Annotated in this window: 48 protein-coding genes and 1 pseudogene; 16 read left to right on the plus strand and 33 right to left on the minus strand. The window is 67.9% G+C overall.

Features of this window, described 5'->3' with window-relative positions; all coding sequences use genetic code 11:
- From A5775_RS13890 to A5775_RS13915, 6 genes are all read right to left on the minus strand, one after another.
- Positions 1-956, minus strand: a 956-nt coding sequence (locus A5775_RS13890; RefSeq protein WP_067253069.1) for a 13E12 repeat family protein, incomplete at its 3' end; no start/stop codon positions are given.
- 110 nt (positions 957-1,066) lie between these two features.
- Positions 1,067-2,008, minus strand: coding sequence for an enoyl-CoA hydratase/isomerase family protein (locus A5775_RS13895; RefSeq protein WP_067253071.1), 942 nt, complete (start codon positions 2,006-2,008; stop codon positions 1,067-1,069).
- A gap of 3 nt (positions 2,009-2,011) precedes the next feature.
- Positions 2,012-3,541 (minus strand): fatty-acid--CoA ligase FadD4, encoded by a 1,530-nt coding sequence (gene fadD4, locus A5775_RS13900; RefSeq protein ID WP_067253073.1) that lies wholly within the window; start codon positions 3,539-3,541, stop codon positions 2,012-2,014.
- A 135-nt stretch (positions 3,542-3,676) separates the two neighbouring features.
- The gene (locus A5775_RS13905; protein WP_067253075.1) at positions 3,677-5,503 is read right to left on the minus strand and encodes a phosphoenolpyruvate carboxykinase (GTP); all 1,827 of its coding nucleotides are present in this window, start codon (positions 5,501-5,503) and stop codon (positions 3,677-3,679) included.
- 139 nt (positions 5,504-5,642) lie between these two features.
- The gene (locus A5775_RS13910) at positions 5,643-7,220 is read right to left on the minus strand and encodes a hypothetical protein (protein ID WP_197512565.1); all 1,578 of its coding nucleotides are present in this window, start codon (positions 7,218-7,220) and stop codon (positions 5,643-5,645) included.
- The gene (locus tag A5775_RS13915) at positions 7,217-8,320 is read right to left on the minus strand and encodes a hypothetical protein (RefSeq protein ID WP_067253079.1); all 1,104 of its coding nucleotides are present in this window, start codon (positions 8,318-8,320) and stop codon (positions 7,217-7,219) included. Before A5775_RS13915 ends, A5775_RS13910 begins: the two co-directional genes overlap by 4 nt.
- Before the next feature lie 235 nt (positions 8,321-8,555).
- Between A5775_RS13915 and trmB the strand changes: the two genes are divergently transcribed.
- Genes trmB through A5775_RS13930 form a run of 3 tightly spaced genes read left to right on the plus strand, consistent with a single transcriptional unit; the run spans position 8,556 to position 12,947 of the window.
- Positions 8,556-9,296 (plus strand): tRNA (guanosine(46)-N7)-methyltransferase TrmB, encoded by a 741-nt coding sequence (trmB, locus tag A5775_RS13920; RefSeq protein WP_231995182.1) that lies wholly within the window; start codon positions 8,556-8,558, stop codon positions 9,294-9,296.
- A gap of 14 nt (positions 9,297-9,310) precedes the next feature.
- Positions 9,311-10,033: an NYN domain-containing protein gene (locus A5775_RS13925; RefSeq protein ID WP_067253082.1), complete on the plus strand. Its 723-nt coding sequence runs from the start codon at positions 9,311-9,313 to the stop codon at positions 10,031-10,033.
- A 49-nt stretch (positions 10,034-10,082) separates the two neighbouring features.
- Complete coding sequence (locus tag A5775_RS13930; RefSeq protein ID WP_067253083.1) at positions 10,083-12,947, plus strand: MMPL family transporter; 2,865 nt, start codon at positions 10,083-10,085, stop codon at positions 12,945-12,947.
- 36 nt (positions 12,948-12,983) lie between these two features.
- Here A5775_RS13930 and A5775_RS13935 read toward each other — a convergent pair whose 3' ends face one another.
- Positions 12,984-14,126 (minus strand): AI-2E family transporter, encoded by a 1,143-nt coding sequence (locus tag A5775_RS13935; RefSeq protein WP_067253085.1) that lies wholly within the window; start codon positions 14,124-14,126, stop codon positions 12,984-12,986.
- 157 nt (positions 14,127-14,283) lie between these two features.
- Here A5775_RS13935 and A5775_RS13940 point away from each other — a divergent pair, with 157 nt between their 5' ends.
- On the plus strand, positions 14,284-15,453 hold the full coding sequence (locus A5775_RS13940) for a TIGR00374 family protein (RefSeq protein WP_067253087.1): 1,170 nt from the start codon (positions 14,284-14,286) through the stop codon (positions 15,451-15,453).
- 108 nt (positions 15,454-15,561) lie between these two features.
- Here the strand turns inward: A5775_RS13940 and A5775_RS13945 are convergent, their stop codons facing one another.
- Positions 15,562-16,077, minus strand: coding sequence for a hemophore (locus tag A5775_RS13945; protein WP_067253089.1), 516 nt, complete (start codon positions 16,075-16,077; stop codon positions 15,562-15,564).
- Positions 16,078-16,417: 340 nt separating this feature from the next.
- On the opposite strand from A5775_RS13945, the gene A5775_RS13950 reads away from it, so the two are divergent.
- Both A5775_RS13950 and A5775_RS13955 read left to right on the plus strand, forming a co-directional pair.
- The gene (locus tag A5775_RS13950) at positions 16,418-19,474 is read left to right on the plus strand and encodes an efflux RND transporter permease subunit (protein ID WP_067253091.1); all 3,057 of its coding nucleotides are present in this window, start codon (positions 16,418-16,420) and stop codon (positions 19,472-19,474) included.
- Positions 19,471-20,028 (plus strand): helix-turn-helix transcriptional regulator, encoded by a 558-nt coding sequence (locus A5775_RS13955; RefSeq protein ID WP_067253093.1) that lies wholly within the window; start codon positions 19,471-19,473, stop codon positions 20,026-20,028. The genes A5775_RS13950 and A5775_RS13955 overlap by 4 nt, the downstream gene beginning before the upstream one ends.
- Before the next feature lie 3 nt (positions 20,029-20,031).
- On the opposite strand, the gene A5775_RS13960 is transcribed toward A5775_RS13955, so the two are convergent.
- Together A5775_RS13960 and A5775_RS13965 are read right to left on the minus strand one after the other, a co-directional pair.
- Complete coding sequence (locus A5775_RS13960) at positions 20,032-20,715, minus strand: hypothetical protein (RefSeq protein ID WP_067253154.1); 684 nt, start codon at positions 20,713-20,715, stop codon at positions 20,032-20,034.
- Between the two features lie 8 nt (positions 20,716-20,723).
- Positions 20,724-21,389: a hypothetical protein gene (locus A5775_RS13965; RefSeq protein ID WP_067253095.1), complete on the minus strand. Its 666-nt coding sequence runs from the start codon at positions 21,387-21,389 to the stop codon at positions 20,724-20,726.
- A 41-nt stretch (positions 21,390-21,430) separates the two neighbouring features.
- Here A5775_RS13965 and A5775_RS13970 point away from each other — a divergent pair, with 41 nt between their 5' ends.
- On the plus strand, positions 21,431-23,419 hold the full coding sequence (locus A5775_RS13970; protein WP_067253098.1) for a M13 family metallopeptidase: 1,989 nt from the start codon (positions 21,431-21,433) through the stop codon (positions 23,417-23,419).
- On the opposite strand, the gene A5775_RS13975 is transcribed toward A5775_RS13970, so the two are convergent.
- From A5775_RS13975 to A5775_RS13995, 5 genes and pseudogenes are all read right to left on the minus strand, one after another.
- Positions 23,403-25,655 (minus strand): molybdopterin oxidoreductase family protein, encoded by a 2,253-nt coding sequence (locus A5775_RS13975; protein ID WP_067253099.1) that lies wholly within the window; start codon positions 25,653-25,655, stop codon positions 23,403-23,405. The genes A5775_RS13970 and A5775_RS13975 overlap by 17 nt on opposite strands.
- 19 nt (positions 25,656-25,674) lie before the next feature.
- Entirely contained in the window at positions 25,675-26,265 is a 591-nt protein-coding gene (locus tag A5775_RS13980) for a TetR/AcrR family transcriptional regulator (RefSeq protein ID WP_156660695.1), read from the minus strand.
- Between the two features lie 148 nt (positions 26,266-26,413).
- Positions 26,414-27,407, minus strand: a pseudogene (locus A5775_RS13985) (Ig-like domain-containing protein).
- Between the two features lie 117 nt (positions 27,408-27,524).
- On the minus strand, positions 27,525-28,775 hold the full coding sequence (locus tag A5775_RS13990; protein ID WP_067253103.1) for an MFS transporter: 1,251 nt from the start codon (positions 28,773-28,775) through the stop codon (positions 27,525-27,527).
- A 118-nt stretch (positions 28,776-28,893) separates the two neighbouring features.
- On the minus strand, positions 28,894-29,184 hold the full coding sequence (locus A5775_RS13995; RefSeq protein WP_067253105.1) for a metal-sensitive transcriptional regulator: 291 nt from the start codon (positions 29,182-29,184) through the stop codon (positions 28,894-28,896).
- Between the two features lie 120 nt (positions 29,185-29,304).
- Between A5775_RS13995 and ilvD the strand changes: the two genes are divergently transcribed.
- Positions 29,305-31,017, plus strand: coding sequence for a dihydroxy-acid dehydratase (gene ilvD, locus A5775_RS14000; RefSeq protein ID WP_067253107.1), 1,713 nt, complete (start codon positions 29,305-29,307; stop codon positions 31,015-31,017).
- An 82-nt stretch (positions 31,018-31,099) separates the two neighbouring features.
- Here ilvD and A5775_RS14005 read toward each other — a convergent pair whose 3' ends face one another.
- Positions 31,100-31,534: an SPW repeat protein gene (locus A5775_RS14005; RefSeq protein ID WP_067253109.1), complete on the minus strand. Its 435-nt coding sequence runs from the start codon at positions 31,532-31,534 to the stop codon at positions 31,100-31,102.
- Positions 31,535-31,649: 115 nt separating this feature from the next.
- Between A5775_RS14005 and A5775_RS14010 the strand changes: the two genes are divergently transcribed.
- Positions 31,650-32,633 (plus strand): nitronate monooxygenase, encoded by a 984-nt coding sequence (locus A5775_RS14010; RefSeq protein ID WP_067253111.1) that lies wholly within the window; start codon positions 31,650-31,652, stop codon positions 32,631-32,633.
- A 2-nt stretch (positions 32,634-32,635) separates the two neighbouring features.
- Here the strand turns inward: A5775_RS14010 and A5775_RS14015 are convergent, their stop codons facing one another.
- Positions 32,636-33,292, minus strand: coding sequence for an O-methyltransferase (locus A5775_RS14015; protein WP_067253113.1), 657 nt, complete (start codon positions 33,290-33,292; stop codon positions 32,636-32,638).
- A gap of 152 nt (positions 33,293-33,444) precedes the next feature.
- On the opposite strand from A5775_RS14015, the gene A5775_RS24920 reads away from it, so the two are divergent.
- Complete coding sequence (locus A5775_RS24920; RefSeq protein WP_082953016.1) at positions 33,445-33,591, plus strand: metallothionein; 147 nt, start codon at positions 33,445-33,447, stop codon at positions 33,589-33,591.
- Between the two features lie 42 nt (positions 33,592-33,633).
- Here the strand turns inward: A5775_RS24920 and A5775_RS14020 are convergent, their stop codons facing one another.
- The 4 genes from A5775_RS14020 to A5775_RS14035 are packed head-to-tail and all read right to left on the minus strand — an operon-like array spanning position 33,634 to position 37,875.
- Positions 33,634-35,751, minus strand: coding sequence for a beta-glucosidase (locus tag A5775_RS14020; RefSeq protein ID WP_197512567.1), 2,118 nt, complete (start codon positions 35,749-35,751; stop codon positions 33,634-33,636).
- Positions 35,748-36,260 (minus strand): TIGR04338 family metallohydrolase, encoded by a 513-nt coding sequence (locus A5775_RS14025; RefSeq protein ID WP_067253115.1) that lies wholly within the window; start codon positions 36,258-36,260, stop codon positions 35,748-35,750. Before A5775_RS14025 ends, A5775_RS14020 begins: the two co-directional genes overlap by 4 nt.
- The gene (locus A5775_RS14030; protein ID WP_067253116.1) at positions 36,257-37,006 is read right to left on the minus strand and encodes a DUF2786 domain-containing protein; all 750 of its coding nucleotides are present in this window, start codon (positions 37,004-37,006) and stop codon (positions 36,257-36,259) included. Before A5775_RS14030 ends, A5775_RS14025 begins: the two co-directional genes overlap by 4 nt.
- 35 nt (positions 37,007-37,041) lie before the next feature.
- The gene (locus A5775_RS14035) at positions 37,042-37,875 is read right to left on the minus strand and encodes an alpha/beta hydrolase (RefSeq protein ID WP_067253117.1); all 834 of its coding nucleotides are present in this window, start codon (positions 37,873-37,875) and stop codon (positions 37,042-37,044) included.
- Positions 37,876-37,949: 74 nt separating this feature from the next.
- Here A5775_RS14035 and A5775_RS14040 point away from each other — a divergent pair, with 74 nt between their 5' ends.
- On the plus strand, positions 37,950-38,975 hold the full coding sequence (locus tag A5775_RS14040; RefSeq protein ID WP_067253119.1) for a sigma-70 family RNA polymerase sigma factor: 1,026 nt from the start codon (positions 37,950-37,952) through the stop codon (positions 38,973-38,975).
- Between the two features lie 11 nt (positions 38,976-38,986).
- Positions 38,987-40,399 (plus strand): alpha/beta hydrolase domain-containing protein, encoded by a 1,413-nt coding sequence (locus tag A5775_RS14045; RefSeq protein WP_067253121.1) that lies wholly within the window; start codon positions 38,987-38,989, stop codon positions 40,397-40,399.
- Between the two features lie 53 nt (positions 40,400-40,452).
- Here A5775_RS14045 and A5775_RS14050 read toward each other — a convergent pair whose 3' ends face one another.
- The gene (locus A5775_RS14050) at positions 40,453-41,586 is read right to left on the minus strand and encodes a dihydrodipicolinate reductase (protein WP_082953017.1); all 1,134 of its coding nucleotides are present in this window, start codon (positions 41,584-41,586) and stop codon (positions 40,453-40,455) included.
- Between the two features lie 74 nt (positions 41,587-41,660).
- On the opposite strand from A5775_RS14050, the gene A5775_RS14055 reads away from it, so the two are divergent.
- From A5775_RS14055 to A5775_RS14070, 4 genes are all read left to right on the plus strand, one after another.
- Positions 41,661-42,539, plus strand: a complete 879-nt coding sequence (locus A5775_RS14055) for a MarR family transcriptional regulator (protein WP_067253126.1) — start codon at positions 41,661-41,663, stop codon at positions 42,537-42,539.
- A gap of 25 nt (positions 42,540-42,564) precedes the next feature.
- Complete coding sequence (locus A5775_RS14060; RefSeq protein WP_067253128.1) at positions 42,565-43,290, plus strand: pirin-like bicupin family protein; 726 nt, start codon at positions 42,565-42,567, stop codon at positions 43,288-43,290.
- 57 nt (positions 43,291-43,347) lie between these two features.
- On the plus strand, positions 43,348-44,751 hold the full coding sequence (locus A5775_RS14065) for a YhgE/Pip domain-containing protein (RefSeq protein WP_067253130.1): 1,404 nt from the start codon (positions 43,348-43,350) through the stop codon (positions 44,749-44,751).
- Positions 44,752-44,830: 79 nt separating this feature from the next.
- Positions 44,831-45,940 (plus strand): phosphodiester glycosidase family protein, encoded by a 1,110-nt coding sequence (locus A5775_RS14070; protein WP_156660696.1) that lies wholly within the window; start codon positions 44,831-44,833, stop codon positions 45,938-45,940.
- On the opposite strand, the gene A5775_RS14075 is transcribed toward A5775_RS14070, so the two are convergent.
- The 11 genes from A5775_RS14075 to A5775_RS14125 all read right to left on the minus strand — a co-directional run.
- The gene (locus A5775_RS14075; protein WP_082953018.1) at positions 45,933-46,598 is read right to left on the minus strand and encodes a YoaK family protein; all 666 of its coding nucleotides are present in this window, start codon (positions 46,596-46,598) and stop codon (positions 45,933-45,935) included. The two genes, A5775_RS14070 and A5775_RS14075, sit on opposite strands and share 8 nt — an antisense overlap.
- Before the next feature lie 72 nt (positions 46,599-46,670).
- Positions 46,671-47,405 (minus strand): mammalian cell entry protein, encoded by a 735-nt coding sequence (locus A5775_RS14080; RefSeq protein ID WP_067253134.1) that lies wholly within the window; start codon positions 47,403-47,405, stop codon positions 46,671-46,673.
- Positions 47,372-47,926, minus strand: a complete 555-nt coding sequence (locus A5775_RS14085; protein WP_067253135.1) for a mammalian cell entry protein — start codon at positions 47,924-47,926, stop codon at positions 47,372-47,374. Before A5775_RS14085 ends, A5775_RS14080 begins: the two co-directional genes overlap by 34 nt.
- The gene (locus A5775_RS14090) at positions 47,923-48,894 is read right to left on the minus strand and encodes an RDD family protein (protein ID WP_067253137.1); all 972 of its coding nucleotides are present in this window, start codon (positions 48,892-48,894) and stop codon (positions 47,923-47,925) included. Before A5775_RS14090 ends, A5775_RS14085 begins: the two co-directional genes overlap by 4 nt.
- A complete protein-coding gene (locus A5775_RS14095; protein ID WP_067253139.1) occupies positions 48,891-49,571 on the minus strand; it encodes an Mce protein in 681 nt (226 codons plus the stop codon). The genes A5775_RS14090 and A5775_RS14095 overlap by 4 nt, the downstream gene beginning before the upstream one ends.
- Positions 49,541-51,091 carry a virulence factor Mce family protein gene (locus tag A5775_RS14100; RefSeq protein ID WP_067253142.1) on the minus strand — a complete coding sequence of 517 codons (1,551 nt, stop codon included), beginning with the start codon at positions 51,089-51,091 and terminating at the stop codon, positions 49,541-49,543. The genes A5775_RS14095 and A5775_RS14100 overlap by 31 nt, the downstream gene beginning before the upstream one ends.
- The gene (locus A5775_RS14105; protein ID WP_067253144.1) at positions 51,085-52,248 is read right to left on the minus strand and encodes a virulence factor Mce family protein; all 1,164 of its coding nucleotides are present in this window, start codon (positions 52,246-52,248) and stop codon (positions 51,085-51,087) included. Before A5775_RS14105 ends, A5775_RS14100 begins: the two co-directional genes overlap by 7 nt.
- Positions 52,249-52,280: 32 nt before the next feature.
- Positions 52,281-53,894, minus strand: a complete 1,614-nt coding sequence (locus A5775_RS14110) for a virulence factor Mce family protein (protein WP_067253146.1) — start codon at positions 53,892-53,894, stop codon at positions 52,281-52,283.
- Positions 53,891-55,480 carry a virulence factor Mce family protein gene (locus A5775_RS14115; RefSeq protein WP_067253149.1) on the minus strand — a complete coding sequence of 530 codons (1,590 nt, stop codon included), beginning with the start codon at positions 55,478-55,480 and terminating at the stop codon, positions 53,891-53,893. Before A5775_RS14115 ends, A5775_RS14110 begins: the two co-directional genes overlap by 4 nt.
- Positions 55,477-56,517, minus strand: a complete 1,041-nt coding sequence (locus A5775_RS14120) for a virulence factor Mce family protein (protein ID WP_067253152.1) — start codon at positions 56,515-56,517, stop codon at positions 55,477-55,479. The genes A5775_RS14115 and A5775_RS14120 overlap by 4 nt, the downstream gene beginning before the upstream one ends.
- The coding region (locus A5775_RS14125; protein ID WP_197512573.1) for an MCE family protein at positions 56,514-57,291 on the minus strand (778 nt) is incomplete at its 5' end. The genes A5775_RS14125 and A5775_RS14120, both read right to left, overlap by 4 nt.

Below are 57,291 nucleotides of genomic sequence, written 5' to 3' on the forward strand. Positions count from 1 at the left end.
GGCACGATGGTGCCCCCACCGGTCAGGCCGCGTCCGGCGGCGGCCTCCAGTTCGGCCAGGGTGGTGGTCACGATGATGCAGGCCGGCAGCCCGTTGTGCTGACCCAACTCTCCGGAGGCCAGCAGGCCGCGCAGCCCGGCCAGCAGGGCGTCGTGGCCGCGCTGGGCCGCTGAGCGGGTGTCGCGATCGATGGCGTCTTGGCTGGGGGTGCCGTCGATGCACGGCACGTCGTCGTGGGGGTTGCACATGCCCGGCGCACCCAGTTTGGCCTCCACGGCTTCCAGGGTGGCGCGCAGCTCGGGGGTGATCAGCCCACGCAGCGCCGACATGCCGTCGGGTTGTTGGCGGCCTAGGGTCAGGGCGCGTTGGCGGGCGCGGTCCTCGTCGGTGAAGGTGCCATCGGGGTTGAGGCAGTCTTGCAGGGTGTGGGCCAGGCCGTCGAGTTCTTCGGGCCGGTAGTGGGTGGCGTGGCCGGCCAGGTCGGCTTCGACGCGTTCGCGGGTGGCCCCATCGATCCAGCCGGGAAGGCGGTGGTAGAACGTGCGGATCACCACGACGTGGCCGGCGCCGAGTTCACCGCGGCGTTGGGCGGCGGCGGTGGCGGCCAGGACCGGGGGCAGCGGTTCACCGGTGAGGCCGTGGCGTGGGCCCAAAGCGGCGGCGTCGTTGACGCGCCGGGAGGCCTCGGCATGGCTGATCCGCGTCCGGTTGGCGATCGCGTGAGCCAGTTTTCCGCCGAGCTCTTGGGGGCTGGCTTGGCGGGCAAGGTGATTGATCAACTGATGCTCAGGCACCGGCAGCCGCCGGCGCATCTTTTCGCAGCGCTCTAAGAGCGCCAGGCACTCTCGGGGCGTCAACGCGTCGAAACACCACGCCCCGACACCATCGACCGCGGCATCGAGGGCATCGAAGGCCGCGCTGATCGCGTCCCGATCGATGATGCCGCCCGAACTCATACCGCGAAACTATCGACACCCACCGACAAAAAACCCCGTATTGTGACCGCTGAAACCACAGTGACACAAGGGATTTCGCTATACGTTTTCGATATCCGTAACCTTGCCCGCTAGACCTCGTCCACCAGCTCCCACGCCAGCGCGGTTGCGGTGCCGATGGTATGGCCGGAGAGTACGAGATATGCCGTGCGCCAACGCCCTATCCGGCGCGTGACGCTGACGGTGCCGCCGGCGCCGGGAATCAGCCCCAGCGCCAATTCGGGTAGACCGAATACCGCGTCGTCGCGCGCGGTGACCCACCCGCAAAACGCGGCCATCTCCAGTCCGCTGCCCAGCACCCGGCCGTGCACCTCGGCCCGGCACGCCCGGCCCAGCCGCGCGGTCAGCGCATCCAGCGCGAGGGCGGGGCTGTGGCGGGTGCGGGCCAGGTGGGCGGCCGCCGGGTCGGCGAAGGTGCCGAATTCGGCGAGATCGCCGCCGCTGCAGAACGATGGACCGTTGCCGCTCAACACGATGCCGGTCACCGAGGGGTCCAGTTGCGCGACGGCCAGCGCATCCAACAGGGCGGCGCGCGCGTCCGTGGAGAACGCATTGTGGCGTTGCGGCCGGTTGAACGCGATGCGCACGATGTCGCCGTCGCGGTGCGACTGCACCGGGTCGGCGATGTCGGGCATGCGGACCGGGCCGCGCTCCCGCAGCCACCGCGCGAACTCCGGGCCGGCCTGCAGGGTCGAATACCCCAACGACTCGGTCACCACCCCGGACAGCGTCGGCCCGCCGGGGTCCACCGCGCGCAGCACGTCGTCGCAGATCCCGCTGGCGTGCGGCCACCGTCGACAGCGTTCGGTCAGCTCACCGAGCGCATCGGACACGGAATCGACGGTGATGACGCGCCGGTCGGCGCAGGTATCCTCGGTCAGGGTGAAAGTTGCTGCGTCAAGCCAGGATCCGGCCCGAGCGATGTCGGCGGCCGAGCCGGCGGCGACGATCACGCCGGGTGGCGACGCCGGGCCGTCCTCCGGCGCGCTCGACAGGTCGACCACCCGGAGCATCGGTCACACCGAGTACTTCTCGATCAGCCCATTCTTATAGAGCTTGCCGGTGTCGGTGCGCGGCAGCTGCGCTTCGAAGGCGATCGATCGCGGACATTTGTAGTGCGCCAATCGATCCCGCAGCCAGCTCAGGAGTTCCTCGCCGAACGCGTCGGTGGCATCCGCGGGGTCGACGGTCTGCACAACCGCCGTGACGCGCTGACCCATCTCGTCGTCGGGAACACCGAACACCGCCGCATCCATCACCTTGGGGTGGGTGACCAGAAGGTTCTCGGCTTCCTGCGGATAGATGTTCACCCCGCCGGAGATGATCATGTGGTGGCGCCGGTCGGTCAGGTACAGGTAGCCCTCGTCGTCAAGGTAGCCGATGTCACCGACGGTGGCCCAGCCGTGCTTGGAGCGGGACGACGCGGTTTTCGTCGGGTCGTTGAGGTATTCGAACGAATACCCGCCCTCGAAGTAGATCTCGCCGGCCTGGCCCGGCGGCAGCTCGTTGCCGTTCTCGTCGAGGATGTGCACCGCGCCACCCATGGGCTTGCCGACCGAACCCGGATGCGCCAGCCAATCCTCGGCGGTGATCAGCGTCGACCCGTGCGCCTCCGAGGAGGCGTAATACTCGTCGATGATCGGCCCCCACCAGTCGATCATCTGCTTCTTGATCTCCACCGGGCACGGCGCCGCCGCGTGCATCACCCGCTGCAGGCTGCGCAGGTCATACGAATGACGCACCTGCTCAGGCAGTTTCAGCATTCGGGTGAACATCGCCGGCACGAACTGCCCGTGCGTGACCCGGTGGCGCGCGATGGCATCAAGGCAGCCTTGGGCGTCGAACTTCTCCATGACCACGGTGGTGATGCCGCCGGCCTGCGCGCTCATCGACCACACCGACGGCGCGGTGTGGTACAGCGGCGCCGGGCTGAGATAGACCGAATCGGGTGTCATCCAGAAACCGACCAGCGCCGACATCATGCCCGGCGCCTCGGCCGGGGGAACGTGCGGCAATTCGCGCTTGATGCCCTTGGGCCGGCCGGTGGTTCCCGACGAGTACTGCAGCAGGTCGCCCTCGATTTCGTCATCGATCGGGGTGTCCGGTTGGCCGGCAACGCATTCCGGGTAACGCTCCCAGCCCGGCAGGTCGGCGTCCCCGTTCTCGGCGGCGATCAGGAGCAGCTCCGGTAACCCGCGCGGCAGATGCTCGGCCAGGCCGGCGCAGGTTTCGCGCAGCGCGGCAGAGCCGATGATCGCCTTGGCGGCGCTGTTGTCGACGATGTAGGCGGCCTCTGCCGCCGTCAGGTGGGTGTTGATCGGCACGTAGTACAAACCGCTGCGACGAGCCGCCCACATCACCGCGTGGATGTGCTCGTTGTTCTCCATCAGGATGGCGACCGTGTCACCCTCGCGCAGACCCGCCTGGCGGAACCGGTGCGCCAATCGGTTGGCGCGGGCCTCGAGGTCATCGAAAGTGACCACGGTCCCGGACGGGTACAGGATGACAGCAGGTTTGTCGGCGCCGATATAGGGGCGGATCTGCATGCGCAGACTGTACCGCCGCCAAACTTGACGGGTGTTAAGTGGTGGGCGGGCACGGCGAGTTTCTGCGTCGATCCCGGCGCGCGATGCCCGTCGCCAGCCATAATGCAGCTAAGTAGAGCGCCGTGGGCCGGCTGATCAGCCCGCTTCGGACAGCCGCTGCTTGAGCGCCTCGAACTCGTCGCGGACGCCGGTCGGCAGCTTCTCGCCGACGAACTCGAACCACTCCTCGATCAGCGGCAGTTCCTCGCGCCACTCGGCGGCGTTGACCGCGAGCGCCTGGGCCACCTCGTCGCTGCTGACGTCGAGCCCGTCCAGGTCGAGGTCCTCGGCCTTCGGCACGATGCCGATCGGGGTGTCCTGGCCGCCGGCCTTGTGCTCGATGCGGTCGACGATCCACTTGAGCACGCGGCTGTTCTCGCCGAAGCCCGGCCACAGGAAGCCGCCGTCGTCGCCGCGACGGAACCAGTTGACGAAGAACACCTTCGGCATCTTGGACTCGTCGGAGTTCTTGCCCAGGTCGATCCAGTGCTGGAAGTAGTCACCGACGTGGTAGCCCAGGAACGGCAGCATGGCCATCGGGTCGCGGCGGACAGTACCGACCTTGCCCTCGGCCGCGGCGGTCTGCTCGCTGCCCATGGTGGCACCCATGAACACGCCGTGCTGCCAGTCGCGAGCCTGCGTCACCAGCGGAACCGTGGTCTTGCGGCGGGCGCCGAACAGGATGCCCGAGATCGGCACGCCCTGCGGGTCGTCCCACTCCGGCGCCAGGATCGGGCACTGCGACATCGGCGTGCAATAGCGCGAGTTGGGGTGGGCGGCCTTCTCGTCGGATTCGGGCGTCCAGTCGCGGCCCTTCCAGTCGATCAGGTGCTGCGGGTCGCCCTCGAGGCCCTCCCACCACACGTCGTTGTCGTCGGTGAGGGCCACGTTCGTGAAGACGGTGTTGCCGGCCTCGATGGTGCGCATGGCGTTGGGGTTGGACTTCCAGTTGGTGCCGGGTGCGACTCCGAAGAAGCCGAACTCGGGGTTGACCGCGTAGAGCCGGCCGTCCTTGCCGAATCGCATCCAGGCGATGTCGTCGCCGAGCGTCTCGGCGCGCCAGCCCGGGATGGTCGGCTGCAGCATCGCGAGGTTGGTCTTGCCGCACGCCGACGGGAACGCCGCCGCGAAGTAGTACGCCTTGTTCTCCGGGGAGATGAGCTTGAGGATCAGCATGTGCTCGGCCAGCCAGCCCTCGTCGTGGGCCATCGCCGACGCGATCCGTAGCGAGTAGCACTTCTTACCCAGCAGCGCGTTACCGCCGTAGCCCGAGCCGTAGCTCATGATCTCGCGGGTCTCCGGGAAGTGGGTGATGTATTTGGTGTCATTGCACGGCCACGGCACGTCCTGTTGGCCCTCATCCAGCGGCGCCCCGACCGAGTGCAGCGCCTTGACGAAGAACCCGTCGTCGCCCATCTTTTCCAGCGCGGCCTTGCCCATCCGGGTCATCACCTTCATCGAGATGACGACGTACTCGGAGTCGGTGATCTCCACACCCAGCTTCGGGTCGTCGGCGCCTAGCGGACCCATGCAGAACGGCACCACGTACATCGTGCGGCCCCGCATGCAGCCGCGGTACAGGTCGGTCATGATGGACCGCATCTCGGACGGGTCCATCCAGTTGTTCGTCGGCCCGGCGCCGCTCTCCCGCTCGGTGCAGATGAAGGTCCGTGACTCCACCCGGGCCACGTCGGACGGGTCGGACAGCGCCAGGTAGGAGTTGGGGTGCTTCTTCTCGTTCAGCTTCTTCAGGGTGCCGGCCTCGACCAGCTTGGTGGCCAGTAGGTTGAACTCCTCGTCGGAGCCGTCAGCGAATACCACCCGGTCGGGCTGGGTGAGCTCGGCAACCTCCTGCACCCATGACAGCAGGCCCTGGTGCTTCGTGGGTGCTGTGTCCAAACCGGGAATGGTCGCTGAGGTCATCGAACTCTCCTGGATTCGTTGCGTATCGGGCTTGTGTTGCTCGGTATGCCGTCGCCCACATAATTAAGGACTTGGTGGCGTTAACTACAGGTTATCGTGAGGAACTTGTCGGGGAAGTCTCGGGCAGGTATAAGCCTTCTCACAACAACGATTCAGAAGCTCCCGACGGGTCGGCATCTTCGCTCCTCGAAGCGGGTTTTTCGGTTTCGTCACCACCGACATCTTCGGCGGGACTTTCAGCCGGTTGTATACCCGGTTCTCCGAGTTCTGCACGCACCGCCTGCAGCGCGGCGGTGACCGCGGGCATCTCGCGATCTCGCGCTGCCGCGGCCCGCGCGGCGGCTTGGGTGTGCTCGCGCAGTTCGGTGTCGATGACGCCGACGGCGGCGGACGCCTGCGCGTTCTCGGCCTCGTCGTGGGCCAGCAACGCTTTGCTCAGCACCGACTCCGCGACCAGCACCCGGGTGGCGACCAGTTCCTCGACCACCGACCGCAGCGAGGACGTCGCCTCGCCCGCCCAGCGGTCCAGCAACGCCCGGTCATGCAGCAGCGCGCGGATGTTGATCACCAGAAAGGTGACGGCCACCGAGATCGCCACGCACACCACGGCCGCGACTATTTCTAGTGCGGGGCCCAGCGCGGGGTTGAGCCGCGAGACCACTCCGCTCATCAGGCGGCTCAGCGTGAGCGCCACCCCGAGCCCGAACCCGACGCCCAGCAGGATCATCAGCCAGGTTTCCTGCCGGCGCGACTTCAGCGGCGGCGCCGAGACGTCCACCTCGGGCAGCTTCTCGAGCGCCGGCAGGTCCATCGGCACACCCACCGCCTGCGCGACGTCAGCCAACTGCGTGTCGGTGCCGTCGCTGACCTCGGCCACCACCTCGTCGAGGCGGGCACGCGTGTGCGCTTCGAAGCCGGACATGTTTCCCCGCGACAATCCCGCCGCGTGTTCCTGCAGTTCGGTGCGCGCCGTCGCGCAGCGGTTACGCGCGGTGTGGGACAACTGCACCCTGGCCTGCTGGATCTGGCCGCGCAGCGTGATGGTGCGTTCGCTCTTCGCCTGACGCCGCTGCTGCAACGCGGTGCTGCGCTCTTCGCGCAGCGCCTCGACCCGTGCCCGGCGGCCGGATCCCTCGACGTCGCGGTCAAACCGCCGCTTGACCGTTTGTAGGCGAGATTCCCACGCCCGCAACCTGTTTCGCCGGTCGAGGTCGGGGTCGTCGAGTTGCGCCGCGACGGCGCCGACCAGGTCGTCGACGTCCGGTTCACCCAGATCGGGCAGCGCCGCCGCGCCCACCCAGGGCACCCGGCCGTAGCGGGGCGCGTGCGCGGCCAACGCGTCGCGGTTGGCGGCGACGACGTCACGCCAGGCGCGATGCACGTCGATCTTGGACACCACCCCCACCACCGCGTCGGTGTGCTCGGTCGCGGCGTCCAGCAAGGCGCAGTCGGAGGCTGTCAGGTGGGCCGCCGCGGACACGACGAATACGACCGCCATCGGCACCTCGCCGGGTCCCAGGTCGGTCGATTCCACGAACTTGTGCTGCGGCACCCGTTCTTGCAGCGCCGCGGCCACCGCGCTGACCCCGGCCATCCACGGCCCGGTCACCAGCACGACGTCGCAGCGGTGAATAGCCGGCGGATCCAGATCCGGCGCGACGGCCGCCACCAGCGCGTCCACCTGTGCCACCGGGTCGTCGCTTCCCTTGCCGCTCACCAGGATTCCCCCGGCAGTGACGCACAGGCCTGCGACCACAGCCGCAGCGATCCGCGGGCGATGTCCGCGCCGCAGGCGCGGTGCAGTTCGCTCGCCGAGGCACGGCTGTAGCGCTGCCACCGCACGGCGCGCGGCAGGTGCGCGGACGGGTCGCGATCGACGGCCGGCCCGGCTTCGCCCGGGTCCAGCCCGGCCGCCTCGGCCAGATCCACGGCGGCCGCCATCCGGGCGACCACTGTGTCGTCGCGGGACAAAAAGCCGCTGATCTGCTCGCCGAGCGCGTCCCCGGCGACGGCCAGCGCCTCCAATTCCGCGACGGCCCCGAGCACCCGCTGGTAGCGCACCTCGGCGCCGAGCGCGCCGATCTTGGCCACGACGGCGTCGACGCCGCTCATCCTGCGCAGCAGGGTGCGGACCTGCGCCCGACTCCTGCCCTGGCGGATCGCGGCAACCGCCAGCGCGGTGCCGAACAGGTCCAGGGTGTCCAGCAGGCGCCGGCGCACGCCGGTGGGCACCGGCCCGTCCGCCGCCAGGAACCCGGCAACCGAGCCGTCGAGGCAGGCGCCGCCGGGGTGGGTGGCGAGGGCGTGTAGCGCCCCCCACAGCGGGTGGTCTTCAGCGTCGTCCAGCTCGTCGAGCGCGACCGCGAGCAGCCCGATCATCGGTGCCATAGGTGTACCGATCAGCGCAGCCAGATCGGTACACCGCGCCCGCGCGGCCGCGACCGGCCCGTCGCCGCGGCCCGACAGCGAGCCCGCCAGATCGGCCTTGTTCAGCACCGCCACCACGGGGTGCTCGGCGGCCGCGATGGCATGGGCGTCCTCGGGCTTGACCACCTCGGCGACCACGTAGACCACCGCGTCGACGCCGCGGGCGGGCACCGCCGCGCTCACCTGGATGTCCGCCGCGATTCCCGATGGGCTGCCCGCCCGGTCCAGGGCGCGTGCCACCGTGCGGCGGCCGACCCCCCGGCGGCCGCGAACCACCACGCGCAGGGGTGCGGCGGTTCGCCGGGCGATCGCCGTCACGCACGGGTCGGCGAGGCCGTCGGCAAACCGGGCCAGCTCGTCGACGAAAATCTGGTGTCCTTGTCCCCTCATATCCCGCCTGTTCGGTCCGAATGACCCGATCGTCCGATCGGCTTTGCCGCTACTGGGTGCAGCGCCGGCGCCGGACGGTCCCACCGAATGGTGGCATCCACGTCACCAAGATGCGAGCCACCGTTTATCAGTTACCAGGTGAAGGCAACTGTTGGGTATCAATCCGGACCAGGGGCGGCTACATCCCGGGTTTATAGGCCACCATGGACAAATGCATGCGCAGCACGGGGTGGCAATGGCTGCCGACTCGCCGATCGAAGAATCGGGCCGCCCCGACCAGCGCTACCTCCCGGCCACGGCGTTCCGGTCACGACGATCCGCCCTGTCCGATGCCCAGCGCCAGACGTGGGAGCGGCGCTGGCCCGAGCTCGGCCTGTCGGTGGGCGTCCCCGCCGAGGAGCCCGACGGCGCCGAACCGCCGCTGGACACCCGCTCATGGTTCGGGCGCCGCGCACCACTGGTGCTCGAAATCGGTTGCGGCAGCGGCATATCGACACTGGCGATGGCCAAGGACGAACCCGACGTCGATGTGATCGCGGTGGAGATCTACCGGCGGGGGCTGGCGCAGTTGCTGTGCGCGATCGACCGCGACAACGTGAGCAACATCCGGTTGATCCGCGGCAACGCGCTCGAGGTGCTGCAGCGGCTCATCGCGCCCGCGTCGCTGACCGGGGTCCGCGTCTTCTTCCCCGATCCGTGGCCCAAGGCGCGCCACCACAAGCGCCGGTTCCTGCAGCCGGGCACGATTGGCTTGATAGCCGACCGGCTACTCCCTGGTGGTGTCCTGCACGTTGCGACGGACCACGCCGGCTACGCCGAGCACATCGCTGCCGTCGGCGCGGGCGAGTCCCGGTTGCACCGGGCCGATCCCGGCAGCCCGTTGCCCATCTCGACCGTTCGACCGACCACCAAGTACGAGACCAAAGCCCAAGAAGCGGGCAGCGCCGTCACCGAGTTCGTATGGCTTAGACGATGAATAGGCGATGAGTTATGAGCCTGACTGAAGCGACCACCGCCGGGGCGGAACCCGTCGCGCCGCCGGCGGTGCTGTCCGGTGATGACGTGGGGACCCTCGGCGACTTTTCGCCCCCGGCCGGACGCGTGTTGCTGGTCTGGGACGCCCCCAACCTCGACATGGGCCTGGGCTCGATCCTGGGCCGCCGCCCGACAGCGTTGGAACGCCCGCGGTTCGACGCCCTGGGGCGCTGGCTGCTGTCGCGCACGGCCGAGGTCAGCGCCGACCGCCCCGGCGTCGTGGTCGAACCCGAGGCCACCGTGTTCACCAACATCGCGCCGGGCAGCGCCGAGGTCGTCCGGCCCTGGGTGGACGCCCTCCGGAACGTGGGGTTCGCGGTATTCGCCAAGCCGAAGATCGACGAAGACAGCGACGTCGACCGCGACATGCTGGCCCATATCGAACTGCGCCGCACCGAAGGGCTGGCGGCTGTGGTGGTGGCTTCGGCCGACGGTCAAGCATTTCGCCAACCACTGGAGGAGATCGCCCGAACCGGAATCAGCGTCCAGGTGATCGGATTTCGCGAACATGCGAGTTGGGCGCTAGCGTCGGATACCTTGGACTTCGTCGATCTGGAGGACATCGCCGGCGTCTTCCGGGAACCGTTGCCGCGGATCGGCCTAGATTCGCTGCCTGATCAGGGTGCGTGGCTCCAGCCGTTCCGGCCGCTGTCCGCGCTGTTGACCGCGCGTGTGTGACACTGGAAAACCAGTGCGCGGGTCGTTGACGATCCAGTAAGGAGCTTGCGTGTTCGCCTGGTGGGGTCGAACTGTGTACCGGTATCGGTACATCGTGATCGGGGTCACGGTAGCTCTGTGTCTGCTCGGCGGCGTGTTCGGAATCAGCCTGGGCAAGCATGTTACACAGAGCGGTTTCTACGACGACGGCAGTCAATCCGTCAAGGCCTCGGTGCTGGGGGATGAGACCTACGGGCGCGACCGCACCAGCCACGTGGTGGCCACCTTTACCGTTCCCAACGGGAAAACGGTCGATGACCCTGCGTGGCGCGGCAAAATCGTCGCCGACCTCAACAAGTTCAAGGCCGATCATCCCGACCAGGTCGTCGGCTGGGCCGGCTGGCTGGCCGCGCCCGAGAGCGACAACCCGGTGATCAAGGGGATGGTCAGCGAGGACAAGAAGCACACGTTCGTGTCCATCCCGCTCAAGGGCGACGACGACGACAGCATCCTCAACAACTACAAAGCCATCGCGCCGGACCTGCAGAAGCTCGGCGGCGGCAACGTGGAGCTGGCCGGCCTCGAGCCGATCGCCAACGCCCTGACGGGCACCATCGCCACCGACCAGCGCCGCATGGAGGTCCTCGCGGTGCCGCTGGTGGCGGTCGTGTTGTTCCTGGTGTTCGGTGGCGCGGTTGCCGCAGGCCTGCCGGCCATCGTGGGCGGGCTGAGCATCGCGGGCTCGCTGGGCATCCTGCGGCTGGTCTCCCTGTTCGGGCCGGTGCACTTCTTCGCCCAGCCGGTGGTCTCGTTGATCGGCCTGGGTATCGCCATCGACTACGGGTTATTCGTGGTGAGCCGGTTCCGGGAGGAGATCGCCGAGGGCTACGACACCGAGGCCGCGGTGCGAAGAACCGTCATGACGGCCGGTCGGACCGTGACGTTCTCGGCGGTGCTGATCATCGCGTCGAGCGCCAGCCTGCTGGTGTTACCGCAGGGCTTCGTGCATTCGCTGACCTACGCGATCTTCGCGGCGGTGGGGCTTGCCGCGCTGCTGTCGATCACGTTCCTGCCCGCGTGCCTGGGTATCCTCGGCCGCCATGTCGACGCGCTGGGGGTGCGGACCGCATTCCGGGTGCCGTTCCTGCGCAACTGGAAGTATTCGCGTGCCTACCTGAACTGGCTCGCCGACCGGCTACAGAAGACGAAGACCCGCGAAGAGGTCGAGGCCGGCTTCTGGGGCAAGCTGGTCAACTGGGTGATGAAGCGGCCATTGGCGTTCGCCATCCCGATCGCCGTCGGCATGATTTTGCTGGTCATCCCGCTGAGCAATCTGTCGTTCGGGGGCATGAGCGAGAAGTACCTGCCGCCCGACAATGCCGTGCGCCTGGCGCAGGAACACTTCGACAAGCGATTCTCCGGCTACCGCACCGAGCAGCTGACGGTGGTGATCCAGAGCGACAACCACAGCAAGGTCACCGATCAGCAAGTGGCCGACATCCGCAACAGGATTTCGTCGATCGGCGGGTTCACCGACAAGACGTGGGAGGAGCGGGCCTGCCCGACCATCGCCGGCAACCCGTGCGTCGCGGGCCCGAACGGGACGACGGTGCCCAAGGACGGCTCGGTGCGGGTGATCCAGAACGGCCTCGTCCACAAGAATGACGCTGCCAAGAAGATCACCGAACTACGGGCGATAAACCCCCCGAAGGGGCTGAACATCTATGTCGGCGGCACGCCGGCCCTAGAACAGGACAGCATCCACAGCCTGTTCGACAAGGCTCCGCTGATGCTGGTGCTGTTGCTCGGCGCCACCATGCTGTTGATGTTCCTGGCGTTCGGCTCGGTGGTGTTGCCTGTCAAGGCCGCGGTGATGAGCGCACTGACGCTGGGCTCGACGATGGGCATCCTGACCTGGATCTTCGTCGACGGTCACTTGTCGGGGGTGCTGAATTTCACGCCAACCCCGCTGATGGTGGTGGTGATCGCGCTGGTTGTCGCCGTCGGTTTCGGTCTGGCCACCGACTACGAGGTGTTCCTGGTCTCGCGCATGGTCGAGGCCCGCGAACGCGGCATGTCGACCGCCGAGGCCATCCGGATCGGCACCGCGACCACCGGGCGCCTGATCACGGCCGCCGCGCTGGTCCTGGCCGTGGTCGCCGGGTCGTTCGTGTTCTCCGATTTGGTGTTGATGAAGTATCTGGCGTTCGGTCTGATGGCCGCGCTGCTGCTGGACGCGACGGTCGTCCGGATGTTCCTGGTGCCGTCGGTGATGAAGTTGCTCGGCGACGACTGCTGGTGGGCTCCGCGCTGGGCCCGGCGCCTGCAGAACAAGATCGGGTTGGGCGAGATCGACCTGCCCGACGAGCGCAAGCGGCCGACGCTCAACGGGCGGCCCGCGCGGCCGCCGGTGGCGGCCAGCCTGGTCGCCGCGGCACCCCGTCCAGCGCACGACCCCACCCATCCCGCGCCACTGGAGCCGTCCCGACCGGCGCGCCCCGGACCGGCCCCCGCCCCGCCGGAGCCCAGGCCCGCCAAGGAACCGTCCTCGAGCACAGCGACAGCGCCCGCAGGGGCCGACGACAGCGTGGACACCACCCGCATCCCAGCCCGCCCCGGCCAGCCGACCGAGGCCAAGACCACACGTTTCACCGCGCAGGGCGGCCCGGGCGCCCCCGGCCGGGCGGCCGACCCGCGCCCCGCACCGCAGCCCCCGCATGCACCGCAGCGGCCCCAGGCGGCGCCGCCGTCCGACGATCAGACGCGGGCCATCCCCGTCCCCGGCAGCCATTCCGAGGACACCAAAGGCGACACCGCCGAAGAGCAGGTGAACTCCCGCGGCCAGGGCGAGAACGGCGACCCGGCGCGGCAGCGGCGCCGCGCCGGCGAGGGGCTGTCCGCCGCCGATCTGCTGCGCCGCGAGGGACGGTTATAAGGAAGCGCCTCGGCGCCCTCTGAAAGGCGTAGCGCCTCACCCGTCCGCGGGTTTGTCCGGTTCGGCCTGCAGGATGGCGTTCTTCTCGTCCGCCTCCTCGGTCTGTTTTTCGGCCTCCGCCTCGGGGTTCGGCGCCAGCAGCACCTGGAACGCATTGTTGAGGAATGCGACCGTCGGGACCGCCAGCAGCGCGCCGACGATCCCGGCGAGCACGCCGCCGGTGGAAATGGCCAACACCACGGCGAGCGGATGAATCGAGACCGCGCGACCCATCACCAGCGGCTGCAGCAGGTGGGCCTCGACCTGGTTGACCGCGATCAACACACCCAGCGTCATGAGCGCGTACACGATGCCCTTGGCCAGCAGCGCGACCACCACGGCGAGCAGACCCGAAACCAGCGCACCGATCAGCGGGATGAAGGCGCCCAGGAACACCAGGGAAGCCAGCGGCAGCGCCAACGGGATACTCATGATCGCCAAGCCCGCGCCGACCCCGGCCGCGTCGGTCAGGGCCACCAGGAAGGTGGCGCGCACGTACCCGATCAGCGACCCGTATCCGGCGTTGCCCGCTTCATGCACCCGGTCGCGGACGTCGGCCGGGATGACCTGCACCACGTACTGCCAGATGTTGCGTCCACCGTAGAGAAAGAAGATCAGCGTGAACAGCACTAGCACCGCCGCGGTGACGAGCTCTGTGACGGTGGCCGCGGTGGACAGCGCGCCGCTGGTCAGCTTGGCCTGATTGTTGTGCAGCGCCTCGATCGCGGCATCGCCCGCGCTGTCGATCTGTTCGCTGCGCAAATGCGCCGGCCCGTTGATCAGCCACCGGCGGGTCGACTCGATGCTCTGCGTCACCTGTTCGGTCAGGCCGGGCAGACCGTCGATGAACTGCAGGATGACGAAAGCCAGGATGCCGCCCAGGATCGCAAAGCCGGCCAGCAGCACCAGCGCCACCGCGCCGCCGCGGGGTAAGCCCCGCCGGTCCAGCCAGTCGACCACCGGCACCAGCAGCGCGCTCAACAACAGCGCCACCAGCACCGGAACGACGATGATTTCGAGTTTCTTGACCACCCACAACAGGGCGACCGCGGCGGCCAGGATGACGAGCAACCGCCACGCCCACGCGGCGGTCTTGCGTACTACGGGTTCGACCGACGCATCGTCGACGTTTGCTGACATCTGGCCAGCGTATCCGCCGCGGCGCTGCGAGAAACCTGTTCCGGGGTGCCCGCGCGTCGCGCGCAACCGTCGGAGCCGGCACGATCCGGTTACGACGGCGACACAGTCGGCGGCGCGCGGCGATCGCCGCGCCACCTGCACCGTTACCCTAAATCACGTGTCGCACGACGCAGCCGCCCGCCATCTCGACTTCCCGCGCGAACAGACCCCGCGCGGGAAGTACTGGTGGGTGCGGTGGGTGATCCTCGGCATGGTTGCCGTCGTGCTTGCCGTCGAGGTTTCCCTGGGCTGGGATCAGCTGGCCAAAGCCTGGAAGAGCCTGTACGAGGCGAACTGGTGGTGGTTGCTCGCATCGGTGGTGGCGGCGGCCGCGTCGATGCACAGCTTTGCTCAGATTCAACGCACCTTGCTCAAGTCGGCCGGGGTGCACGTCAAGCAGTTGCGCTCGGAGGCCGCGTTCTATGCCGCCAACTCGCTGAGCACCACGCTGCCCGGTGGGCCCGTCCTGTCGGCGACTTTCCTGTTCCGCCAGCAGCGGCTGTGGGGCGCCTCGACGGTGGTGGCGTCGTGGCAGCTGGTGATGTCGGGTGTGCTGCAGGCGGTGGGATTGGCTTTGCTCGGGTTGGGCGGCGCCTTCCTGCTGGGCGCGAAGAACAACCCGTTCTCGCTGCTGTTCACGCTCGGCGGTTTTGTTGCACTGCTGCTCCTGGCGCAGGCCGTCGCCTCGCGCCCGGAGCTGATCGAAGGCATCGGCAGCCGGGTTCTGGCGTGGGTCAACTCGGTGCGCGGCCGGCCCGCGGACACCGGCCTGGACAAGTGGCGCGAGACGCTGATGCAGCTCGAGTCGGTGAGCCTGGGCCGGCGCGACCTGGGGGTGGCGTTCGGGTGGTCGATGTTCAACTGGGTCGCCGACGTCGCCTGCCTCGGGTTCGCCGCCTACGCTGCCGGAGACCACGCGTCGGTGGCCGGGTTGACCGTCGCCTACGCCGCGGCCCGCGCGGTCGGCACCATCCCGCTGATGCCGGGCGGATTGCTGGTCGTCGAGGCGGTGCTGGTGCCGGGGCTGGTCTCGAGCGGAATGTCGCTGTCGAGCGCGATCTCGGCCATGCTGCTCTACCGGCTGATCAGCTGGCTACTCATCGCGGCGGTCGGCTGGGTGGTGTTCTTCTTCGTGTTCCGCACCGAGAACGTCGCCGATTCCGACGACGACCCGATCACGGGTCCGCTGCCCATCGTGCCGCAGCCGAGTGAGACCTCCGCAGACCCGACGGAGGCCGCCCTGCAGGGGCCGTTACCGCCCGACCGGAATCCGGAAACCGAGAGTTAGTGGCGATCGCGAGGGCGGCGTAGCCGGACGAGGCGGGTCGCCACCATCGGGCTCAGTGGCGATCGCGAGGGCGGCGTAGCCGGACGAAGCGGGTCGCCACCATCGGGCTTAGCCGACGGTGTTTCCGCGCGGCGGGCCCGAGAGCGGGCTGGCCGCGGCGGGAGGTGCCGGCTGCGGCGCGGCGGGCGGGACGCCCGCGGGGTTACCGGGCAGCGCACCGGCCGCGCCTTGGGCCTGCTGCATCATGCCCATCACCTGGGGGATCGAGATCGGCAGCTTGCACTGCAGCGACAGGTTGGTCAGCGGCTGCGCAATCGACGTCATGTCACCGGCGACCTTCGGGTTGGCGTCGAAGTAGGACTTCAGCCCGTTCAGTGACTGCGGTCCCGCCTGCTGCTGCAGCATCGAGGTCATCGTCTGGTTGGTCTCCGGGTGCGAATCCAGGTAGTCACCCATCGATTTGGACACCGAGCCGATCGTCCGAGCGACCTCGCTGGCCGCGCACGGGTCGCCCGCGCCGGTCGCCGGCGGCCCGGCGAGCACCGCGAGGGCGGCACCGGGCACGGTGGCGGCGATCAGCCCGGTGAAGATTCTGCGACGCCGTCCAGCGCTGCCTGTCGTCATGGATAACCCCTTACAGTTTGCGGCGGCCCGCCCAAATCGGCGCCTCGCAAACGGCTGCAATGGTGGGCCCGACCGATCGCTGGGTCCCCCTGCATCCCCCGGGGCCCCGCAGGCCAACCGACATCCTGCCATCGCCGATATCCCCCTGCCAGCTCCGAACTGCGTATGTGACCGAGATCCCGCTTGATCACCGGTGCACAACGACTTCGCAGCTTCTTGGCAACGACGGTGTCGCCGCAGCTCAGGAACTACATAACCCCACATAAAGCACAGCGTGCTCCGGTATCGTCGCCTGCACGCGTCACGCGAGAACCGGGGAGCGAGAAAAATCCAGCAGTTAATGATGCGCCTTAGCCGCAGCCTGCGTAGGTACCGCTGGTTGGTCTTCACAGGCTGGTTGCTGGCATTGGTTCCGGCGGTTTACCTGGCGCTGACGCAGTCCGGCAACCTCACCGGCGGTGGGTTCGACGTGGCCGGTTCCCAGTCGCTGGCCGTCCACGACGAACTCGAGGAGCTCTACCACGACCAGGGCGGATCGTCGCTGGCACTGGTGGCCGCGCCCCGTGCCGACGCCAGCTACCAGGACATGAACGACGCGGTCGCACAGTTGAGGCGTCTCGCCGCCGACCTCCCGGGCACCTCGGAGATCCCCAACCCCACCCAGCGGCCGCCGCAACCCGACCGCCCGTACGTACTGTCGGTGCGGCTGGATTCCCGCAACACCAGCGATGTCGCCAAGAAGCTCCGCACGAGGGTCGGCATCAAGGGCGATCAACCCGGCCAGACCGCCAACGGGCGGGTTCGGCTCTACGTCATCGGGCAGGGCGCACTGAGCGCCGCCGCAGCCGCCAACACCAAGCACGACATCGCCGCCGCGGAACGCTGGAACCTCCCGGTCATTTTGATCGTCCTGCTCGCCGTGTTCGGTTCGCTGGCCGCCGCGGCGATCCCGCTTGCGCTGGGTGTGTGCACGGTCGTGGTGACCATGGGCCTGGTCTACCTGTTGTCCGCGTACACCACCATGTCGGTCTTCGTGACCTCGACGGTGTCGATGTTCGGAATCGCGCTGGCCGTGGACTATTCGCTGTTCATCTTGATGCGCTTCCGGGAGGAACTGCGCACGGGGCGCCAGCCGCGCGAGGCCGTCGACGCCGCGATGGCCACCTCCGGGCTGGCCGTGGTGTTGTCCGGGGCTACGGTCGTCGCCTCCCTCACCGGGATCTACGTGATCAACACCCCGGCGCTGAAATCGATGGCGACCGGCGCGATCCTGGCCGTCGCCGTCGCGATGTTGACGTCGACGACCCTGACGCCGGCGGCGCTGGCGACGTTCGGCCGGGCGGCCGCCAAGCGGTCGGGCTTCCTGCACTGGTCGCGGCGGCCCGAAAGCAGCCAGTCGCGGTTCTGGAACCGGTGGATCGGATGGGTGATGCGCCGGCCGTGGATGTCCGCGCTGGCGGCGTCGCTGGTGCTGCTCGTGATGGCGGCACCCGCGGCGTCAATGGTGTTGGGCAACAGCCTGTTACGCCAGTTCGACTCGTCCCACGAGATCCGCGCCGGCGTCGCCGCGGCGGCCCAGGCGCTGGGTCCGGGCGCGCTGGGCCCGATCCGGGTGCTGGTCAGCTTCCCCGACGGCGGGGCGGCCTCGCCCGAGCACAGCCGCACCGTCGGCGCCGTCCGCCAGCGGATGACGCAGGCACCCAACATCGTCTCGGTGTCACCGCCCCAATACGCCGAGGACAATGGCAGCGCGCTGCTGTCGGCGGTGTTGACGGTCGATCCCGAGGACATGCGGGCCCGCGAGACCGTCGGCTGGATGCGCGCGCAGCTACCGAAGGTCCCCGAGCTGGGGACGGCACGCGTGGAGGTCGGCGGTCCGACCGCGCTGATCAAAGACTTCGACGACCAGGTGTCCAAGACCGAGCCGTTGGTGCTGGGCTTCGTCGCGCTGATCGCGTTCGTGATGCTGTTGGTGTCCATCCACTCGGTGTTCCTGGCGCTCAAGGGCGTGCTGATGACGTTGCTGTCGGTCGCGGCCGCGTACGGCAGTTTGGTGATGGTGTTCCAGTGGGGGTGGCTGAAGGATCTCGGCTTCGCCCAGATCAGCTCGATCGACAGCACCGTGCCCCCGCTGGTGCTGGCGATGACCTTCGGGTTGTCGATGGACTACGAGATCTTCCTGCTCACCCGCATCCGGGAACGGTTCCTGCATTCCGGTAACACCCGTGACGCGGTGGCCTACGGCGTCAGCACCAGCGCCCGCACCATCACCAGCGCGGCGCTGATCATGATCGCGGTGTTCGTCGGCTTCGCGTTCGCCGGCATGCCGCTGGTGGCCGAGATCGGGGTGGCCTGCGCGGTCGCGATCGCCGTGGACGCCACCGTGGTGCGGCTGGTGATGGTTCCGGCGTTGATGGCGATGTTCGCCCAGTGGAACTGGTGGCTGCCGGCGTGGCTGTCCCGCGTGCTGCCGTCGGTCGACTTCGACAGGCCGCTCCCGGAGGTCGACCTCGGCGACGTGGTGGTCATCCCGGACGACATCTCGGCGCTGGTGGTGCCTAACGCGGACCTGCGGATGGTGCTCAAGTCCGCCGCCAAGCTCAAACACCTGGCGCCCGACGCCATCTGCGTGACCGATCCGCTGGCCTTCAGCGGCTGCGGGCGCAACGGCCGCCCGGCATCGCCGGACCCCGACGAAGAAGGGACCCGCGGCCTGGGGCCCGGGCAGATCCCCCACCAGGTCGCGCTGAGCGAGGAGAAGGTCGCCGTCGGGGTGGCCTCGGGCGAGAAGAGGACCGCCACCAACGGCCACGCCAACGGTTCCTCGGGGACCAGGAAGCTGGCCGGCGGGCTGGCCTCGCGCAACGGGATCGCCAAAGCCATCGCCGGGTCCGACCGGCCCGTTCATCCGGTGACGCTGTGGCGGGGCCGGCTGTCGGTCGCCATCGACGCACTGGAGACGGACCCGGACGCCGCGCCCGCGGGGGCCACCGACCGCCCGAAATACGCGCGGCGCAGCCCGGTGGAGACCACCAATGTGCAGCTGCCCACCGGCGACCGGTTGCTGGTCCCCACCGGCGCGGAGACCCTGCGGCTCAAGGGCTACCTGATCATGTGCCGTAACAGTCGCCGCGATTATGCCGACTTTGCAGACATGGTCGATTCGTTGGAGCCCGAGACCGCTGCGGTGGTGCTGGCCGGAATGGACAGGTATTACTGTTGTGAATCATCCAGGCGGCAATGGATCGCCACCCAGTTGGTCCGTCGACTCGCAGATCCCGATCCCTGCGACTACCCGGAAGACCAGGGGTCGGAAGTCGACGCGAACTCGGACTGGGAGGGGATCAGGGAGCGCTGCCTGTCCGTGGCGGTAGCGATGCTGGAGGAGGCGAGGTGACGTTGGCGGGCGCCCGCAACGAATTCAGCCCCCCACCGCCGCCCCACCGGCCGGCCCCGGAACAGCGCAACCGCGGCAATGGACCCTCCGGGGGGCCGTCCGAATCCCTTCCGGACCTCGACCAGCCGGTGGAGTTCTGGCCGACCGCCGCCATCCGTTCCGCACTGCAGGGCGGTGACATCGCCACCTGGAAGCGCATCGCCGGCGCGCTGAAGCGCGACCCGTACGGGCGAACGGCCCGCCAGGTCGAGGAGGTTCTCGACGGCACCCGGCCGTACGGCATCGCCAAGGCGCTGTGGGAGGTGCTCGAGCGCGCCCGCACCCACCTGGATGCCAACGAGCGCGCCGAGGTGGCTCGCCACGTGCGGCTGCTGATCGACCGCTCCGGGCTCGCCCAGCACGAATTCGCGTCCCGCATCGGAGTCAGCGCCGAGGAACTGAGTGGCTACCTCGACGGCAGCACCAGCCCGACAGCCGCGCTGATGATCCGGATCCGCCGATTGTCGGATCGGTTCGTCAAGGTCAAGTCCGGTCGCTCGACCGAATCGAACTGATCGTCATCTGATCGGCAGGACGTCGGCGACCAGCCAGTCGCTGCCGCGCTTGGTCAGTGTCACTCGCAGGGCGGGCGCCGCCTGGCTGGGTGGCTGGCCCGGCGCGTTCTGAGTCACCCGCAGGATCACCGCCACACTCGCCGCCGACGGCCCGAGGGCCTCGACACCGGCCGACACCGTGTCGGCTTGCGCGGTGACGTTGTGTTGGCCCAGCTCGGTGCTCGACTTGGTGTATTGCTCCTTGAACGCGGCGGCGTGCTCCGGGACGACCATGGCCGTGGCCCGGTCGATCGAACCGGTCGGGGCGGTGGGGCTGAACGACGCCATGGCCTCCGCCATACCGGTGGCGATCTGCACGACCTTGCGGGAGTCGTCGGTGAAGTCGCGGTCGGTCTTCGTCCAGTGCGTGTAGCCGGTCACGACGGCCGCCCCCACGGCGGCCGTGCACAGCAGGACGACCGCCAACCGCAGCCCGGGTGCGTCGTCGTCGGTGCCGACGCTGACCGAATCGCGGCGCAGCAACCAGAAATTGATCAGCACACCTTCGGCGATCAGCAGGACGAGCACCGAGCAGGCCGACACCCACCACAGCGGCCAACCGAGCACCGCCCCGATGGCCACCAATGCGGCGATCGCGGCCAGCGGTGCCGCGACGTCGAATGCGAAGAGTCGCCAGATGTTCCTCATCGGATCTTTCACCTAATCGAAGCCAGACCGGAGATCATCAGCTTGCCGTCCACGTCGGAGACGTCCAGCCGCAGGTTCCAGTGCACGGTTTGCGGCTTGGCGCCGACGTTTTCGCTGACGGAGGTGGCGACGAGCAGCACCGAGTCGGTTCGGCTCGCGAACGGCGGCAACTTGGTGGTGACGACCGGTCGGGACGTGCCGGGCTGGGTGTCCAGGTCATGGTGCACGGTTTCGATCGCCACCGCGTTGATCCGTCCGGCGCTCTTCGACTGCAGTTTCTCCACCACGGCCCGGTACGGCTGCACGGCGGCGTCGAAGTCAGTGTTGAGTTCTCCGACCGTGCCGTCGTGCAGCCGCTGCAGGCTGGCGTCGACGTTGCCGCTGTTCATGTTGATCAGCACGTTCGTCCACTCGGCGGCGGTCTGCATGACGCGGCTCAGATAGCCGCGTTCGGCGACCTGGTCGCGGTGCCCGGACCAGATGAAGACGCCGAGCACCACCGCGGCCACCGACAGCACACCGAGAACCGTTGACGCGACGCCGTAATGGGAGAAGACCCCGTCGCCGGATTCGGGTTCGCGGTCGGGGTCGTCGTCGGAGTCCCCGTCGTCGCCGGGGCCGACGTCAGCGGAATCTTCTTCGGCAGGTGGCTCGGTTCGCGCGCCCTCGGACATGGCCCGATCGTTGCACCCGGGAAAGATGGAAGGATGGCGGGGTGACGAATACGGCCCTCCGCTCGGGTATCGACCTGAGCCATGTCGATGAAAGCATCCGTCCCCAAGATGACCTGTTCGGTCACGTCAACGGCCGCTGGCTGGCCGAATACGAGATACCGGCGGACCGCGCCACCGACGGGGCCTTCCGGCAGCTCTACGACCGCGCCGAGGAACAGGTGCGGGACCTGATCGTCGAGGCCAGCGAGCAGGGTTCGGCCGCCACCGACCCCGACGCGCAGCGCATCGGCGATCTGTACACCAGCTTTCTCGACGAGGAGACCGTCCAGCGCCGCGGCGTTCGGCCGCTGCTCGACGAGTTGACCGTGATCGACGACGCCGCCGCGCCCGCCGCGCTGGCCGGCGCCCTCGGCGCCCTGCAGCGCACCGGGGTGGGTGGCGGTGTCGCGGTCTACGTGGACACCGACGCCAAGAACTCGACCCGTTACCTGGTGCACGTCACCCAGTCCGGGCTCGGGCTGCCCGACGAGTCCTACTACCGCGAGGAGCAGCACGCCGAGGTGCTCGAGGCGTACCCCGCACACATCGCAGGCATGTTCGGCCTGGTGTTCGGCGGGGACGCGGCCGGCCACATCCGGACCGCGGAGCGCATCGTCGCGCTGGAGACCAAGCTGGCCGAGGCGCATTGGGATGTGGTCAAGCGCCGCGATGCCGACCTCAGCTACAACTTGCGCACGTTCGCCCAATTGCGCGACGAATCGGTCGGCTTCGACTGGGTCGCGTGGGCCGGCGCGTTCGGCACCAGCGCCGAGGCGCTCGCAGAAGTCGTTGTGCGCCAACCGGATTACGTTAGGTCGTTCGCCGAGCTGTGGCGCAACGAAGACCTCGAGGTGTGGAAGAGTTGGGCGCGGTGGCGGGTGATCCGCGCCCGCGCCTCCTGGCTGACCGACGACGTGGTGGCCGCGGATTTCGACTTCTACGGCCGCCGCTTGACCGGCACCGAGCAGATCCGGGACCGGTGGAAGCGGGCGGTGTCGCTGGTCGAGAGCCTGATGGGTGATGCCGTCGGAAAGCTGTACGTGCAACGACATTTCCCGCCCGGCGCCAAGGCCCGCATCGATGAGCTGGTGAGCAACCTGCAGGCGGCTTACCGGATCAGCATCAACGACCTGGAGTGGATGACGCCGCAGACGCGGGAGCGGGCGCTGACCAAGCTGGAGAAGTTCACCGCCAAGGTCGGCTACCCGGCGAAGTGGCGGGACTACTCCACGCTGGTGATCGACCGCAACGACCTCTACGGCAACTACCAGCGCGGGTATGTCGTCAACCACGACCGTGAGCTGGCCAAGCTCGGCGGGCCGGTGGACAAAGACGAATGGTTCATGACCCCGCAGACGGTCAACGCGTACTACAACCCCGGGATGAACGAGATCGTTTTCCCCGCAGCTATTTTGCAGCCCCCATTCTTCGACGCCGAGGCCGACGACGCCGCGAACTACGGCGGGATCGGCGCGGTGATCGGGCACGAGATCGGCCACGGCTTCGACGACCAGGGCGCCAAATACGACGGTGACGGAAACCTCATCGACTGGTGGACCGACGCCGACCGGGCCGAATTCAGCTCCCGCACAAAGGCTCTCATCGAGCAGTACGACACGTACACGCCGCGGGGGCTGGCCGGCGGGCACCACGTGAACGGCGCGTTCACCGTCGGGGAGAACATTGGTGACCTGGGCGGGTTGTCGATCGCGCTGCTGGCCTATCAGTTGTCGCTGGACGGCAAGCCCGCCCCCGTCATCGACGGCCTGACCGGAGTGCAGCGCGTGTTCTACGGCTGGGCACAGGTGTGGCGCACCAAATCCCGTGATGCCGAAGCGATCCGGCGCCTGGCGGTGGATCCGCACTCGCCGCCGGAGTTCCGCTGCAATGGTGTGCTACGCAACATGGACGCGTTCTACGACGCCTTCGACGGAGCCGATGCCGGTGCGCTGTTCCTGGAGCCCGACAGCCGGGTCAAGATCTGGAATTGACGCCGACGGCCGCCGGGACGGCCTCGATGCGGGCGGGCACGTGCTTGTGCCACGGCGTGCCCGCGTAGGGATCGCGCCACTCGGTCGAGGTCAGCGCGTTCGGGGCCACACCGGGAACGACGGTGTGGCCGTCGTCGTCGATGTAATCGAGCCCAAAACCGTTGGGCAGGGAAGCATGTCCGGCGAGCATGGTCTCGGTGATCTCGACGGTGGCCTCGGCGCTGCCGGCCGCGGTGCTGATGCGCGCCCGGCATCCGTCGACGAGACCGAGGGCCTGCGCGTCTTCGACGCTGACCCGCAGCGCGCCCTCGGCGTCGCGTTTGCGCCAGGACGGGTCGCGGAAGATGTCGTTGGCGGTGTAGGCGCGCCGCTCCCCCACCGACAACACGATCGGGAAGTCCGGGGTGGTGAGCTCGGCCGGGGCGCGGGTCAGCGCCCTCAATTCGTCGAGCATCGACGGGATCTCCAGCGCGATCTTGTGATCGGAGTGGCTGATCAACGCGAAGTCGTCCGCGTAGTTGTGGGCGGTGAACGTCACCCCCGAGGGGTTGTCCAGGATCGCGTCGAACAGCGCGTTGCCGTCGGCGTGACCGGCGCGCCGCACGGCGTCCGGATAGTTCATCGCGGTCTTCTGGGCCAGGCCCCACAACGCGGCCGCGCCGCGCAGCCCGTCCGGCAGCGTGGGCCCCAGCGTCTCGTAGAGCACGTACGGAAGTACTTGCGCCACCGTCGGATTGGCCGCAACAGCGGTGAGGAACGCCTCGGTGTACGCCGGGCGACCGCGCTGGGCGGCGTCGCGCAAGGGCCGCAACTCCGCGTCGTCGACCACACCGAGCGCCCGCACCAGCCGGGCCCAGATCTCGGGCTCGGGCAGGGTTCCCGGCAGGGGCTCCAGCAGCGGACGGCGCAGCTGAAACGTGTTGTGCGGGAATTCCAGGTTGAAGAAGGTGGCCTCCGGCTTCTCGAACTGGGACGCGGCCGGAAGCACGTAGTGGGCGAGCCTGGCGGTCTCGGTCATCGCGACGTCGATGACCACCATCAGTTCCAGCGACCGGAAGGCTTCGCGGCACGCGGCCGAATTGGCCAGTGAGTGAGCGGGGTTGCTGCTCTCCACGATCATCGCCCGGAAGCGGTCCGGGTGGTCGGTCAGGATTTCCTCGGGAACCACATTGCTGGGCACCAGCCCGGAGATGATGGGGGCGCCGGTGACCGGCGTGCGGCCGGAGAACTGGCCGAACAGCGGTGCGAACGACGAATGCAGGTGTTGGCCACCCTTTTTCGCGAAGTTACCGGTGAGGACCCATAGCAGCTTGTTCAGGTAGGAGGACAGCGTGCTGTTGGGCGCCTGCTGCACCCCGAGATCCTCGAAGACCGACACGCTCGCGGCGGCGCCGATGCGCCGGGCCGCCGCGCGCAGCAGTTCTTCGTCGACGCCGCAGCGCTGCGCGTAGTCGGCCACCGCAACGCCGCGCAGCGCCGCGCGGACGGTGTCGGCACCGCGCACATGCTCGGCGAGAAACGTTTCGTTGCAGAGGTTTTCCTGGACGAGGACGGCGGCCAACGCCGCCAGGCACCACGCATCGGTGCCGGGTCGAACGCGCAGATGGAAGTCGGACATCTTGGCGGTGTCGGTGACGACGGGGTCGATGACGATCATCGACCGGGCCGGATCCTTGGCGATCTCGTTGAGCACCACCCGGGCACGCGGAAAGCTCTGCGACATCCACGGGTTCTTGCCGACGAACACCGCCACCTCGGCGTGCTCGAACTCGCCCCTGGTGTGACCGCCGTACAACTGCCCGTCCACCCAGGCCTCACCGGTCTTCTCCTGCGCCAACGCATTTGAGCGGTAGCGCGACCCCAGCGCCTTCAGGAAGGCGCCGCTGTACGCCCCGCCCAGATGGTTTCCCTGCCCGCCGCCACCGTAGTAGAAGATCTTGTCCCCGCCGTAGGTATCGCGAATGTGCTTGAACCCCTCGGCGATCTCCACGATCGCGGTGTCCCAGTCGATTTCCTCGTAGCTGCCGTCGGCGCGGCGGCGCAGCGGAGTCGTCAGTCGGGTGCGGTCGTTCTGATAGTGGTCGAGCCGCAGCGCCTTGTTGCAGGTGTAACCCTGCGACGCCGGGTGCGCCTTGTCGCCGCGGATGCGGGCCAGCCGGCGATCGTCGACTTGAACCACAATGCCGCAGTTGCATTCACACAGAATGCACGCGCTGGATTGCCATTCACCGGTCATTGCGGGACATCCTCTCCGGTCACCTGATACGACCCTGCTCGGACGGAGTCGCCAGCAGCAGCTCGCGCATCTGACGGCGGACGACGTCGAGGGGCATTAGGTCGCGGCGCACCCGCGCCAGCACAATCGCGCCCTCGAGCGCCGTGGTGGCCAGGACCGACAATTCGCCCGCCCGCTCGCGGCCTATCCCGTCGGCGATGAAGCGCTGCGCGATCAGGTCGGTCCAGCGGTCGAACACCGCCGCCGCGCGGTCGACGACGGGCGCCATGCGTTCGGCGTTTTCCTGCTCGCCCGCCTCCACGGACACGGCCACGATGGGGCAGCCGGCGCGGAAGTCGCTATCGAGCAGCTGCCCGCGGTATTTGTCGATCAGGGTATCGATCAGCTGGAGGCCGCTCTCGGCCTCGGCGATGATCCCGGCGACATGGTCGCCGGCGAAGTCCACCGCCTCGCAGAGCAGTTGCGTGCGGCCGCCCGGGAAGTAGTGATAGGCCGATCCGCGCGGCGCGCCGCTGTGCTCGAGGACGTCCGAGATGGCGGTGGCGTGCGCGCCGCGCTCCCTGATCAAGAGCGCCGCCGACACCACCATCCGTTCGCGTGGACCGCGCACCGCCGCTCCTTCGGCCGAAGTTATATATGATGCTATACATAATCGCCGGCCCCGCGGAAGCCCCCGCAGAAACGTGCTGGGAGACAGACGCAAAATCGCCCGTCTCCAGGGGGAAACGGGCGATTTTGCGTCGCTGAGCTGAAGGACCCTAGTTCATCCAGTCGGCGGAGCCGTCGTTCTTCTTGTAGTTGCCGCCGGTGGAGTTCTTCACGATGATCGGGTCTCCCGCGCCGAAGTTGTCGAAGAACCACTTCGCGTTGGAGGGGCTGATGTTGATGCAGCCGTGGCTGACGTCGCGCTTGCCCTGGTCGTCCACCGACCACGGGGCGCTGTGCACGTAGTCGCCAACGTTGTCGAAGCGGACCGCGTCCTCCACCGTCACCTTGTAGCCGTAGGTCGAACTGACCGGCACCCCGTAGGTCGAGGAGTCCATCACCACCGACGCCTTCTTGTCCTGCACGTAGTAGGTGCCGTTGGGGGTCTGGTGGTTACCAGACGTCATGCCCATCGACATCGGGATCGTCTTCTCCACCGTGCCGTTGCGGGCGACGGTCAACTGATGCGTGGCGTCGTCGGCCGTGGCCACCAGCGTGTCTCCGGTTCGGAAGCTCGACACGGTGCCCCCGGCGTCGACGGTCACCGCCGTGTGGGCGGGCCAGAAGCTCAACGGCCGCCAACGCAGCTGGGTCGGAGTCATCCAGTAGAACTTGCCCGGGACCGCCGGGGCGGACGAGACGTGGACCGCGCCCTCCGCGGCGCCGGAGTCGTCGACCCGGCCGGGGAAATTGATGATGATCGGCTGGCCGACACCCACCGTCGACCCGTTGGCGGGCTGGATCTTCGGCGGCCCGAAGGGGGCCGTGCCGGTGAACGGGGCGGGATTCTGCCCGGCGGCCGAGGCCGCGGCGGGCTGGGCCATGGGCGGAAGCCACGGCGGCGCCGGCGCATCGGGCGGAGGCGGAGCCGCCAGCGGGTCAGGCGGGGGCGGCGACGGCGCCCGGATCGGCGGGAGCCGGGTCCGGATCGGCCAACGCGGGAGCCGCGCTCAGCACCAGTGCCAGGGTCATGACAGTAGCCCAGCCGGTGACGTTCAGAGCGGCGAAGAGACCCTTGAAAGTCCAGGCCTTCGTCCAGCCCGACATATGCATACCTCCACTCATCTACTCCGCACAGTGTGGCATAGGGCGCGCGCCGGCGACCGCCGTCGACGGCCGTCCGCGGACCCGAAGGCCGCGCAATCAGGCCCGTGAACTGGGTGTTTATGAATCGAGTGAGCTTGTCGGCAGCACCGGCCCGCGGGGGAAGTCCAGCATCCGCCGGTTGGCCGCGATGCCGACCAGCGCGACGGCCATCAGGATCGCCGAGGCGATCAGCATCGTCGTGACGCTGTGCTCATAGAGCAGGCCGCCCGCCAGCGAGCCGGCCATGATGCCGACCTGAAACGCCGTCACGTACAACCCCGACGCCCCGTCGGGGTCGTCGGCCCCATTGCGCATCGCGGCGGATTGCATCATCGGCGATACGGCAGTCGCCATGGCTCCCCACAGCACGATGGCGGCGGTGCCGATCAGCGCGGTCGCCGCGCCGGATCGGCCGCCGAACGCCAGCGCGGTCAGCACCACGAAGGCGGCCGTCAGGCCCGCCATGCACAGGATGACGGCGCTCTTGGGCCGGTGGTCCAGCGGCCTCGCCACCAGCGGCAGCGACAGCAGGCCGGCCAGCCCGTAGGCGACCAGCACCCAGGCCAGGTTCGGCCCGCGCACGCCGAGGACGTTGCGGATGAGCTCGACGATGAACGTGTAGGACACGAAATGGCCGGTGACCGCGATCATGGCCAGCACGCTCACGACGATCAGCCGGGGGTTGCGGTGATGGCGAGACCGGGGGCCGACGTGGGCCAGCTGGTCCTCGGTGAGCACCATCTCCGGCAACATCAGCCGGGCGGCGACCGTGACGACGACGGCCGCGACGGTGACGCACACGACAGCCAGGCGCCAGCCCCACATCAGGCTCAGCGCCGCGGTCAGCGGACTGCCCACCACCAACGCCAGGCTGGTTCCGACGTAGATCGACATGGTGGCGCGCCCGGCGTGACTGGGCGGCACCAGCCGGATCGCGATCGGCGCGATGACCGACCACAGCAGCCCGTGGGTGACCGCGCAGAGCACCCGCCCGGCGGCCAGCACCGCGAAGTTGGGCGCCAGCGCCGAGATCAGCTGCGAGACGGTCAGGCAGGTCAGGCTCGCCACCAGCACGCGGCGGCGCGGCAGGTGCGCGGTCCAGCGCACCAACGGAATCGTCGTCAGGGCCGCCACCAGGGCATACCAGGACAGCAGGGTTCCCACCAGGACCACGCTGACGTTCAGGTTGCGCGCGATCGCGGGCAGCGCGCCCACCGGCAAGATCTCGGCGGTGACGTAGGTGAAGGCCGCGGCCGCGAGGATGGCAAGCTGAGCCGCGATCCGTGGCGTCCACGTTCGCGCGGCTGCGTTGGCGGTTTCGGCAGTCATCACAGTCATCGCTTGGGTGTGCGCAATCGGCTGAGCAACGCCGCCGAGGTCACGCTCCCCTACCGTACGCACACCGGCTACCCGTTCCTCCGACTTGGCGTGGCAACACGCCCTGCGATCAGGAGCGGACCAGGCGCGCGATCGCGGCGGAGGCCTCGGTGAGCTTGGTGTCGGCCTCGTCGCCCCCCTCGGCCACGGCGCGGGTGACGCAGTGGCTCAGGTGCTCGTCGAGCAAATTCAGCGCGACCGACCGCAGGGCGCTGTTGACGGCGCTGACCTGGGTCAGGACGTCGATGCAGTACTTGTCTTCCTCGATCATGCGGGCAATGCCCCGCACCTGGCCCTCGATGCGCCGCAGCCGCTTGGCGTAATTGTCCTTCTGCTGCGAGTACCCGTGTTCGTTCGTCATCGCCGTTTCACCCCTGCCACTACGCCTGCGCACCGCCGCGCGGCGGCTCTCCCAGCTTATACCCCATCGGGGTATTACCCCGGACGTTGGCATCGGGACTGGCCAGCGCATACTTGAACGATGCCCACCACCGATTCGGCTCGGAACGCCGACATCAAGCCGCGTAGCCGTGACGTCACCGACGGCCTGGAGAAGGCCGCCGCCCGTGGCATGCTGCGGGCCGTAGGCATGGGAGACGAAGACTTCGCCAAGCCGCAGATCGGGGTCGCGTCGTCCTGGAACGAGATCACGCCGTGCAACCTCTCCCTGGACCGGCTCGCCAAGGCGGTCAAGGAGGGGGTGTTCTCGGCCGGCGGCTACCCACTCGAGTTCGGCACCATCTCGGTGTCCGACGGCATCTCGATGGGCCACGAGGGGATGCATTTCTCGCTGGTGTCGCGGGAGGTGATCGCCGACAGCGTCGAGACGGTGATGCAGGCCGAACGCCTCGACGGTTCGGTGCTGCTGGCCGGCTGCGACAAGTCGCTGCCCGGCATGCTGATGGCCGCGGCCCGGCTGGACCTGGCCTCGGTGTTCCTCTACGCGGGCTCGATCCTGCCCGGGGTCGCCAAGCTCTCCGACGGCAGCGAGCGCGAGGTGACCATCATCGACGCATTCGAGGCGGTGGGGGCCTGCGCCCGCGGGCTGATGCCGCGCGAGGACGTCGACGCCATCGAGCGGGCGATCTGTCCCGGCGAGGGCGCTTGCGGCGGCATGTACACCGCCAACACGATGGCCAGCGCGGCCGAGGCGCTCGGGATGTCGCTGCCGGGCAGCGCGGCGCCGCCGGCGACCGACCGTCGCCGCGACGGGTTCGCACGGCGCAGCGGCGCGGCCGTCGTCGAGCTGCTGCGGCGCGGGATAACCGCCCGCGACATCCTCACCAAGGAGGCGTTCGAGAACGCGATCGCGGTGGTGATGGCCTTCGGTGGCTCCACCAACGCGGTGCTGCACCTGCTGGCCATCGCCCACGAGGCCGACGTCGCGCTGACGCTCGACGATTTCAGCCGGATCGGGTCGAAGGTTCCCCACCTTGCCGACGTCAAGCCGTTCGGCCGCCATGTCATGTCCCACGTCGACCACATCGGCGGCGTGCCGGTGATGATGAAGGCGCTGTTGGACGCCGGCCTGCTGCGCGGCGATTGCTTGACGGTGACCGGTGCGACCGTGGCCGAGAACCTGGCCGAGATCGCCCCGCCCGACCCGGACGGCAAGGTGCTGCGCGCCCTGAGCAACCCCATTCACCCCACCGGGGGGATCACCATCCTGCGTGGTTCGCTGGCGCCCGAGGGCGCGGTGGTCAAGTCGGCCGGTTTCGATTCCGACGTGTTCGAAGGCACCGCAAGGGTTTTCGACGGCGAGCGGGCCGCGCTTGACGCCCTGGAGGACGGCACCATCACCAAGGGCGACGCGGTGGTGATCCGTTACGAAGGCCCGAAGGGCGGCCCCGGGATGCGTGAAATGCTCGCCATCACCGGCGCCATCAAGGGCGCCGGCCTCGGCAAGGACGTGCTGTTGCTGACCGACGGCCGGTTCTCCGGTGGGACGACGGGCCTGTGCGTGGGCCACATCGCCCCCGAGGCGGTGGACGCCGGACCGATCGCGTTTCTGCGCGACGGCGACCAGATCCGGCTGGACGTCGCCAACCGTGTCCTCGACGTGCTGACCGATCCGGCCGAATTCGATTCTCGGCGAACAGGTTTCACGCCGCCGGAGCCGCGCTATAAGACCGGCGTGCTGGCCAAGTACGTCAAGCTGGTCAGCTCCGCCGCGATCGGCGCGGTCTGCGGTTAGTCGCCGCTTCGGCGCGAGCGTGCGCAGAATGCCGGCGCGACACGGTGTGTCGTGTACAAACACGCACGCTCAGGCCGAAAAACTATGCGTGCGTGGCGTCCGTGCGCATGCCGAAGTAGGTGGCGTTGAGGCCCAAGAACGTCAACAACGCACCCGCGACGACATTCGACCACGTCATGCCCGAGGTCAATACGACGTCCGGCAGGATCCACGTCGACACGATGACCCACACGCCGAGCACCGGAAGCGTCCACGTCATGCCGTGGGCACGATCCAGCGTCGTCGCGAACCCGTACGCCAGGAACGCCACCGCGATCCCCGCGATCAGGTCAGACGTGGCGAGCGATCTCGTCGCGCTGAATCCCACGATCCACGGTGACGCGGCCACATACAGACCCGTCAGCAGAGCCACGCCGAAGGTGAAATGTGCACTCATCGACTCGGCGACGCGCTCGTAGCGGGCGCGCAGCGCCAACAAATCCGGGTGGTGATCGATTGATGAATGGACTGTACTCATTTTGTGACCTTTCTGTTATGCAGCAAGCCTTTTGAGCTGGGCTGCACCCATCCATCTGCCGTCAAGATTACGCTCGATCGCCGACCATTTCGAGGAGCGCGTACTGTCTTCAGCCATGGACCTCGCTGACCGATTGCGGCTCGATAGCCCGGTGGGACAGGCCGGCATGGGCGGCGGTCTGGCGGGGGCGAGCCTGGCGGCCGCGGTCGCCAACGCGGGTGGGCTCGGCACACTGGGCATCGATACGCCTCACCGGCTGCGGGCGTCGATCGATCGGGTGCGCGAAGAGGCGCCGGGCCGAGCCGTCGCAGTAAACCTGTTGCTGCCCTTCGTGCATCGCCGCCACGTCGCGGCGTGTGTCGATGCCCGGGTCGACGTGGTCGTGTTGGCGTTCGGCGAGAAGCGGGGCCTCGTCGAACACCTACGGGACGCCGGGATCTTCGTCTTCGTCATGGTGGGCACCGAGGCGCAGGCGCGCGCCGCGATCGCCTGCGGCGCTGACGGTTTGATCGCTCAGGGGCGCGAGGCCGGCGGGCACCTCGTCGGGACCATGCCGGCCCTGGATTTCCTGCCGCAGGCGCTGCGTGCGGCCGGGCGGCATCCGGTGTTTCTGGCCGGCGGGATCGCCACCGCCACCGACAGTCGCGCGGCGCTGGACGCCGGCGCCAGTGGCGTCATCGCCGGCACGCGGTTCCTGTTGACGCACGAGGCCAACGCCAACCGCGAGTATCAGCGACGAATTATGCGGGCGGACAAGACGATCGAGACCAACCTGTTCGGTCTGACCTGGCCGCTACGACACCGCGTCATTCCCAACGCGGCCACCGACCGGTGGTGCGGCGCCGACGGGCGGGCCAAAGCATTGCCGGCGGTTCTCAACGCCGCCAGTCGCCCCGTATCGGCGCTCGGCTATTTCGATGCGGGCGCACTGATGCGCCTGCAGACGCCGGCCCTTCCGTTCTTCACACCGCTGGCACCGGTGTCCGGTGTGCCCGATTCCTGGCTGGACAGCGCCGCCTTGTACGCAGGTGAAACCGGCCTGCGGATCCGCGAACTCACTACTGCCGCTCAAGCAGTCGCCGACCTCTGCCCGCGCTGACGCTACCGCACCAACGCCAACGCGAAGCCGTCCCAGTGCTTGGCCCCCACCGTCTGGATCACCGCGGTGTCCAGGCGCGGGTGCTCACCCATCGCCTGCAGCGTTTGGCGGGTCGCCCGCACCCGGGCATCATCGGAATCGGGCCGCAGAATCTGACCGTCGCGAATCACGTTGTCCACCACGATGACTGCGCCGGGACGGGCCAATCGAACGGCCCACTCCAGGTATCCGAGGTTGTTCTCCTTGTCGGCGTCGATGAAGATCAGATCGAAGGGGCCGCTCACCGTCGGCAAAGTCTCCAGTGCGGCGCCGACGATCACCTCCACCCGATCGCGGACGCCGGCGCGCTCCAGATTGCGCCGCGCGACCTCGGCGTGCCTGGGCTCGTATTCCAGCGTCACCACCCGGCCCTGCGGCCCGGCGCCGCGCGCCAACCAGATGGTGCTGAAGCCACCCAGGGTGCCGATCTCGAGGACGCGCCGCGCGCCGATGGCACCGGCGAGCAGGCTCAAGAACTTTCCTTGCTGCACCGATACCGCTATCGGTGGTAGCCCGGCCGCGGCGCTGGCCTCGAGGGCCGCGATCAATGACGGATCGTCGCCAACCACTGTGCTGTCCAAGAATGCGTCGACGTCGGCGGGGGTTGGCTTCTCGGTCATGGGGTCAACGCTAGCCGCGCCCGACTGCCCTCACGAACCTCAGCCCGCCCTGGGAATGGACGCGACCGGTTGCATATACCCATGGGGGGTATATAGTGAGGGTGCGGCCGAACCGCGCCGCACCAGTTACACCAGAGAAAAGGGTGAGTCACATGGCAACTTACGAAGCCGGGACCCTACTGACATGCGGTCACGAAGGCTGCGGCTGCCGCGTCCGCATCGAGGCCCCTTGCCACTGCTCGGGTGCGGGTGAGCCATACCGCTGCACGTGCGGCGACGCGCTGACCCCCGTCACGTAACGCGTCGCGCCGGTCGTGCGTTCGGGCGTCAGCCCGGCTGAGTCATCGCCCGAACGTACGGCCGGTCAGCTCGACCGTGGCCGCCAACTGCAGGGCCGACGCCGAAATACCCACCGCCGCCGTATAACCGCCCGGCTCGATCCGCCAGCTCCCGACGCTGCCGTCGTAGCGGGCGAGCAGGCGCGGATCGGCCTCGATGGATACCCGGCAGGTGGCGCCCGGTTCGAGCTCGACCCGCTCGAATCCCAGCAGCCGCAGGCACGGTCCGCCGGGCACTGCCGTCACATACAGCTGCGGCACGTCGGCCCCGGCGCGATCGCCGGTGTTGACGACGCCGAAACTGGCGGTGATGGTCTCCCCGCCGGTGAGCACTAGGTCATGGTAGTCAAACCTGGTGTAGGACAAGCCATGACCGAAGGTGAACATCGGGACGTGGCCGTGTCTGGCATACCAGCGGTAGCCGACATCGGCACCCTCGAAGTAATCGATCGTGGTCGCTGTCCCCCACGGCTCGCCGACGCCGGGCAGCCGCGGGCGAGGCGTCTGGGCCAGGTCGACCGGAAAGGTAAGGGGAAGCCGTCCCGAGGGATTCACCCGCCCGGTGAGAATCTCGGCGATGGCCTGGGCGCCGGCTTGGCCCGGATACCACGCTTGCACAACGGCATTCACCGTATCGCGCCAGGGCATGCTCGCCGGATTGCCGGTCTCGAGCACCACCACGGTATTGGGGTTGGCGGCCGCCACGGCGGTGATCACCTCGTCCTGGCCCCACGGCAGCGACAGGTCGACGAGGTCGTAACCCTCGCCTTCCGCGCGCACCGCGAACACGATCGCGATGTCAGCGTGCTGCGCCGCCAGCGCCGCCTCGGCCGGACTGATGCCCGGATCGAACTCGATCTGGGCCTGCGGCAGCTGTTTTCGCAACTCCTGCAGCGGAACCGACGGCACCAGGTACAGATTGCGCAGCCCGGCCTCCAGCCCTGCGCCGCCGATCGGGACGACGCCCGCGTAGCCACCCGGGGGTACGACGGTGCTGGAACCATAACCAGCAGGCACGCCCACGTGCGCGTACCCGCCGATCACGGCGATGCGCCCGCTCGACTCGGGCGCCAGCGGAAGTAGTCCCCGGTTGGCCAGCAGTACGGTCCCCTGCCGCGCTATGCGCAACGCAGTCTCGTTGTGCGCGGCCAGATCCGGTGCCGGCACCGCATCGGCGCGGTCGATGCCGACGGCGAACATGGATCGCAGGATCCGGTGCACCATGTCCGACAGGCGCTCCCTGGGCAGCCTGCCGGCGGCGTACGCGTCGCGCAGCGGCGCCCCGAAGGTCTCGGCCTGCCACAGCAGCCCGTCGATCTGGGCGCCGCACTCTTGATCGAGACCGCCCAGCGCGTACTCCCAGCTTCCGGTGGCACCCCAATCCGACATGACCCAACCGCGATACGCCCAGGCGCCCTTGAGCACCTCGTTGATGAGCACGTCGTTTGCCGCGGCGTAGACGCCGTTGACCTTGTTGTATGCGGTCATCACGGCGCCGGGATGCGCGCGTTCGATCGCAATCTCGAAGGCCAGTAAGTCGGATTCGCGGTGCGCGTCGGGATCGATGACCCCGTCCAGGAAGTGCCGGTTGGTTTCGTTGCAGTTCAGCGAGTAGTGCTTGACCGTCGAGATGACGCCCTGTCGCTGGATGCCGTCGATCGACTCCGCGACCATCGTCGCGGTCAAAAGGGGGTCCTCGGAAAGGTATTCGAAATTGCGGCCGTTGCGCGGGTCGCGCGCGAGGTTCATCGCCCCGGCGAGCTGCACGTTGAATCCACGGCTGCGCGCCTCCCGGCCGATCACTTCGCCTGCGGCCCGGGCCAGCGTCGGATCGAAGGTGGCGGCCAGCGCCAGCCCGGCGGGCAGCGCGGTGGCCGTGTCGCCCGGACGGTAGCCCGGGTTGGTGACGCCGAGGCTGGCATCGCTCATCAGCAGGGGCGGCACCCCGAGGCGGGGTACCCCGGGCACGTATCCCGCGCTCATCGGTGTGTCCGTCGGGATGCGCTCGTCGCGCACCGGCCACATGTCACCGGCCCCCATCACCGAGACCAGCAGCGAGAGCCGCTCGTCGTCGGTCATCTGGGCTTCGATCTCGCGCGCCCGGTTGTCGGGATCGCTCACCGCACACCCTCTTTGGCGTAGACGACGCGCAACACATGCCCCAGTTCGGGTCCCATCACCAGCTCCGTCAACTCACAGATCGTCGCGACGAACTCGGGGCCGTGCGGCGGCTCGGCCTGGCACAAATGATGCGCCACTTCGTGCAGCATCACCAGCTCGCGCAGCGCCCAGTCGGCGGTGTCACGGTCGGGGACTGCGATAACGCCTGTGCCGTCGCGGTTTTCGTAGTGTGCGGCGGTGGCGGCGCGCCGCGCCCGGACCTGCAACGGCGCCACACCCGGCCATCGGCGCCGCACCGCCGGCAGCGCCAGCACGTCGTCCACGTAGCGCTGGGCTGAGGCCACCGAGCCGAATCGGCCTTCGGGCGGCAGCGTCAACTGCGTGCCGAAGAAGTCGACGGCGGGTGTGCCGTGCTGGGCGGCGCGGTCGAACAGCGTCCGAACGAACTCCTCGGCGGCATAAACCCTGGAGCGTTGAGAATCCCGCTGGGGGGCGTTCCCGGGAGTCACCCGCTCAGCGCGCTCCGCGCCCCGGGGAGTTCGGGGCTGTCGCCGAGCCGCGCTCGCTTCCCGGCCCGGTCGCCGGCGCGGCGCGCCGCCGAGGAATACCCGGCCGAGGCGCGACTGGCCTGCCAGGTGCCGCGCGCCTTCGACGCACCGCGATAGTAGTCCACCAGTTCAACCTCCTTGTTCCGCAAGGCGATAGCGGTTCCTGGCGCACGTCGCCGGTCCTTGGTGGCATCGTGGCGAGCCTCGTCGCGGGCCTCGGCCAGCCGCTGACCGACGCGCACCCCGAAGGCCAGCTGGAAGTTGAGCCGGGCGGTGATCGTGGGCGTGGGACGATGCGCACCCGAGGCGAGGTAGGCGTCCGAGGCGCGCACCATTTGCACCACCAGGCTGGCGTACAGGGCGTGGCTGGCGTCGATGTCCTCGGCGAACCCGTAGGCGTAGACGAACGTCGAATTCGACGCCACGTCGCAACGCACGTCGTTGGCCGCGGCGATCAGCACGAAGAGCTGGACATACGTCCGTAGCCCCTTGGCACCCGCCGCGCCGATGGTGATGGTGCGCTGGGTGGGGGCCTGCGCGGCCGAACGCTGGGCCGAATGGGAGCGCGCCACCGCGAGGTCGATGGACGCGGCCGTCGCGAGCCGCTGCGCGGCGGACATGAACGCGTCGGCCTCGTGGGAGTTGTCGGTGCCTTCGGCCTGACGCAGCAGCGCGGCGATGCGCGCCAGCATTTTGTCGTCAGTCATGGCGCCAAACTACGGGAGCGGTCCGACACGCTGGCTCACAGCCGAGCGGTGATCCAGAAGACGACGCCGTCGAGCACCTGCTCGCGCTCGGGCTCGTTGAAGACCTCGTGATACAGGCCGGGATACACCTTCAACTCGACGTCGGTGGACCCCACGCATTCGACGAGGCGGTGGCTGCCGGCGACGGGAATCAACCGGTCCTCGGAGCCGTGCACCACCAGCAGCGGCGCGGTCAGGGCCGGTGCGCGCTGCGGCATGGTCTCGCCGACCTGCAGCAACGCGCGGCCGATGCCGGCCGGAACCTTGCCGTGGTAGACCAGCGGATCCTCCTTATAGGCCGCCACCACCGCGGGATCCCGGGAGATGGCGTCGACGTCGAGTTCTTGCGCGGGCAGCCCGGGCGCGACGGCGCCGAGGACCTTGGCGGCCAGCGCCAGCAGCGGCGACACCTGGTCCTGGGCCGCCACCGCGGGCCCCGACAGCACCATCAGGTCGTAGTTGTCCGGGCGTTCGACGCCGTAGGCGAAGACGATCCCCCCGCCCATGCTGTGGCCCAGCACGATGCACTTGAGGCCGTGGTGTTCCCGGGTGGCGATCCCGACCAGGGTGTCGAAGTCGCTGGTGTACTCGTGGATGCCGCGCACCACCACACGTTTGCCGCCGGAGCGGCCGTGTCCGCGGTGATCCAGCGCGTAGGTGACCAGGCCCGCCTCGCCGAAGCGCCGGGCGACGTGGTCGTAGCGACGCGCATACTCGCCGAGGCCGTGCGACAGGACCAGGACCGCCCGCGGCGCCGTCACGGGGGTCCAGACGTCGTAGACGATGCGCACACCGCCGTATCCGTCGAAACTGCATTCGCTGCGGTTCACTCGGAGGTCCTAGTCATCAGGTGGCAGCGTAATGGCTGTGTTGGGGGCCGTGTTTGCCGACACTGCGTAGGCTCATGCGGATGAGCCTTCTCGCGCAGAACCCTGAAGGTGACCCGGTGGTCGGCGAGGATTTCTCGGCGCAGGCCGAACCTTATCGTCGCGAGCTGCTCGCGCACTGCTACCGGATGACCGGGTCATTGCACGACGCGGAGGATCTGGTGCAGGAAACGTTGCTGCGGGCCTGGAAGGCGTATGCGCGTTTTGAAGGCAAGTCCTCGATGCGGACCTGGCTGCACCGCATCGCCACCAACACCTGCCTGAGCGCGCTGCAGGGGCGAGCGCGCAGGCCGTTGCCGGTGGGTTTGGGCGGTCCCAGCGCGGACCCGGCCGCCGAGCTGGTGGAGCGCCGCGAAGTGCCCTGGCTGGAGCCGCTGCCGGAGCTGACCGATCACCCGGCCGACCCGTCGGTCGTCGTGGGGTCGCGTGAGTCGGTGCGGTTGGCGTTTGTGGCTGCGCTGCAATACCTTCCGCCACGGCAGCGGGCGGTGCTGCTGCTGCGCGACGTGCTGGGGTGGCGCTCCGCCGAGGTGGCCGAGGCGGTCGGCACCACCACGACCGCCGTCAACAGCCTGCTGCAGCGGGCCCGGTCCCAACTGGACGCCGCCGGGCCCAGCGCCGAAGATCGGCTGACTCCGCCGGATTCCCCGGAGGCTCATGACCTGCTGGCCCGCTACATCGCCGCGTTCGAAACCTACGACATCGACCGCTTGGTCGAGTTGTTCACCGCGGAGGCGATCTGGGAGATGCCGCCATACACCGGCTGGTATCGGGGCGTGGCGGACATCGTCACCCTGATCCACCAGCAGTGCCCGGCCGAGGGAAGCGGAGACATGCGCCTGCTGCCATTGGTCGCCAACGGCCAACTCGCCGCGGCCTTGTACATGCGCGCCGGACCTGCGACGCCACAAGTGCATGTTCCTTTCCAGCTGCATGTGCTGGATGTGCACGGCGAGAAGGTGTCACACGTGGTGGCGTTCCTCGACGACACCCTGTTCCCGAAATTCGGGCTGCCCGCTTCGCTGCCCGCCGATAGCCGGTAGGAAGGTTGCGCATGACGAATTCCGCCACCCAGGTCGCGGCCGCGCCCGGCAAACCGCTGCTGCTGCTGAGCGCCTACGACCTGGCCGACGTGGGCTACCGCGTCGAGGAGTTCTTCGTCTCCTCCACGGCCTCGTCCTACACCCCGACGTCCGGGCTGCCCTCCGACGGCCGATGGGACGTGACACCCTCCGGCACCGCCGATTTCACCACCCGGGTGGTGGTGTTGACGCCCAGCGACCCGGCCTGTTTCAACGGAACCGTGCTGGTCGAATGGCTCAACGTGAGTGGTGGCATCGATGCTCCCGCGGTGTGGATGATGGCGCACCGCGAAATCATCCGCGCCGGTTACGCTTACGTCGCGGTCTCCGCGCAGCGGGTGGGGGTCGAGGGCGGTGACAGCCTGCTCGCCGTGGACATGTCGCTGAAAAGCCAGGATCCGCAACGGTATGCGGCTCTGCGCCACCCGGGCGACGCCTTCTCCTACGACATCTTCTCGCAGATCGGCGCCCTGCTCAAAAGCGGCGAACATCAAGACCTCGTTCGGGACCTTTCCGTGCAGCGCGTCATCGCGCTGGGCGAATCGCAATCGGCGATGTTCCTCACGACCTACATCAACGCCGTCGATCCATTGGCCCGCTGCTATGACGGGTTCCTCGTCCACTCCCGTTTCGGCCCGGCCGCCCCGCTTGACGGGAGCTCGATCTTCGCGGAATCCGATGCACCGCAAGGGGTCACCTTCCGGCCGGAACTGCGTGTCCCGCTGCTGACCGTCATCACCGAGACCGACGTCCTCGGCGGAGCCCGAGAGGGCTACTACTTCGCCCGGCAGCCCGACCACCAATATCTGCGGGTCTGGGAGATCGCCGGCGCCGCGCACGCTGACAACTACACGATTCAGGTCGCGTTCATCGACAGCGGCTCGGCGCCGCTCGAGGACATCGCGGCGGCCTACACGCCGACCAACATGTTGATGGGCCAGCAGTTGGCGCACTGCATCAACTTCGGCCCGCAACATCACTACGTGGTGCAGACCGCGCTCGCCGCGTTGAACACCTGGGTCGCCACCGGCGAGCCGCCGGCGAGTGCGGATCCCCTGGAAGTCCGCGGATCCGAAGGGCCGCAACCGGTTCTGGATCTCAACGGCCTCGCCCGCGGCGGTGTCCGAACCCCGTGGGTGGACGTGCCCGTCGCCCGGACCTCGGGGCTGGGCGGCCAAGAGAGCATCATGTCCATGATTTTCGGCTCCGGTGAGCTTTTCGACGCCGCCACGCTGCGCCGGCTCTATCCCGGGGGGAGCACGGAATATCTGGAACGCTTCACCGCCGCGCTCGACGCGGCGATCGATTCCGGGTTCATCCTGCCGGCCGACCGCGCCGAGATTCTGCAGCTCGCCGCCGCGACGTATCCCGGTGAGCGGACTTAGGTCCGATTGCCCGGCTCCTCACTCGCGCCGTTTCGGCGCTCGCCGTCGCCGGGCTAGAACAGCCGGCTATCCGGCGACGGCCCCGGCACCGGGCGGACCAGGCCTGCCCCGGTGACCAGCGGTAGATCCAGCGCCGACAGCAGACCGGGCGGGGCCGCGCACACCGCGGGGATGGCGTTGACCATCCGCGAGGCGCCGGCGATGCGCGCCCCGAGATCGTGATCGTGGTCTTCGGCCATCTCGAATTCACACCGCATGCTGGGGGAGCCCTCGATCTCCACGCGGTACAGCCCACGGCCGGACGCCATGCCGTAACCGAGGTCCTTCGGCGGGATGCAGATCCGCGGCTGGGGCCAGTCCGGGGCGATGTCGTCGCGCATGCGCGTCACGTGGTCGAGGACGAACGTCGGTTTCCCGCCGACGTAACCGGTCAGCGTCGAGCGCATGGCCGCGATAGTTCCGCCCGCGATGTGGCCGGTCGGTGTGTCGAACGATTCGCCGGCGGGGATGCGCTCGTTGGCCTCCTCGATATTGTCGATCGTGACCCCGAGCCCGGCGGCGAGCTGGTGCAACACCGGCCCCCAGCCGAACGTGAACACCCCGGGCGTGGCCGCGAACGCCGGATGCTCCGGCGGTTGGCCGAACCCGAGTATGTCGTAGACGGCGGAGCGGTCTGGATATGTCGCGTAATTGAACATCTCGGTCATCCGCACCGATTCGATCACCCGCGATACACCGGTAAGCACCAGCGGCAGAACGTCATTGGCGAATCCGGAGTCGATGCCGGTGGTGAAGAACGACGCCCCGCCGTCGAGGGCGGCCTGGCGCAGCGGCTCGGTGAACGCGGAGTCGACAGCGTCGGGGAACACCAGCGGCACCACCGAACACGACACCACGTTCTTTCCGGCACGCAGGATCGACACCATGTCCTCGACGGCCTCCAGCGGCCGCAAGTTGGCGCCCGCGGCATACACCACTGCGTCGGCGTCGCCGGCGAGCATGGCCGCCGGGTTCTGGGTCGCCACCACGCCCACCGGCGCGATGCCGCACAACTCCCCGGCGTCGCGGCCGGCCTTGGCATCGCTGTGCACCACTACGTCGACCAGCTGCAGCTCCGGATGGTCGATCACCCCGCGCAGGGCGACCACGCCCATGGAGCCCGGCCCCCACACTCCCACCTTCACCACGATTGTCTCCTAATATTAGGATGCGTATCCTTGTATTTTGGACGGATGGTAGGGAGGTGACGGTGGATACGTCAATGGCGGAGAAACGGCGCGAATCGGCCACCAAATCACCACCCACCGGGCGTGTCATGGATATCCTTGCCGCCCTGGCGAATTCGCCGAGCGGACTGTCGTCGGCCGAACTGGCGAAGACCTGCGCGATCAGCACCTCGACGTGTGCCCTGGTGCTGGCCGAGTTGGAACGGCGCGCCTGGGTGGCGCGGCGCGGGGATCGCCGCTACGTCCTGGGCAGCGGACTGTTCGGACTGGTGCACGGGCTGCGGGAGCAGTTCCCGCTGCTGGACCGCGGGCGCGACGCGCTTCGTTTTCTGCACGCCACGCTAGGCGCGGGCTGTTCCATGTCGAAGATCGGCGCCCGTCACCTGACCACGGTCGACACGTTCGGCCACGGCACCGACGGCGAACACGCTGTGGGCCAGCGCTTCCCGATCGACCCGCCATTCGGTCTGGTCGCCATGGCCTGGCGTGACGAAAATTTCGTCCAGGCCTGGTTGCATCGCGTCATACCCCGGCTCACTCGCGTCGAAATCGAGGAGCATCAACGGGTACTGGCCGATATCCGCGCACGCGGCTATGGCGCCTGGCGCTTCGACGACACCCACCGGTCGCTACACCATCGGCTGACCGAGGTGCTGGCCTCGCTCGAGCCGACCGAACGCGTCACCCGCCAACTCACCACGCTGATGACGATGATGACCCTGCAGTCGGTTACCGATGTCCTCGAAACAGACTTGGCCACGGTGGAATTCGTCGTATTGCCGATTTTCGGTCAGGATGGCCAGCCGGAGTACCAGGTCGAAATCCACCTTGGCCACGCCACCGAGTTGACCCTGCCCGAACTAGACGCCGCGCTCCGTCACGCCCAAGGGTTGCTCACCGCCGCCGTCGCCTGAGTCGGCCGAGGATTACGCTGGCATCATGTCTGCCACCACGGAGATCAGGCGAGCGGCCGAACGGGCCGTCACCACCACACCCTGGCTGACCTCCCGGCACTCGTTCTCCTTCGGCGACCATTACGACCCGGACAACACCCATCATGGGCTGCTACTGGTCAACAACGATGACATCGTCTCCCCGGGAACGGGATTCGACACGCACCCACATCGGGATATGGAAATTGTGACCTGGGTGCTGCGGGGCGCACTATCTCATCATGACTCCGCGGGCAATCATGGGGTCATCTATCCCGGGCTGGCGCAACGCATGTCGGCCGGCAGCGGGATCCTGCACTCCGAGCGCAACGACTCCCCCAGCGAGCCGGTTCATTTCGTGCAGATGTGGGTGCTGCCCGACGAGCCCGGCATCGACCCGAGCTATCAACAGCACGAGATCGACCAGACGCTGCTGGACGACGCGCTTGTGACCATCGCCTCAGGCGTGCCCGCCCACGAGGCGGCGATCACCCTGCACAACCGCAACGCGGCGCTGCACGGCGCACGCTTGCGGGCCGGGGCGGCCATAAGCCTTCCACGGGCGCCCTACCTGCATCTTTTCCTGGCCCGCGGCCGGGTCAGCGTCGAAGGGATCGGGGAATTGAACCAGGGCGACGCCGTGCGATTCGCCGACGCCGACGGACGGCGCGTCGCGGCGGCCGAGCCGTCGGAACTGCTGATCTGGGAAATGCACGCGAAGCTGGGTGACTGAGGCCATAGAGGGCCGGCGACACAGCCCATAGAGTGGGCACGACAGACAGGAGTCGGCATGCCTCACTCGCACCCGCAGCACGCGGCGCCCAACCCCAACCGAAACATCAAGGCGATCCGCACCGTGCGGTTCTGGGCGGCGCCCCTGGTCATCACGTTGGGGCTGATGTCGGCGCTGTGCGCGCTCTACCTCGGCGGCATCTTGAACCCGAGCACCAACCTGCGCCATTTCCCCATCGCGGTGGTCAACGAGGACGCCGGCCCCGGGGGCGCGCAAATCACCGACCGACTGGTCAATGGGTTGGACAAGAACAAGTTCGACGTGCGGGTGCTCTCGCGTAGCGAGGCCAAACACCAACTGGATACCGGCGAGGTGTACGGCTCGGTGGTGATACCGCCCAGCTTCTCGTCCAAGCTGCGGGACTTCGCGACCAGCGCGGTGGTGCCCGCCCGCGCCGAACGGCCGACGATCACCGTCTCCACCAACCCGCGCGCCGGCACACTCGGCGCCGGCATCGCCGGCCAGACCCTCAGCATGGCCATGGGCATGGCCAACGGCATAGCGGGGCAACGGGTTATGGCGGAGGTGGCCGCGCAGACCGGCGGCGCGCCCTTGGTCGGCGCGGCCCAGGTGGGTCTGGCCGCCCCCATCGAAATCCAGACGGTCGTCTACAACCCTTTGCCCAACGGCACCGGAAATGGCTTGTCCGCCTTCTATTACGCGCTCCTGCTGCTGCTGGCCGGGTTCACCGGCAGCATCGTGGTCAGCACGCTGGTCGACGCGCTACTCGGCTACGTGCCGGCCGAATTCGGACCGGTGTATCGGTTCGCCGAACAGGTCAGGATCTCGAGATTCCAGACGCTGCTGCTCAAGTGGGCCATGATGGTGCTGCTCGCGCTGCTCACCTCGGCGGTGTACCTGTGGATCGCCGACGGGCTCGGCATGCCCATCGATCTGAGCTGGCAACTGTGGGCGTTCGGTGTGTTCGCGATCGCGGCGGTGGGCATCACGTCCAGTTCCCTGATCTCGGTGCTGGGTACGGCGGGGATGCTGGTCAGCATGCTCATCTTTGTGATTTTCGGCTTGCCGTCGGCCGGGGCCACGGTGCCGCTGGAGGCGACGCCGTCCTTCTTCCGCTGGCTGGCCGCGTTCGAGCCGATGCACCAGGTTTTCCTCGGCGCACGATCGCTGCTGTACTTCGGCGGCCGTGGGGATGCGGGGCTGACCCAGGCGCTGATCATGACGTCGGTGGGCCTCGTCATCGGGCTGCTGCTCGGCGGTATCGTCACACACCTCTACGACCGCAAGGGCTTTCACCGAATTCAGGGTGCGGTCGAGTTGGCGATCGCTCAGGAGCATCAGGCGCAGCACAAAGCCCGCCGCGGCAAGCAGGCGGAGCCGGCCACCACTGCGCCGAAGGCAGCCGTCACCGAGCCTGAAAGTTCAAGCGAGCAAACGTAATTCGCGCGTAGCCCAAGCGTCATCGGTTCGTGATCTTTGTTGACAGTGTGACTTCTGAGGCTGATGATGTGTGAGTTGCATCCAGATCCTGGCCGAAAGGGCTATCGTGCTGACCCGACGCGCCAGCTTCCGCCGGCTGGCGGCGTGCTGCACCGCCCTCGTCGCCTGCTTCACGCTGGCCGTCACCTCGGGGCAGCCCCTCGCACGGGCCGCTGACGGACGCGATCTGCTCGCCAACGCCATCGGCAGCACCCGCGGCTCATACCTGGTCTACAACTTCGGCCCCGGTCACCCCGCGCCGATGCTCAACGCCGGCGGCAGCTGGTATGAGATGAACAACGGCGGCCATCTGATGATCATCAAGAACGCGGCCGGACGACTCTCGCCGCACCTGCTGGTCGATACGCACCAGGGAGACCAGGCCCGCTGCGAAAACAATCCCGGCGCCCGCACCGGCGAGGGGCTGTGGCAGGCCTCGGAGCTCTACGCGCCGCTGCAGGCCTGGCAACGCATGGGCCAGCCGACGATCGCGATCAACGCCAACTTCTTCGACGTGCGCGGGCAAAAGGGTGGCTCGTGGCGCCAGACCGGCTGCAGTTCACCGCTGGGTGCCTTCGTGGACAACACCAATGGCCGCGGCCGCGCCAACCAGGCGGTCACCGGCACCCTCGCCTATCCCGGCAAGCAAGGTCTGTCCGGCGGCGGCGAGAGCTGGAGCGCCCTGACGACGATGATCCTGCCGTCGGGCGGCGCGCCGTATGTGGTGTGGCCCAGGACGAAAAAGGACTACGACGCCGCCACTCCGGTGGTCCAGGACCTACTCAACAAGAACGAGAGGTTCGTGGCGGTGTCGGGCATCGGGCTGCTCGCGCCCGGCAACACCGGACAACTGCACGACGGCGGACCCAGCGCGGCGCGAACGGCGTTGGCCTACGCGCGGCAAAAGGACGAGATGTACATCTTCGAGGGCGGCAACTACACCCCGGACAACATGCAGGACCTGTTCCGCGGGCTGGGCAGCGACAACGCCGTGCTGCTCGACGGCGGTGGTTCGTCGGCGATCGTGCTGCGCCGTGACACCGGCGGCATGTGGGCCGGGGCGGGCTCGCCCAAGGGATCGTGCGACACCCGCCAGGTACTCTGCGACTCGCACGAACGGGCGCTGCCGAGCTGGCTGGCGTTCAATTAGTCGCCGTCGCCGCGGTTTTCGTCGCGGCGGGACCGAACCTGAAGATCGCCAGGCTCGCCGCGATCACCGCCGCGGCCACCACGAACACCGGGGCGACCAGGTACCTCGACATCGTCGCGCCGAACAAAGCGCCGGCGCACATGGTGACGACGACGCCGATGCGCAGCCGTTGGCGCTCGCCCGTGCCGCCGGCCAGGCGGCTGTCCACGCCGAGGCTGACGATCGTCGATGTCAGCACGGTAGTCGACAGTTCCTGAATGCCGAACTGCCGCGCGCTCGAGTGCTGCAACCCGAACGTCACTGCGAGGATGCCGATCATGATGAGTGTGGAATTCCGTTGGTAGGGCAGCACTCCCGCGCCCGCCAGGATCGATAGCGCAACCAGCAAGACGATCTCGGTGGCCAGCACCGTGGTGATCCACGTCCGCGTCCGCTCACCGAAATGCCGCAACAACCGGCCGCTGAGCACCGTCGCGCAGACGAACGTCGGCAGCGCCACCGCGACGGCGGTCAGGTCGATGCTGGTTCTCGGGGCCAGCCAGAAACCGAGGAAGATCACGTTGCCGGTCATGTTGGCGACGAACACATGGCCGAGCACCAGGATACTGATCGAGTCGGCCAATCCCGTCGCGAACGTCAGCAACAGCAGCGCCGTCACGGTCCATCGCTGTGATACCGGTGAGGTAACCGCCATGGGGTGCAGTCTCTTTCGGCGCGGCCCGCTGCAGCGTTACGTTTTCGGTGTCAGATCCAGCGAGGTGATCGTCGTCATTCTGGTCACCAGCCATCTGCTCTTCGACCGCTTCATGAACAGCCGGTAGGACAGGTACTTCAGCGACGGCACGTTTTTGGTCAGCGGACTGGTGGACGACGTGTTGGTGTAGACGATGACCACGGCGTTGGTGTCGTCGAGCGACTCGACCGCCGCGCCGGTGACCTCGGTGCTGTTGGTGATCTTCGCCTGCTTGTTCGGCGCCACGATGGCGTCGACGAATTTGCGGTACTGCGCCGCGAAATCGCCGCTGAGATAGGCGGATGCACGGTCGGCGAGGGTGTCCATGTTCTCCGGGGTGTACGTCCACAAGGTCGTGATCGCGTTGGCCGCGGTCCGCGCGACGTTGAGTTTCGTTTCCGCGGCCGCCCGGTCGGCCAGGTACGGCTGCACCATCGCGCCGGCGAATCCGGCCGAGCCGACGAAGAGCAGGGTGGCGACCAGGGCGACGATGGCCCACGCATTGCCCGCCAGCCGCCGTTTGCGCGCACCGGTGGCCGGCGGCGCGTCCGTCGCCTGCTGGTCGGCGTCCTCGGTGGCCTCGGTGGTCTCGGTGGCCTCGGCATCGGCGTCGCCCTGTGCCTCAACAGTCGCCTCGTCAGCGGTCGCCTCGTCAGCAGTCGCCTCGTCCTCGGGGGACGCCGGGGTCTGCTCGGCGGTCAGATCACTTGCTGCAGGTTGCTGATCTTCCACTGGTTCCCTTCCTGCGTCGCGGTTGCCGCCCAACGATTGGCGTTTTCCAATACCTGTTTCTCGTCCTGTGATTTCGTGGTGGTGGCCGTGGCCACCATGACATTGGCGCTGCCATCGTCGTTCCATCGCTCCAGACCGGCGCCCAGGACGTTCCCCGTGGCCGGTTCGGCACGGGCGACCTGGAGCAGGATCTGGTTGGCGTTCTTCTCGTACTGCTTGGCGAACTCGCCGGTCGCCTGGGCCAATATGCGGTTCACGTAGTCGTTGGCGTGATAGGGGTCGATGGAGGTGAACTGGGTCATGAAACCGGTCACGTAGCCCAGCACCTCGCGGTCCCTGGATGCGGCCCGCGCCCGGGATTCATGCGAGACCCACACCAGCGCGCACACAGTGATCGCGGCCACCATCAGCACCGCCGCGACGGTGCTGGCCAGCGGCACCACCCATGCTCGCTGCGTCACGACGGGTCGCTCGACGAGCAATGGCCGCTCACCGGGCGCGAATCTGCGGCGCGGGCTCATTTGCCGTTCCCGGGTGGTTTCGGCTTGGACAGCACGGTGAGATCGTCGACGCGCCAAGTGTTCCCGCCGTCCTTGGCGAAGCTCACCCGCACGGTCGCGCTGATGTAGCGCACCTCGGGTGCCGCGCCGCGCCGGCCCTGCATGAACATCAGCATCCTCGCCCGGCTCGGCGCCGCCGACTCGATCGAACTGTTGATGACCCAGTATTCGTTGATGACCGGGTTCCCCTTCTGCACCAGGTCCTGCTGGGCCGCCAGCTGGGCTCGGTATTTGTCGGTCGCCAAGGACAAGGCCCGGGTGAAGTCGTCGTGCAGCGACTTGGGGTCATACGTCAGCATCTGGGCCACGATTTTCGGTCCCTGGATCCTCAGCGCCGCAATGGTTTGATCGGTGGCCCGCTGCGGGGCGTACACCGCCCCGTAGCTGATGGCGGCACCACCTAGGCAGAGCACCGTCGCGCCCAGCACGGCGGCCCCGGCCCAGCGCCGGACCTCACATGGCGACTTGTCCGGTTGCCGGCGGCGCACCTCGGTGCGCGCGGTCATGTCGGCGAACGTGCGGTGACGCGAATCCCATAGCGGCCATAGCCATCCCACCACCGATGCGGTATCGAGCAGGTGGGCGACGTCGCGCAGCAGCAGCGTCCACGGCCCCGGAGCCTCACCGCCGCGACGCGTCACCGCGATGCCGACCACCGCGCGGCCCAGGCTCCACCCGAGGATCGGCGGCAGCAAAAGCCGGTTGACCAGCATCGCCAGGACGGCAAGCCCCCCGACGCAGATGCACACCCACCACCACGCCCCACGCATCGGCACGGCGACCGACACCAGCGCCAGCGTCGTCACCACCGCCACCCCCGGTAGCACGTCGATAACGAAAGCGCCGACGCGAGAATGCCAGGGCGCCAGGTCATCCCGCGGTGGCTCCTGGACATCGGTGGGCGCGGTCTGCTCGACCACCACCGTCACTTCGTCACCTGGTCGAGTTTGGAGATCCTGTACTGACCCTCCGCGAGGGCCATTCTCACCCGTAGGCGGTAGCCGGCTTCGTTCTGCGTCTGATCGTTGGCCACCTTGACGCGAAGCGCGACGAGGACATCGATCGAACCGTCGGGGTTGTTGCGCTCGACCGCCGCCCGCACATCCGACACCTGAACGTGGATGTTCGCGGCCTGATACGCCTGGATGAGCATGCCGGTGTACACCAGGGCCTGCGCGCGGAAAGCGTCCGTGCCGCAGTCGATGATCTTCTGCTCACTCGCGGTCATCGCGTTGGTGTCCGGCGCCTGGGTCGCCGTGACACAGTCCAGCGCCGCCTTGAGCGCCGTGGCGTTGTTGCGGGCGATCACCTGGCTGTCGTGGTGGTAGCGCAGCGCCAGGTAGCCCCCCGCCCCGATCCCACCGGCACACAGCACCAGCACCGCGGCGATGGTGGCCAGCCACCCGCGTCCCACCCGGGACGGACCACGCGGGGCGGTCACTCCGGGCTCGCCGGATTCCCCCAGATCCTCGGAAGCACCCTGCGGACTGGTATTTTCGGCTCCGCTGTCGGGGGCCGTCGAATCCTTGCCGTTCTCTTCGGGGTTCAACGAATCGTCGTTCGTGTCGATGGGGTTCAGCCGGCTGGCGCCAGCATCTCCTTCCATCCGTCGTCTCCTGTTCTGGTCGAGTTCTCGACGGAGTATTTCACTCCGTCTGGCCCTACCAGTTCACCGCTTTGGGGACTGTAGACCGCCGTGGGAGGCCCGCTGGGGGTGTAGACACACGGGTTGGGCTGCTGGCCGTTGCACTGCACGGTACCCGACCCCGGCCGCGACAGCGGATCGCTGACCGCGGGCGGTGTCCCGGCCACCCGGTCGGCGGGTGCCGGGTTCACGCCGTTGTTGACCGACGGCGCGGGGATCACCATGCCGGGGCGCACTGACTGATCGCACCGCGCTCCCGGCGCGGGGCAGGTCAGGATCTGGTTGGGGTCGCCATACCAAGGGTTGGTCCCCGCCGGAACGTACGGCTTGGGGTCGCGGCACTCCCGCGGGGTGGCCGCCCGTTTGCCTGGGACATCGACACAAGGGATGTTGCGCGACCCACGCACAACGTTGGCCGGGGTTTCCATCGGGATCTTGCAGTAGGTGCCCGTCGGCAGCGGCTGGATGCTGGTGTCCGCCGGCGACCGCCACTCCGAGGCGGGCATGAAGCCGGTCAGGCACGGCGGCGGCTGGTTGATCGAGAGCGCCAGGTCAAGCGCGGCCATGTTCGGGAACGGCGCAGCCACCGTCTGGGCGATCGACGCGCCCTGCGGAAGGAAGACCAAGACCTGCTCGACGCCGGTGTGGTAGCGCTTGAGCAGGTCGATGACGACCTCGAGATTGGCCAGCGTCTGCGGCAGCGATTCCCGGACGTCGCTGAAGACGTCGTTGATCTGATCGGCCGTCGGCGCCGCTTGGCGCAGCACGCTTTTCACGTGCTGGTCCTGCTGGGCGGACTGAGCGGCCAACGTGTTCAGGTTGCGCGCCCAGCGCTCGATGTTGTCGCCCGATTTGACCTGGCTGTCCAGCACCGGGCCGGAATTCTCGATGATGTCGTTGACGTCGGTGATCTGGGTCTTGAAGTCACCGACGATCGCCTGGGTGGCGTCGACCAAACGCTGCAGGGCGGGACCCAACCCGCCGACGGATTGCGCCGTCTCGTCGAGCAGCGTGCCGAGCTTCTCCTTGGGCAGCACCGACAGACCGCGGTTCGCCGTGTCCAGGGCCGGCCCGATCTCGGCGGGCACCGTGCCCTTGGTGATGGTGTGCCCGGACGACAGGTACTTTCCGGGATTCCCACTCGAAACCAGGTCCAGGTACTGCTCACCGACCGCCGAGACCGAGTGCACGTTGGCCGTCGCGTCGATCGGGATCTTGTAATGGCTGTCGATGCTCATGGTGGCCTCGACGCCGTGCTCGGTCGGCTCGACGTCGGTGACCTTGCCGATGGTGATGCCGCGATAGGTGACATTCGCGGTGGGATACAGCCCGCCCGAGGCGGGCAGTTCAGCCTTCAAGGTGTACTGGCCGATGCCCATCAGGCTCGGGATCTGCAGGTAGTAGATACCGAGCACGAGCAGCGAGATGACGGTCAGGATCCCGAAGGCGATCAGCTGGCGTCGGATGAAGGGAGTCAGCAATTCCTGTCCCCCCTTTCCACCAGCGGTCCGCCCGGCGCGTCATTCGGGTTGGGCGTGTAGCGCACGTCGGGGATCATCGTCTCCGGGTCCCGCCCGAACGACTGCTCGAGCGCCCGCAGGGCTCCCGACAATCCGGTCCCGGTCAGGAACGCGTTGTCGACCGCGCTGTAGGTCAGGTCCAGCGTCAGCGAAACGTTGATGAAGTCACCGCGGAACAGCTTGGGCACGGTGTCGATATCGAACGGCTGAGTGAGGATCAACTTGAGCGCGCCGATCAAATACGGCGAGGCGCGACCGAGCTCCTTGAGGGGGCATTGCAGCAATTGCAGATCCTGGTGCAACGGCCCGCGTGCCTCCGACAGGTACTGGTCGGTGGCCTGGCTGAGCCGCCCCACCGAATCGACGGCGTTGATCAGCAGGTCTTTGGTGTCAGCGAAATGCTTGATCAGCGGCGGGACGTCGGTGAGCACCCGGTCCAGGACGTCGGCCCGGCCACCCACATAGGTCAGCAGCCGGTTGGTGGAGTCAATAGCGTGGGTGATGTCGTCGCGCTGCGCGTTGAGCTGGGTGGTGAAGGTGTCCAGCTTGCCGAGTAGCGAACGGATCTGGTCTCCGCGCCCGTTGAAGATGTTGTAGATCTCGTTCTGCAGCACCTCCAGGTTGGGGATGCCGCCGCCGCGCAGGATCAGCGACAGGCTGGCCAGCGTCTGCTCGGTCGTGGGATACGACGACGAATTCTTCAGCGGAATGGTGTCGCCATCCTTGAGCAGCTCACGCGACGGATTCGGCGGCGAGGCAAGCTCGACGTGCTGAGAACCCAGCAGCGAGGTCTGGCCGATCTTGGCGGTGGCGTTCTTGGGCAGCTTGGTGTGCTTGTCCAAGCCCAGCGTCAGGGTGGCAACCCAGTTCTTCAGCTGGATGGCCTTGATCGAGCCGACGAACACGTCGGCCACCATCACCTTGGAATTGCCGTTGATCGCAAGGGTGTCGGGGACCTGCACATAGACGGTCATGGCCCCCTCGCCGCTGCCCGGGCCGCCCGGAATCGCGACGTTGGAGATGCCTTTCCAGCCGCACGAACTCAGCACCATCGCGGCCACCAGCAGCACCAGGGCCTGCCACGCCCCGCGGCGGATCAAACGAAATGCGTCCCTCATTGGCCGACGGTTCAGCTTGCTCGTCGCGCTCATCACTGGCCACCTCCGAAGTCAGCGGCAGACGCCGGGCCACCGGCGTTCGGCGCGGGTGCGGACACCTGCGCCGGTGTCGGCGCGACCGGACCCGGGATCACGCCCGGCCCCGGCGGTGGCGGCTGGATCGGTACCGGGGCGTTCAGCCCCATGGGCGGCACGATCGGGTTTTCGTCATAGGCATTCGGCGGCCCCGGCGGTGTCTGCAGGTTCGATTGGACGGGTTCGATGTTGGGCCCACCCATGAGCTCTTCCAGCGACTCGGGGGTCATCAGGCCCGCGGTGATGGGCCCGACCTGCTGGCCCTGCATGCCCGGGGCGACGATCCAGCCCGGCTGGGTGTTGCGGTGCGACGTCGGGGTGTCCGGCACCCAGATGCCCGGGACGGTGGTGTCCTTGTAGCCATTGGGCGGCTGCAGCCGCGGCTCGGAATAGGCCACCTCCTTGGGCAGCGTCGCCGCGGTGCTGAACGGGTTCAGGCCGAACGGCGGATAGTTGAACTTGATCGCGTCGAGGACCGGCGCCAGGTACTGCGCGCACAATTCGGCGGAGTCCTGATAGCCCAGCCGGCTGCCGGCCTGAATCGCGCTACAGATGAACTGCATCGGGTTGGCGAAGTTCTGGATCGCCGGCAGGCCGACGACGGCCCCCTGGGCCGGGTGATAAATCTGGTTGATATTCGACGCGGCCGTCGGGAGAACGTGCAGCGCGGTCTCCAGCCCGTTCAGCGGCTCCGGTTGCAGCAGCGTGTTCGTCACGGTCGCCAGGTTGTTGATGTCGTGAGTCAGCACCTCGCGGTTCTGGTCCAGCCACGGGCGCACGGTCGTGAGCAGGCTGTCGAACTGCTGCACCGCGCTGGCGAGGGCGGTGTCGTCGTGGGCGAGCCGGGTGGTGAAATCCGCCAGGTTCTGGTTGAGCGCGACGAACTGCTGGTCGTCTTGGTGCAGGGCGTTGACGAACAGCGCCAAGCTGCGCACCACCGCAAAGAAATCGCCGCGACCCTCGTTCAACGCGGTCAGCGCCTTCGACAGATTCGTGAACGTCGCGTTGATCTGTTTGCCCTTGCCGGCCAGCCCGTCGGCGAACGACTCGATGACCTCGCCGAACGGACCCTTCGGCTGCTGGGGCGTGGGACCCAGCTTCGAGATGATGTTGGTGATGCTGTTGCGCAGCTGATCCCATTCGACCGGCACCTGGGTGCGCTCTTCGGGGATCACCGCGTTGTCGGCCAACGCCGGGCCGCCCTTATACGGCGGCTCCAGCTGGATGGCGCGCGAGGCCACCAGGGTGGGGTTGAGGATCACCGCCGACGCGTTGGCCGGCACCCGGTACTTGTTCTCGTAGTGGAAGGTGACCTTCATCTTGTCGCCGGTCGGCTCGATCTTGTCGATCGCGCCCACCCGCAGGCCCATGATCTGGACCTTGTCCCCCTTGTAGAGCGCATTCGTTGCCGGGAAGTAGGCCACCACGGTGTTGTTGGTCAGCTTCTCGTAGAGCCTCCAGCCGACGTAGCCGACGACGAGGGCCAACACGATCACCAGCGACCCGATGATCACCGCCGCCCGGGACATCTTCGGGAGCCGAATGTTGCGGACGTCAAAGATGGTGCTCAATTCTGGCTACCTCCCGTGACACCGCTGCCTCCCGCTCCACCGGGGTTGATGAACGGTGCCGGCAACTGGTTGCCCGGCCCGGCCGGCGCCGGCGGTCCCGGCGGCAGTCCCGGCGCGAACGTCGACGGCGGTGGCACCGGTCCGGCCGGCGCCAGGTTCTCAGTACGCGCACCCGGGGGTGCCTGCGTCGGCAACGGCACCGGCGTTCCCGGCACGTCCGGCGGCGGGTCGCCCGGCCGGCCCGCGATATTGATGCCCGGCGTGGGCGGCAGGCCGTTGGGGTTCGGCGGCGAGGTCATCACGTCGATCGGCGCCGGGAAGCCCGGCCCACCGAACGGGCCCGCACCAGCACCCGCACAGGGCAGCGGATTCCACGGCCGCGGCAGACCCTCGTCGCCGACGGTGACGTTGCCACCGGGGTTCCCCGGCGTGTACGAACACGGCGATCCCGGCGGGACGGCCGGGCCCGGGTGATCGGGCGTGCCCTCGAGCACCGGTGGCGCCGGCGGTGGCGCGCCGTTGGGGAACCGGGTGCCGTTGGGGTCCGGGAACCGGTATTCGGGCAGGCCGGCACCGCGCCAGAAGTTCTCGGGATCGATGCCGCGCTTCTTGAAGGCCGCGTCGACCCATGGCTGGGAAATCTGGTAGAGGGCCAGGTTCGACAGGATCACCTTGAAGAACGGTCCCGACCCGATGGCCTCGTTCAACGACGGAAGGAACTTGCCGACTTCGATGAACCCATTGGCGAGGTCGTCCTTGCGCTGAACCAGGATGTCGCTGACCGTGCGCAGCTGTTCCAGCACATGGTTCAGGTTCGGGTTGTCGTTGATCAGCCCTTTCACCTGCTCCGAGAAGGCCGCGACGTTCGCCAGCAGCGCGTTGATGGCCTGCCCGCGTTCGTTGAACGCGGCCAGCAGCGTCTTTGCGTTGACCAGCAGCCGATCCACCTGGTCGCTGCGGTCACCCAGGACGCCGGCCACCTGGTTGGCCTGGGCAAGCAGATGCTTGACCTGCTCGTCGCGCTTGCCGATGGTGTCGGAGAACTTGGCTACGCCGTCGAGCGCCGGGCTCAGGTGCGGGTAGGTCTGGTCGATGGTCTCCGAGAGCACGTGCAGTGACTGCTTGACGGTGTCGATGTCCCAGCCCTGGGCGGCCTTGGTGACGTCGAAGAATGCGTCGTAAATCTGATACGGCGTGGTGCTTTGGCCCAGCGGCAACGTTGCCCCGGGCCGCAGCGCCTGGTTACCGCGGGTCTCGACGTCGAGGACCTTCTTACCCAGGATGGTGTCGGTCTTGATCGCGAGGCGGCTTTCGGTGCCGATGGTGTTAGTGCCGACGGAGAACTTCATCCGGATGTGGTCGCCATCGATCTCGAGGCCCTCCACCTTGCCGACGTCCAGGCCGGCGATGCGCACTTTGTCGCCGGCGTTGATGCCGCCGGAGTCGGTGAACTGGCCGTAGTAGCTCGGCTTGGCGAACAGCATCGGCACGCTGGTGAAGCTTTGGCCGACGCCGATCACGAGCGCCGTCACGACGATGCCCATCAGCCCGATGCGGACCCGGTTGGCGGGTTCAAGTGTTCTCATTGCGGCGTGCACCTACCCGTCGGCTGCTGGAACAGCCGAACCGTACGGACCGGCCCGCCGGCCTGCAGACCGTTGATCTTGAGGGTGATGTCGCAGGCGTAGAAGTTCACGAAGTCCCCGTAGATGCCGATGGAGCGTCCGATCATGTTCAGCGCGGTCGGCACCTTCTTGAGGTAGTCCTGCAGTTGGTCCTGCTGGTCGATGAGCGGCTGCTGGACGGCGTCGAGGTAGTTGATCGTCTTGTGCAGCAGCGCGCGGTCCTCGGACAGCAGGTCGGCCACCGTGCCGGCGGCGTTGCTGATGTGTGCGGTCCCGCCCGCCAGCTGGTCGCCGTGGTCCTTGAGCCCGGTGATCAGCACCTCGAGCTTGTCGACGGTCTGGTCGAATTGCTGCCGGTGCCGAACCGTGGTGTCCAACACGATGTTCAGGTTCTTGATGACGTCGCCGATCGCCTGGTCGCGCTCACCGAGCTGGCTGGTCAGCTGCGCGGTCTGGTCGAGGATGTCGTTGATGGTGCCGCCCTGGCCCTGGAACACGGTGACGAGCGTGGTCGCAATGGTGTTGACCTTCTGCGGGTCCAACGCCCTGAACAGTGGTTTGAACCCGCCGATCAGAGCGTCGAGGTCCAGTGCCGGCTGCGTTCGCGACAGGGGGATGAAACCACCGGCCGGCAACACCTTGTCCGCGCCTTCGCCCTGGCCTCGTTTGAGCTCCAAGTAGCGGTTACCGATCAGGTCCAGGTAGCGGATCTGGGCGGTCGTCGACGCGTACAGCGGGATGGAGCGATCAACGTCGAATTCCACCCGCGCACGCTTGCCGCCGTCGACCAGCTTCACCGAACCGACCTTGCCGACCTCGACGCCGGAGGCACGGACGAACTGACCGGCGCGCAGGCCGCTGACGTTGGTGAACTCCGCCGAATACTTGTTGGTGCGGTCAAAACGCATCTGACCGAACACCACAAAGATCATCACAGTGAAGATCAGCAGCACCACCGAGAAGATGCTGAGTCTGACAATGGTTCCGGTGATTTTCATGGGTTGATCGTGTTATCCCCTACCTGACGGCCCCAGACGTACTCGATTGCATAGGGCGAACCGGTTTCCAGGTGGTTGTACGGCGCAAGGCTGTTGGCGGTGTCCATCACCAACTCGGGGGCGGGCCACAGATCGTGGGTGATCGGCTGCCAGCAACCCGGTGCTCCTCCGGGTCCACCGCGAGCGTTCACCCGCGGCAGGTTCTCCGGCCAGATGTAAGGGTTGGGCGCCCCACCGACCAGACCGGCCGTGGCGCCGAGCCCCAGCGTGAGCGCGGAGACCGCGACCAGGGACAGGGGGTTGGCTACCAGCCCCAGCCCGGATAGCACCTCGGTGTTGGTGATGAGCGAGTAGCCGTTGCCGCCGAGGAACGTGGCGGCCTTGGGTTCGATGTCGTGGTAGTTGCGGACCGCACAGAACAGTGAGGGGCTGTAGGTGTCGAGCAGCTGCGCCGAGGGCACCAGGTCGGCCGCACCCCGCGCCAGGTACGGCCCGGCCTTGTTGAACACATCCGCCCCGGTGTTACCGAACCCCGCCGCCGACAACAACGCCTGATCCAGATCCTTTTGCTGCGCATTGATCGTGCGCGACGTCACCACCGCATTATTCAAAAAATCAAACAGGTCCGGCGACGCGTTCGCATACGTATCCCCCAACGCCGCCAACCGCTGAATATCCTTACGCGCCTGCGGCATCCGCGGATTCACCTCATCAAGAACCGCATTCGCATTCACCACCGACTGCCCGAACTTGTCCCCCAACCCCGCCAACGAC

It is taken from the genome of Mycobacterium sp. 852002-10029_SCH5224772 (genome assembly GCF_001667315.1).
In the GTDB taxonomy this organism is placed as follows: domain Bacteria; phylum Actinomycetota; class Actinomycetes; order Mycobacteriales; family Mycobacteriaceae; genus Mycobacterium.

Bases quoted from the DNA above. Each gene is read 5' to 3' on its own strand.
- A5775_RS14120 (WP_067253152.1), bottom strand. From the start codon at position 56,517: ATGAAAATCACCGGAACCATTGTCAGACTCAGCATCTTCTCGGTGGTG.
- A5775_RS14015 (WP_067253113.1), bottom strand. From the start codon at position 33,292: ATGACCGAGAAGCCAACCCCCGCCGACGTCGACGCATTCTTGGACAGC.
- ilvD (WP_067253107.1), top strand. From the start codon at position 29,305: ATGCCCACCACCGATTCGGCTCGGAACGCCGACATCAAGCCGCGTAGC.
- A5775_RS14040 (WP_067253119.1), top strand. From the start codon at position 37,950: ATGCGGATGAGCCTTCTCGCGCAGAACCCTGAAGGTGACCCGGTGGTC.
- A5775_RS14045 (WP_067253121.1), top strand. From the start codon at position 38,987: ATGACGAATTCCGCCACCCAGGTCGCGGCCGCGCCCGGCAAACCGCTG.
- A5775_RS13995 (WP_067253105.1), bottom strand. From the start codon at position 29,184: ATGACGAACGAACACGGGTACTCGCAGCAGAAGGACAATTACGCCAAG.
- A5775_RS14060 (WP_067253128.1), top strand. From the start codon at position 42,565: ATGTCTGCCACCACGGAGATCAGGCGAGCGGCCGAACGGGCCGTCACC.
- A5775_RS14105 (WP_067253144.1), bottom strand. From the start codon at position 52,248: ATGAGGGACGCATTTCGTTTGATCCGCCGCGGGGCGTGGCAGGCCCTG.
- A5775_RS14085 (WP_067253135.1), bottom strand. From the start codon at position 47,926: ATGAGCCCGCGCCGCAGATTCGCGCCCGGTGAGCGGCCATTGCTCGTC.
- A5775_RS14095 (WP_067253139.1), bottom strand. From the start codon at position 49,571: ATGGAAGGAGATGCTGGCGCCAGCCGGCTGAACCCCATCGACACGAAC.
- A5775_RS13975 (WP_067253099.1), bottom strand. From the start codon at position 25,655: ATGACCGGTGAATGGCAATCCAGCGCGTGCATTCTGTGTGAATGCAAC.
- A5775_RS14055 (WP_067253126.1), top strand. From the start codon at position 41,661: ATGGCGGAGAAACGGCGCGAATCGGCCACCAAATCACCACCCACCGGG.
- A5775_RS13965 (WP_067253095.1), bottom strand. From the start codon at position 21,389: ATGTCCGAGGGCGCGCGAACCGAGCCACCTGCCGAAGAAGATTCCGCT.
- A5775_RS14065 (WP_067253130.1), top strand. From the start codon at position 43,348: ATGCCTCACTCGCACCCGCAGCACGCGGCGCCCAACCCCAACCGAAAC.
- A5775_RS13895 (WP_067253071.1), bottom strand. From the start codon at position 2,008: ATGCTCCGGGTGGTCGACCTGTCGAGCGCGCCGGAGGACGGCCCGGCG.
- A5775_RS13925 (WP_067253082.1), top strand. From the start codon at position 9,311: ATGAGCCTGACTGAAGCGACCACCGCCGGGGCGGAACCCGTCGCGCCG.
- A5775_RS13990 (WP_067253103.1), bottom strand. From the start codon at position 28,775: ATGACTGCCGAAACCGCCAACGCAGCCGCGCGAACGTGGACGCCACGG.
- trmB (WP_231995182.1), top strand. From the start codon at position 8,556: ATGGCTGCCGACTCGCCGATCGAAGAATCGGGCCGCCCCGACCAGCGC.
- A5775_RS14030 (WP_067253116.1), bottom strand. From the start codon at position 37,006: ATGACTGACGACAAAATGCTGGCGCGCATCGCCGCGCTGCTGCGTCAG.
- A5775_RS14115 (WP_067253149.1), bottom strand. From the start codon at position 55,480: ATGAGAACACTTGAACCCGCCAACCGGGTCCGCATCGGGCTGATGGGC.
- A5775_RS13945 (WP_067253089.1), bottom strand. From the start codon at position 16,077: ATGACGACAGGCAGCGCTGGACGGCGTCGCAGAATCTTCACCGGGCTG.
- A5775_RS13935 (WP_067253085.1), bottom strand. From the start codon at position 14,126: ATGTCAGCAAACGTCGACGATGCGTCGGTCGAACCCGTAGTACGCAAG.
- A5775_RS13960 (WP_067253154.1), bottom strand. From the start codon at position 20,715: ATGAGGAACATCTGGCGACTCTTCGCATTCGACGTCGCGGCACCGCTG.
- A5775_RS13905 (WP_067253075.1), bottom strand. From the start codon at position 5,503: ATGACCTCAGCGACCATTCCCGGTTTGGACACAGCACCCACGAAGCAC.
- fadD4 (WP_067253073.1), bottom strand. From the start codon at position 3,541: ATGCAGATCCGCCCCTATATCGGCGCCGACAAACCTGCTGTCATCCTG.
- A5775_RS24920 (WP_082953016.1), top strand. From the start codon at position 33,445: ATGGCAACTTACGAAGCCGGGACCCTACTGACATGCGGTCACGAAGGC.
- A5775_RS13950 (WP_067253091.1), top strand. From the start codon at position 16,418: ATGATGCGCCTTAGCCGCAGCCTGCGTAGGTACCGCTGGTTGGTCTTC.
- A5775_RS14010 (WP_067253111.1), top strand. From the start codon at position 31,650: ATGGACCTCGCTGACCGATTGCGGCTCGATAGCCCGGTGGGACAGGCC.
- A5775_RS13915 (WP_067253079.1), bottom strand. From the start codon at position 8,320: ATGAGGGGACAAGGACACCAGATTTTCGTCGACGAGCTGGCCCGGTTT.
- A5775_RS14005 (WP_067253109.1), bottom strand. From the start codon at position 31,534: ATGAGTACAGTCCATTCATCAATCGATCACCACCCGGATTTGTTGGCG.